43 protein-coding genes and 5 pseudogenes are annotated in these 55,756 nt (G+C 67.9%); 25 read left to right on the top strand and 23 right to left on the bottom strand.

Annotated elements, in window-relative coordinates; translation table 11 throughout:
• Window positions 1–370: 370 nt before the first annotated feature.
• The gene (locus ACIQWG_RS40340) at window positions 371–1,042 is read left to right on the top strand and encodes a TetR/AcrR family transcriptional regulator (protein WP_404106010.1); all 672 of its coding nucleotides are present in this window, start codon (window positions 371–373) and stop codon (window positions 1,040–1,042) included.
• A gap of 75 nt (window positions 1,043–1,117) precedes the next feature.
• On the opposite strand, the gene ACIQWG_RS40335 is transcribed toward ACIQWG_RS40340, so the two are convergent.
• The gene (locus ACIQWG_RS40335; RefSeq protein ID WP_404106007.1) at window positions 1,118–1,771 is read right to left on the bottom strand and encodes a TetR/AcrR family transcriptional regulator; all 654 of its coding nucleotides are present in this window, start codon (window positions 1,769–1,771) and stop codon (window positions 1,118–1,120) included.
• Between the two features lie 211 nt (window positions 1,772–1,982).
• Between ACIQWG_RS40335 and ACIQWG_RS40330 the strand changes: the two genes are divergently transcribed.
• Window positions 1,983–3,431 (top strand): MFS transporter, encoded by a 1,449-nt coding sequence (locus ACIQWG_RS40330; RefSeq protein ID WP_404106004.1) that lies wholly within the window; start codon window positions 1,983–1,985, stop codon window positions 3,429–3,431.
• Between the two features lie 138 nt (window positions 3,432–3,569).
• Here the strand turns inward: ACIQWG_RS40330 and ACIQWG_RS40325 are convergent, their stop codons facing one another.
• The gene (locus tag ACIQWG_RS40325; protein WP_404106001.1) at window positions 3,570–4,409 is read right to left on the bottom strand and encodes an acetoacetate decarboxylase family protein; all 840 of its coding nucleotides are present in this window, start codon (window positions 4,407–4,409) and stop codon (window positions 3,570–3,572) included.
• A 47-nt stretch (window positions 4,410–4,456) separates the two neighbouring features.
• Window positions 4,457–5,407 (bottom strand): NAD-dependent epimerase/dehydratase family protein, encoded by a 951-nt coding sequence (locus ACIQWG_RS40320; RefSeq protein WP_404105999.1) that lies wholly within the window; start codon window positions 5,405–5,407, stop codon window positions 4,457–4,459.
• Window positions 5,408–5,620: 213 nt separating this feature from the next.
• Between ACIQWG_RS40320 and ACIQWG_RS40315 the strand changes: the two genes are divergently transcribed.
• Genes ACIQWG_RS40315 through dmpG form a run of 7 tightly spaced genes read left to right on the top strand, consistent with a single transcriptional unit; the run spans window position 5,621 to window position 11,051 of the window.
• Window positions 5,621–6,784: an LLM class flavin-dependent oxidoreductase gene (locus ACIQWG_RS40315; RefSeq protein WP_404105996.1), complete on the top strand. Its 1,164-nt coding sequence runs from the start codon at window positions 5,621–5,623 to the stop codon at window positions 6,782–6,784.
• Between the two features lie 33 nt (window positions 6,785–6,817).
• Window positions 6,818–7,285: a nuclear transport factor 2 family protein gene (locus tag ACIQWG_RS40310; protein WP_404105993.1), complete on the top strand. Its 468-nt coding sequence runs from the start codon at window positions 6,818–6,820 to the stop codon at window positions 7,283–7,285.
• Complete coding sequence (locus ACIQWG_RS40305) at window positions 7,285–7,800, top strand: nitroreductase/quinone reductase family protein (RefSeq protein WP_404105990.1); 516 nt, start codon at window positions 7,285–7,287, stop codon at window positions 7,798–7,800. The genes ACIQWG_RS40310 and ACIQWG_RS40305 overlap by 1 nt, the downstream gene beginning before the upstream one ends.
• Before the next feature lie 9 nt (window positions 7,801–7,809).
• Entirely contained in the window at window positions 7,810–8,217 is a 408-nt protein-coding gene (locus ACIQWG_RS40300; protein ID WP_404105987.1) for a nuclear transport factor 2 family protein, read from the top strand.
• Between the two features lie 42 nt (window positions 8,218–8,259).
• Window positions 8,260–9,072 carry a 2-keto-4-pentenoate hydratase gene (locus tag ACIQWG_RS40295; RefSeq protein WP_404105984.1) on the top strand — a complete coding sequence of 271 codons (813 nt, stop codon included), beginning with the start codon at window positions 8,260–8,262 and terminating at the stop codon, window positions 9,070–9,072.
• A 39-nt stretch (window positions 9,073–9,111) separates the two neighbouring features.
• Entirely contained in the window at window positions 9,112–10,026 is a 915-nt protein-coding gene (locus tag ACIQWG_RS40290) for an acetaldehyde dehydrogenase (acetylating) (protein ID WP_404105982.1), read from the top strand.
• Window positions 10,023–11,051, top strand: a complete 1,029-nt coding sequence (dmpG, locus tag ACIQWG_RS40285; protein ID WP_404105979.1) for a 4-hydroxy-2-oxovalerate aldolase — start codon at window positions 10,023–10,025, stop codon at window positions 11,049–11,051. Before ACIQWG_RS40290 ends, dmpG begins: the two co-directional genes overlap by 4 nt.
• Window positions 11,052–11,276: 225 nt before the next feature.
• Here the strand turns inward: dmpG and ACIQWG_RS40280 are convergent, their stop codons facing one another.
• The 3 genes from ACIQWG_RS40280 to ACIQWG_RS40270 form a co-directional block, all read right to left on the bottom strand.
• Window positions 11,277–12,035: an SDR family NAD(P)-dependent oxidoreductase gene (locus tag ACIQWG_RS40280; protein ID WP_404105976.1), complete on the bottom strand. Its 759-nt coding sequence runs from the start codon at window positions 12,033–12,035 to the stop codon at window positions 11,277–11,279.
• Window positions 12,036–12,123: 88 nt separating this feature from the next.
• Entirely contained in the window at window positions 12,124–12,582 is a 459-nt protein-coding gene (locus tag ACIQWG_RS40275; protein WP_404105973.1) for a metal-sulfur cluster assembly factor, read from the bottom strand.
• 44 nt (window positions 12,583–12,626) lie between these two features.
• Complete coding sequence (locus tag ACIQWG_RS40270) at window positions 12,627–13,727, bottom strand: amidohydrolase family protein (RefSeq protein WP_404105970.1); 1,101 nt, start codon at window positions 13,725–13,727, stop codon at window positions 12,627–12,629.
• Window positions 13,728–13,971: 244 nt separating this feature from the next.
• Here ACIQWG_RS40270 and ACIQWG_RS40265 point away from each other — a divergent pair, with 244 nt between their 5' ends.
• Complete coding sequence (locus ACIQWG_RS40265) at window positions 13,972–14,427, top strand: flavin reductase family protein (RefSeq protein WP_404105967.1); 456 nt, start codon at window positions 13,972–13,974, stop codon at window positions 14,425–14,427.
• A 134-nt stretch (window positions 14,428–14,561) separates the two neighbouring features.
• Here the strand turns inward: ACIQWG_RS40265 and ACIQWG_RS40260 are convergent, their stop codons facing one another.
• The 6 genes from ACIQWG_RS40260 to ACIQWG_RS40235 all read right to left on the bottom strand — a co-directional run bounded on the left by ACIQWG_RS40260 (window position 14,562) and on the right by ACIQWG_RS40235 (window position 21,372).
• The gene (locus ACIQWG_RS40260) at window positions 14,562–16,271 is read right to left on the bottom strand and encodes an FAD-binding protein (protein ID WP_404105964.1); all 1,710 of its coding nucleotides are present in this window, start codon (window positions 16,269–16,271) and stop codon (window positions 14,562–14,564) included.
• Complete coding sequence (locus tag ACIQWG_RS40255) at window positions 16,268–17,032, bottom strand: alpha/beta hydrolase (RefSeq protein WP_404105962.1); 765 nt, start codon at window positions 17,030–17,032, stop codon at window positions 16,268–16,270. Before ACIQWG_RS40255 ends, ACIQWG_RS40260 begins: the two co-directional genes overlap by 4 nt.
• On the bottom strand, window positions 17,029–17,802 hold the full coding sequence (locus ACIQWG_RS40250) for an IclR family transcriptional regulator (RefSeq protein ID WP_404105959.1): 774 nt from the start codon (window positions 17,800–17,802) through the stop codon (window positions 17,029–17,031). The genes ACIQWG_RS40255 and ACIQWG_RS40250 overlap by 4 nt, the downstream gene beginning before the upstream one ends.
• A gap of 99 nt (window positions 17,803–17,901) precedes the next feature.
• Window positions 17,902–18,846 (bottom strand): 3-carboxyethylcatechol 2,3-dioxygenase, encoded by a 945-nt coding sequence (locus ACIQWG_RS40245; RefSeq protein ID WP_404105956.1) that lies wholly within the window; start codon window positions 18,844–18,846, stop codon window positions 17,902–17,904.
• The gene (locus ACIQWG_RS40240; RefSeq protein WP_404105953.1) at window positions 18,794–20,512 is read right to left on the bottom strand and encodes a bifunctional 3-(3-hydroxy-phenyl)propionate/3-hydroxycinnamic acid hydroxylase; all 1,719 of its coding nucleotides are present in this window, start codon (window positions 20,510–20,512) and stop codon (window positions 18,794–18,796) included. The genes ACIQWG_RS40245 and ACIQWG_RS40240 overlap by 53 nt, the downstream gene beginning before the upstream one ends.
• Entirely contained in the window at window positions 20,509–21,372 is an 864-nt protein-coding gene (locus ACIQWG_RS40235) for an alpha/beta fold hydrolase (protein ID WP_404105950.1), read from the bottom strand. The genes ACIQWG_RS40240 and ACIQWG_RS40235 overlap by 4 nt, the downstream gene beginning before the upstream one ends.
• Before the next feature lie 272 nt (window positions 21,373–21,644).
• Between ACIQWG_RS40235 and ACIQWG_RS40230 the strand changes: the two genes are divergently transcribed.
• On the top strand, window positions 21,645–22,496 hold the full coding sequence (locus tag ACIQWG_RS40230; RefSeq protein ID WP_404105947.1) for a helix-turn-helix domain-containing protein: 852 nt from the start codon (window positions 21,645–21,647) through the stop codon (window positions 22,494–22,496).
• A 24-nt stretch (window positions 22,497–22,520) separates the two neighbouring features.
• Here ACIQWG_RS40230 and ACIQWG_RS40225 read toward each other — a convergent pair whose 3' ends face one another.
• Window positions 22,521–23,012, bottom strand: a complete 492-nt coding sequence (locus tag ACIQWG_RS40225) for a hypothetical protein (RefSeq protein WP_404105945.1) — start codon at window positions 23,010–23,012, stop codon at window positions 22,521–22,523.
• A complete protein-coding gene (locus ACIQWG_RS40220) occupies window positions 23,009–23,776 on the bottom strand; it encodes an N-acetyltransferase (protein ID WP_404105943.1) in 768 nt (255 codons plus the stop codon). The genes ACIQWG_RS40225 and ACIQWG_RS40220 overlap by 4 nt, the downstream gene beginning before the upstream one ends.
• A 1,414-nt stretch (window positions 23,777–25,190) precedes the next feature.
• On the opposite strand from ACIQWG_RS40220, the gene ACIQWG_RS40215 reads away from it, so the two are divergent.
• Complete coding sequence (locus ACIQWG_RS40215; protein WP_404105940.1) at window positions 25,191–26,630, top strand: amino acid permease; 1,440 nt, start codon at window positions 25,191–25,193, stop codon at window positions 26,628–26,630.
• Between the two features lie 266 nt (window positions 26,631–26,896).
• On the opposite strand, the gene ACIQWG_RS40210 is transcribed toward ACIQWG_RS40215, so the two are convergent.
• Genes ACIQWG_RS40210 through ACIQWG_RS40190 form a run of 5 tightly spaced genes read right to left on the bottom strand, consistent with a single transcriptional unit; the run spans window position 26,897 to window position 32,749 of the window.
• Window positions 26,897–29,023 carry a hypothetical protein gene (locus tag ACIQWG_RS40210; RefSeq protein ID WP_404105937.1) on the bottom strand — a complete coding sequence of 709 codons (2,127 nt, stop codon included), beginning with the start codon at window positions 29,021–29,023 and terminating at the stop codon, window positions 26,897–26,899.
• A gap of 7 nt (window positions 29,024–29,030) precedes the next feature.
• The gene (locus ACIQWG_RS40205) at window positions 29,031–29,645 is read right to left on the bottom strand and encodes a hypothetical protein (protein WP_404105934.1); all 615 of its coding nucleotides are present in this window, start codon (window positions 29,643–29,645) and stop codon (window positions 29,031–29,033) included.
• A gap of 4 nt (window positions 29,646–29,649) precedes the next feature.
• Window positions 29,650–30,498, bottom strand: coding sequence for a carbohydrate ABC transporter permease (locus ACIQWG_RS40200; RefSeq protein WP_404105931.1), 849 nt, complete (start codon window positions 30,496–30,498; stop codon window positions 29,650–29,652).
• Entirely contained in the window at window positions 30,495–31,448 is a 954-nt protein-coding gene (locus ACIQWG_RS40195) for a carbohydrate ABC transporter permease (protein ID WP_404105928.1), read from the bottom strand. Before ACIQWG_RS40195 ends, ACIQWG_RS40200 begins: the two co-directional genes overlap by 4 nt.
• Complete coding sequence (locus tag ACIQWG_RS40190) at window positions 31,445–32,749, bottom strand: ABC transporter substrate-binding protein (protein WP_404105925.1); 1,305 nt, start codon at window positions 32,747–32,749, stop codon at window positions 31,445–31,447. The genes ACIQWG_RS40195 and ACIQWG_RS40190 overlap by 4 nt, the downstream gene beginning before the upstream one ends.
• Before the next feature lie 356 nt (window positions 32,750–33,105).
• On the opposite strand from ACIQWG_RS40190, the pseudogene ACIQWG_RS40185 reads away from it, so the two are divergent.
• The 3 genes and pseudogenes from ACIQWG_RS40185 (at window position 33,106) to ACIQWG_RS40175 (ending at window position 37,101) form a co-directional block, all read left to right on the top strand.
• Window positions 33,106–36,223, top strand: a pseudogene (locus ACIQWG_RS40185) (discoidin domain-containing protein).
• 291 nt (window positions 36,224–36,514) lie between these two features.
• Window positions 36,515–36,721 (top strand): hypothetical protein, encoded by a 207-nt coding sequence (locus ACIQWG_RS40180; RefSeq protein WP_404105922.1) that lies wholly within the window; start codon window positions 36,515–36,517, stop codon window positions 36,719–36,721.
• Window positions 36,718–37,101, top strand: a complete 384-nt coding sequence (locus ACIQWG_RS40175; RefSeq protein ID WP_404105920.1) for a hypothetical protein — start codon at window positions 36,718–36,720, stop codon at window positions 37,099–37,101. Before ACIQWG_RS40180 ends, ACIQWG_RS40175 begins: the two co-directional genes overlap by 4 nt.
• A gap of 1,839 nt (window positions 37,102–38,940) precedes the next feature.
• Here the strand turns inward: ACIQWG_RS40175 and ACIQWG_RS40170 are convergent.
• Complete coding sequence (locus tag ACIQWG_RS40170) at window positions 38,941–39,066, bottom strand: hypothetical protein (protein WP_404105917.1); 126 nt, start codon at window positions 39,064–39,066, stop codon at window positions 38,941–38,943.
• A gap of 25 nt (window positions 39,067–39,091) precedes the next feature.
• On the bottom strand, window positions 39,092–40,048 hold the full coding sequence (locus tag ACIQWG_RS40165) for a hypothetical protein (RefSeq protein WP_404105915.1): 957 nt from the start codon (window positions 40,046–40,048) through the stop codon (window positions 39,092–39,094).
• A 373-nt stretch (window positions 40,049–40,421) separates the two neighbouring features.
• Here ACIQWG_RS40165 and ACIQWG_RS40160 point away from each other — a divergent pair, with 373 nt between their 5' ends.
• The gene (locus ACIQWG_RS40160; RefSeq protein ID WP_404105912.1) at window positions 40,422–43,985 is read left to right on the top strand and encodes a S8 family serine peptidase; all 3,564 of its coding nucleotides are present in this window, start codon (window positions 40,422–40,424) and stop codon (window positions 43,983–43,985) included.
• Window positions 43,986–44,067: 82 nt separating this feature from the next.
• On the opposite strand, the pseudogene ACIQWG_RS40155 reads toward ACIQWG_RS40160, so the two are convergent.
• Window positions 44,068–44,169 (bottom strand): annotated as a pseudogene (locus tag ACIQWG_RS40155) (amino acid ABC transporter ATP-binding protein); the annotation flags it as partial.
• Between the two features lie 692 nt (window positions 44,170–44,861).
• Here ACIQWG_RS40155 and ACIQWG_RS40150 point away from each other — a divergent pair.
• From ACIQWG_RS40150 to ACIQWG_RS40115, 8 genes and pseudogenes are all read left to right on the top strand, one after another.
• Complete coding sequence (locus ACIQWG_RS40150) at window positions 44,862–46,556, top strand: PucR family transcriptional regulator (protein WP_404105909.1); 1,695 nt, start codon at window positions 44,862–44,864, stop codon at window positions 46,554–46,556.
• A gap of 222 nt (window positions 46,557–46,778) precedes the next feature.
• A complete protein-coding gene (locus tag ACIQWG_RS40145; RefSeq protein ID WP_404105907.1) occupies window positions 46,779–48,128 on the top strand; it encodes a diaminopimelate decarboxylase in 1,350 nt (449 codons plus the stop codon).
• Window positions 48,129–48,152: 24 nt separating this feature from the next.
• On the top strand, window positions 48,153–49,601 hold the full coding sequence (locus tag ACIQWG_RS40140; protein WP_404105904.1) for a permease: 1,449 nt from the start codon (window positions 48,153–48,155) through the stop codon (window positions 49,599–49,601).
• A gap of 83 nt (window positions 49,602–49,684) precedes the next feature.
• Window positions 49,685–51,262 carry an amidohydrolase family protein gene (locus tag ACIQWG_RS40135; protein WP_404105902.1) on the top strand — a complete coding sequence of 526 codons (1,578 nt, stop codon included), beginning with the start codon at window positions 49,685–49,687 and terminating at the stop codon, window positions 51,260–51,262.
• 632 nt (window positions 51,263–51,894) lie between these two features.
• Entirely contained in the window at window positions 51,895–52,068 is a 174-nt protein-coding gene (locus ACIQWG_RS40130) for a hypothetical protein (protein ID WP_404105899.1), read from the top strand.
• Window positions 52,069–52,313: 245 nt separating this feature from the next.
• Window positions 52,314–52,629: pseudogene (locus tag ACIQWG_RS40125) on the top strand (transposase); the annotation flags it as partial.
• 196 nt (window positions 52,630–52,825) lie between these two features.
• Window positions 52,826–53,158, top strand: coding sequence for a hypothetical protein (locus ACIQWG_RS40120; protein WP_404105896.1), 333 nt, complete (start codon window positions 52,826–52,828; stop codon window positions 53,156–53,158).
• Between the two features lie 306 nt (window positions 53,159–53,464).
• A pseudogene (locus tag ACIQWG_RS40115) lies at window positions 53,465–53,845 on the top strand (transposase); the annotation flags it as partial.
• A 529-nt stretch (window positions 53,846–54,374) separates the two neighbouring features.
• Here the strand turns inward: ACIQWG_RS40115 and ACIQWG_RS40110 are convergent.
• The gene (locus ACIQWG_RS40110; RefSeq protein WP_404105893.1) at window positions 54,375–55,298 is read right to left on the bottom strand and encodes a PIN domain-containing protein; all 924 of its coding nucleotides are present in this window, start codon (window positions 55,296–55,298) and stop codon (window positions 54,375–54,377) included.
• A gap of 62 nt (window positions 55,299–55,360) precedes the next feature.
• On the opposite strand from ACIQWG_RS40110, the pseudogene ACIQWG_RS40105 reads away from it, so the two are divergent.
• Window positions 55,361–55,756: pseudogene (locus ACIQWG_RS40105) on the top strand (prepilin peptidase); the annotation flags it as partial.

Below are 55,756 nucleotides of genomic sequence, written 5' to 3'. Positions count from 1 at the left end.
CGGCCGAGCTGACGCAGCAGCTCCAGCGCGTAATCGACCTGGTCCTTGGGGGCGTCGGGCTTCATGGCGATGCGGATCTGGTGGTAGATCATGACGCTTCTCTCCTTGAGTCAGGGGTCTCGGCCCCTTTGTTGATGCAACTTGTTGTTGCGTTTAAAACGCTACCAGTGCTTCCCCTGCTAATGCAACATCTTGGAGCGTTTATTTTTCGACCGGCCCTCCGGGGTCCGTGCCCAAGTAGCCGATTGGGGGCGTTTTGGCTGTTCAGAGTCGTGCAGCGTGGGCTTTGGTCAGGTCCGGGATGGGTGACCGACAGTCCTAAATGCATCCGAATGTTGCGTCAAGCTTCCCGGTTGCCTACCGTCGAGGGATGAGAACAAACCCACTGGAGCGGGTCAGGCATCTGCACGCTGACGCCGCGACGGCCCGGCCCGGCGGACGAACGGCGCGAGTGGGTGAGGCCGTGATCGACGCGACCCTCGCCGAACTGGGCGACGTCGGATACGCGGCACTCAGGATCGACTCCGTGGCCGAGCGCGCAGGCGTGAGCAAGACGACGATCTACCGGCGCTGGGGCGACAAGGCCGGCCTGGTGGCCACGGCGTTCATCGAACGGCAGAGTGAGATTGCGCCCCCGCCGGATACGGGAGACTTGCGCGAGGACCTCCTGCTGCACCTCAGGGAGGTCCGCGAGGTCCTGTACACCCCGTGGATCACCGCGCTCGTGCGCGAGGTCGGGCCGCGCAGCTCTGACGTGACCGGCGTGCGCGAGGTGCTCGACAAGATCTGGCCTGAGCGTTTCCGGCTTTCCCGGGCGATCTTCGCCCGTGCCGTGGAGCGGGGCGACCTGCCGGCGGACATCGCTCCCGGCTTTCTCCTTGAGGCGCTGTCCGGACCGTTGTACTTCCGCTGGCTCATGCTCGGTCAGCCGCTCAGCGACGAGTTCCTGGAAAGGACCGCCGACCTTGTGCTCGACGGCACGCGTACGGGACAGGGCGCCGGAGCGCACCCGGACGCTTCCGAGGAAGCACCGTCCACCTGATCAGGGGCGGCCCCAGGCGTCTTCGTGCGTAGACGGGGACACCGGGCGACGACGTGCCTGGGGGCACAGAGAGTCTTATGAACCGGATCCCGTGTCCGTGTCGGTCAGACCGGCGCGCGCGCCGTTGATGACGAAGTCGGCCGTCTTCTCGAGGTAGGCGTCGCTGAGCGGGCGGCCGAGCATGAGCCACCGGAAGTACAGCGGGCCGGAGGCGGCTTCCAGGAGAAAGTCGGGAGAGGCGTCGGCGGGCAGTTCACCCCTTTCCATGGCGCGGACGAAGATCGTTCGCGATTCCCGGAAGCGCTCCGGCCAGATCTTGTCCAGTACTTCTCGTACGCCACCGCTCTCGGCCGATCGCGGTCCGAGCTCGCTCAGGAGTGCGGTGATCCACGGCGTCCGCAGCACGCGTCGCATCTCGCGGAGCAGGGCCATGAGATCCCCGCGCAGGTTTCCCGTGTCCCGTGGTGGGGCGGCCGTACTCTGCCGCTCGATGAACGCCGTGGCCACCAGGCCGGCCTTGTCCCCCCAGCGTCGGTAGATCGTCGTCTTGTTGACGCCTGCGCGCTCGGCCACGGAGTCGATCCTGAGTGCCGCGTAGCCGACCTCGCTCAGTTCGGCGAGGGTCGCCTCCATGACGGCCTCGCCGGTGCGTGCCGTGCGTCCGCCGGGCCGGGTTGTCGCGGCGTCGGCGTGCAGATGTTTGACCTTCTCCAGCGGATCCTTCGGCATCTCAGCAGGCTAGGCAGTGTGACGCGCTTAACGCAACTCGTTGGCGCGTGCCCAGGGGGCGGTGCCCGGGAGTGCCCACTCACAGCTAATGCATCGAATGGTTGCATTAAATGGGGAACCCTGATAGCGTCGTAAACGCAACAGTGAGTTGCATCAAAGATGCCGGCCCGCCGCCCGTGACCGTGCTCACCGCCCTGAGGAAGCGATCTTCATGACGAACCGACGACCCACATCCGGCGCGATATTCCTGGTCCTGGCGGTGGGCGCACTGTCCTTCGCCATGATCCAGTCGCTTATCACCCCGGTACTGCCGACCATCCGGACCGAACTGGACACCTCCCAGAGCACGGTGACCTGGGTCATGACGGCCAACCTCTTGTCGGCCGCGATCTTCACCCCGATCCTGGGCCGCGTCGGAGACGCAGTCGGCAAGAAGCGCACTCTGATCGCCGCACTGATCACCCTCGCCGCTGGCAGCCTGCTGGCAGCTCTAGCCCCCACCATCGGTGTCCTCATCGTCGCCCGCGCGATCCAGGGCGCGGCCGGCGCCGTCTTCCCCCTCACTTACGGGATCCTGCGCGACGAGTTCCCGGCCGAACGGCTCTCCGCCGCCGTAGGATCCATGTCGGCCGTCATCGCCGCGGGCGGCGGTCTGGGCATCGTGCTCGCCGGCCCGATCATCGACGGACTAGGCTACAGCTGGCTCTTCTGGGTCCCGACCGCCGTAGTCGCCCTTGCCGCACTGGCGACCTACCTGCTCGTCCCCGAGTCACCGGTCCGGCAGCCCGGGAAGATCAACTGGCTCGCCGCGGGCCTGCTGTCCACCGGACTCATCAGCCTGCTGCTCGTCGTCAGCAAGGGCACTGTGTGGGGCTGGACTTCGACCCGAGTGATCGGCCTGCTGATCGCCGCCGTAGTCCTGCTGACCGCATGGGTCACCGCGGAACTCCGCTCGGCGAACCCGCTCGTGGACATGCGCATGATGCGGACGCCGGCGGTCTGGAGGACCAACCTCGTCGCCCTGTTCTTCGGAGCCGGATGGTTCGCCATCTTCGCCTTCATGCCGCAGCTCATCCAGACGCCCCCCAGTGCCGGATTCGGTTTCGGCGCCAGCGTCACCGAGGCGGGCCTGCTCATCCTCCCGATGGTTGTCACCATGTTCGTCGCCGGCATCGTGAGCGGACGCATCGAGCAGAGGTTCAGCCCGAAGGCGCAACTGGCCACCGCTTCCGTGCTCAGTGCCGTGACGGCCACCTCCCTCGCCCTCGCCCACGACGAGCGCTGGCAGATCTCGTTCGCCGCAGCGGTGTTCGGCATCGCGGCCGGCCTGGCCTTCTCCTCGATGACGAACCTGATCGTGCGCAGCGTGCCGGCTCAGCAGACGGGTGTCGCGAGCGGGATGAACGCCAACGTGCGCACCATCGGCGGAGCGATCGGAGCCGCTCTGATGGGCACCATCGTCACGAGTAACCTTCAGCCGACTGGGCTTCCCCAGGAGTCGGGATACACGAACGGATTTCTGCTCTTCACCGGCATCTCCGTCGCGGCCCTGGTCGCAGCGCTGATCGTCCCCACCGCCCGGCGCGTCCTGATCGGCCGGCCCAAGGAGGCCGTACTCGAGGCCCCGCGACCCCTGACCGGCACGCGTTCCGCCGCGTGAGTACGGGGACGGATCGTCACCGTCCTCCCCGCCTTGTGCGAGATGCCCGACCGGAGGCTCCGGTCGGGCATCTCGCACAGGGCCGCGTCGTGAGACTGCGCCGCCAGGACGCCCGTCCCCGGCGGCGCAGTGCCGTGTCTAATCGCGCGGCAGTCCCTCCAGCACCCGCATCTCGGAGAACAGTTCCTTCTCCGACCGCAGGTCGAACACTGCCTCGTCGCCGACCTTGAGCACCGGCAGCTCGTCCAGCGGGTCGAGCTCCAGATGGCCGAACTCGATCGAGCCGCCGCCTGCCGACCACGCCCGCGTCACCGTGTTGCCCTGGCTCGGCGCGAGACAGACGGCCCGGTCCGCGAAGCCGGAGTAGTTCACATTGGGTATCTCCCGCACGGTCAGCGTCCCCTCGCTTTCCGTGTTGGCGGCGTTGATCGCCTCGATGGCCGAGGCGGGCAGTTCGCTGCCGAGGCTGAGGCGCATCGTCACCAGGCGCACACCACGCCGGACGACGCTCACCTCGAACTCGTTGACCCCGACCGGCACGAACCGGATGTCGGCCATCTTCTTCAGCATGCCGAAGTACACCCCCCACGGCCCCAGCATGTCCATCTCGGTCTTGTCACCGTGGATGCTGTCGACGTACTCCCAGCCCGCCCGCGCCCGCACATCGCCGTGGCGCACCCGGGCCATGAACATACAGGCCTGGTAGGGAGTGACCCGGCCGTCGTAGGCGCGGTTGCCCGCATTGGTGAAGTACAGGACCTGCACCTCGGGCGGCAGGTCACGGTCCACCGATAGACCGGGCGGGACGATCAGCTTCTCGATGGCGTCGTGGGTGCTCGTGAAGGTGAGCGTGAAGTACACCTGCCGGGGCATCGCCGGCCCGTCGTAGCGCAGCGCCTGACCGGGCCGCACCCCTGTCATGTTGAGGATGCCGCCGGTGTATCCGGGCCCGCCGTCGATGGTGTTCTCGGTGGTCATCGTCTCTCCGTAAGGTCGTGTGCTGTCCGTCGGCACCCGCGAGCGGCTCATCCGTGGCCGCTCCACGAGTAGGCCTGGGCGTTTCGCCCGCCTTCCGTGTAGGCCGTGAAGTACGAGCCGGAGCGGATGTCCTCGACGAGATCGACGTGCCGCGGGGCGAAGCCGAGGTCCTTGCGTGCTCGGGGGCCCCGGATCCGGCTGTTGACCGCCAAGCCCATGTCCACCCAGGGCGCTCCCCACAGTTCGCACGCCTCCTCGTAGTCGAGACTGCGGGTGGGGCAGCCGACGACGGTGGCCACGGCCTCGGCGATGGTCTTGAAGTTCACCTCGCCCGCGACCGCGTGGTAGACCGCGCCAGGAGTCCCGCGCTGCACGGCGAGCCGGGTCACCGTGGCCACGTCGTCCACATGGACGTGCGAGTACAGATTGAGGCCCTGCCCCAGGTAGCAGACCGCTCCTGTCAGCCGGGCGGACTCGAAGAACTGCGGGATCTGGATGCTGGCGCCATGGCCCCAGATCAGCGGCGGCCGGATGACGAACGCGCGCAGCCCGCGCTCCGCGCTGTCGCGCACCAGCTGCTCCGTACCGAGTCGGATGCGACGCGTAGGCAGGGCGGGGAACGGGAACGCGGCGTCCTCGGCGAAGGTGTTGTCGTTCCACGCGCCGTCCCTCGCGTCGAGCGAGACCACGCCGGAACCGGAGATGAAGATCAGGTTCTGTCCGGTGCGCAGGCAGCTGACCAGCTGGCGCATGATCTCGGTCTCGTCGTCGAAGGGCACCATCGCCGTGAACACCACGATGCCGAAGTCCGCGATGAGTCCGCTCAGTTCACCGAGCCGGTTCGCGTCGCCCAGTACCGGCTTGATCCCCGCCTTCCGCAGCGTTTCGGCGGCCTTCGCACTGCGTGCCAGTCCGAACGTCTCGTATCCGTGCGCGGAGAGATCTCCCGCGATACGCGAACCGACGTAGCCGGTCGCGCCGATCACCAGTGCCTTCATACGGGTGCACATCCTTTCGGACAGGTACCGGCGGTGAATCCGCGGCGACCACCGCGAAGTTAACGCCGGGTTTCCGGGAGCCCGACGCTGGTTCGCGTATACCGAACGGCTGTCGTCGCGTCCCGCGGCCGTCCTTACCGTGTGGCGGCAGAAAGCACATTCTCCTTGAGCGGTCGGCAGGGATCGGAAACGTAGACCGAGGAGTGACTTCACATGACCGACGAGAACGCGGCGGCGGAGAATTCCGTGAACGACGTCGTCGACCCGTTCGTCGACCGCGCGGCGACGCCGATGCTGAACGACGAGAACAAGTTCAAGCTCGTCCTTCTCTCCCTCAACACGGCCCGCGGGACCAGCCTGACGCATGCCGAGAACACTCTGCGGGTCACCTGGGAGGAGACGTCACGTATCGCGCGGGCCGCCGACCAGGCGGGAATCGACGCGATCCTGTCGATCGCGCACTGGAAGAACTACGCCCGCTCGCGAAAGCAGTACGACCGCGTGTGGGACTCCCTCACCTTCACCGCCGGCCTGGCCGCCGTGACCGAGCGCATCCAGTTCCTCGCCACGGTCCACATCCCGCTGTTCCACCCCGTGATGGTGGCCAAGATGGCCTCCACCGTCGACCACATCGCGGGCGGCCGGCTGGCGCTCAACGTGGTCGCCGGCTGGAACCAGGACGCCTTCGCCATGTTCGGCCTCCCCGAGGTGGAGCACGACCAGCGGTATGTGTACGCCGAGGAATGGATGGACCTTCTGTTCCGCGTCTTCGACGAGGACGAACCGTTCGACTTCCACGGACGCTTTCTGAACGGCACCGGCATCGTCTCCCAGCCGAAGCCGCTCCAGCGCCGCCCGGTGATCATGAGTGCCGGTTCCAGCCCTGTCGGTATGGCTTTCGCCGCGAAATACGCCGACATCAACTTCGGGATCTATCCGAGCCTGGCGGCGTTTCCGGAGATGCTGGCCGAGGCGCGCAGTGCCGCCGCCGAGGCGGGGAATGCCGGTCTCAAGTTCTGCGGTCACGGATACATCGTGTGCGCCGATACGGAGGCGGAGGCGAAGAAGCGATTCCAGTACCTCATGGAGGAGAAGATCGACCGGAAATCCGCCGAGGCCTTCGTGAACAATTCCATGGGCAAGCTGCAGAGCGTGGACGTCGTGGCCCGAGAGCGCATTGTCCAGAGCACCGCGGCGGGAAACTGGGGATTCCCCCTCGTCGGCACTCCGGAACAGGTCGTCGAGGGAATCCGCGCGATGTCCGACGGCGGCCTCGACGGCATGGCCGTGTCCTTCCCCGACTACGCCGAAGGGCTTGCCCGCTATTCCGAGTCGATCAGGCCGCTCCTGATCGAAGCAGGCCTGCGCAGGTTCTGACTCCCTTCGGACATCCAGACAGGAGCAACTCCCATGACCCGTAAGGACACGGAGGCGATCGTCAGGGAGGTCTACGCGGCCTTCAACACCTGCGACGCGGGCACCGTCATCACCACAGTGCGCCGTCACTTCGCGGACGACGTGGTCGTACGCGAGGCGGGATCCCTTCCCTGGGGCGGGGACTTTGAGGGCATCGAAACGGTGTCGGCCATGACCGCGGGCCTGGCCGATCCCGCCTCTCCCATCGACGCGGCGAACCTGCGGATCGACGAACTCATCGCGGCGCCCGGCTCGGCCAGCGGAGTCAGCCACGTCGTCGCGGCCGTCTCCTTCCCCTGGCGCGGCACTGAGCGGACCATCGCGATGCGGGCGCTCGAGTGGTTCACGTTCCGCGACGACAAGGTCGCCGAGATCCAGATCTATCTCTGGGACAGCGCGGCCGGGCTCGCCGCCCTGGGCCTGCCCGGACCCGCGGCGCCGATCGGTGCGGGAGACCTCTGATGTGGGCGCGTGTGCTGAGGACGGCCCCGGGGCAGCGATGCGTCGCTCTGCTCTCACAGCCCAAGGGCCGGCGCCTCGACCGGTTCCTCGTGCGACTCACCGGACGCTCGCTGCTGATCGCCCTGTTCACGGCCATGCAAGGCGTGCCCCGGCTGCCCGTCCTGCTCATCCACACCACGGGCCGCAAGAGCGGGCAGCGACGCACCACCGTCATGCCGTACTTCCGGGTGGGCACCGGCCTGTACGTCATCGCCTCCGCGGCCGGCCAGAAGAACGACCCGCTGTGGGTGCGGAATCTGCGCGGCGAGCCGGCGGCGCAGATCACCCTGCGCCGTCGTACCTACGCAGTCCGCAGCCGTGAACTGGCCGACGGCTCGCCCGAACGCGACGCCGTCTGGGCGCACGCCACCGCCACGTCACCCGCGTACACGCAGTACCAGCGGACGACCGAACGCCTCATCCCGGTCATCGCCCTCGACCAGGCGCCCGTGTACGCGACCGAACCCACCCAGTAGGGAGCTCCCGTGCGGGACCAGGACAACAAGACGATCTGCCGTCAGTACATCGAAGCCGTCGGCAGGGGTGACGACAGCGCGGCGACGGCGCTGATGGCCGACGACTTCACCCATCAACTCATGGGAACCAGCGCGTTCTCCGGCACACGCGGACGAGAGGGCGTCGCCGAACTCGTCCGGATGCTGGGGACCATCACGGTCTCCGGCGTCGCATTCACCATCACCTGCATGACGGAGGAGGACGGGGTGGTCTGCGTCGAGGCGAGCGGACGCTCCGAACTCGTGGCCGGCGGCAGCTACAACAACGTGTACTGCTTCGTCTTCACTCTCCGGGACGGCAAGGTCGCGGCCATGCGTGAGTACTTCGACACGAAGTACATCGACGAGGTCCTCGCCGCACCGGCCCCGGTCTCCTGACCGCCGACCGATCAGCCACCCGCTGCGAGGAGTACCGGCCCGATGGCCCTGACCGACCCCTCCGCCATGGCGCGGGCCCTGTACGACGCCCGCAGGGACCGCGCCCCCATCCCACCCTTCACCGACAGCGACCCGTCGCTGACGATGTCCGACGGCTACGCCATCCAGCAGGAACTCGTGCGCCTTCTGCTCGCCGATGGCGACCAGGTCATCGGCCACAAGGTCGGCGCCACCTCCGAGGCCATGCAGCGCCTCATCGGCCTCGACTCGCCCGACTACGGCCCCGTCCTCGGCTCGACCCTCCACCACGACGGGGACACCCTCGCCCTGGACCGGTTCATCGCGCCGAAGATCGAGGCGGAGATCGGGTTCGTCCTCGGGGACCGTCTGCGGGGCCCCGGTGTCACCGTCGACGACGCCCGCAGCGCGATCGCGGGAGCCGTCGCCGCGATGGAGATCGTTGACTCGCGCATCGCCGACTGGCGCATCCGCCTCGCGGACACCGTCGCCGACCTCGCCTCCAACGGCGCCGTCGCCCTGTCCTGCCAGGTCGTGCCGCTCGCCGGAATCGACCCGCGGGACATCGCGATGACGCTGAGCCGCGACGGCGAGGTCATCGACTCCGGAAAGGGCGCCGCGGCCCTGGGCGACCCCGTCGCCGTGCTGGCCTGGCTGGCCAACACGCTCGGCGAGGCCGGAGTCTGCCTCGAACCGGGACACCTCATCCTCACCGGTGCCCTGCACGCGGCCGTCCCCCTGGCACCCGGCGACACGTTCCGCGCGGACTTCGGCCCCCTTGGGGCCGTCACCCTCCACGTCGCCGACATCGACCGGACCGCCGAAGACCGGCGCTGACCCGTCAACCCGCTCCCACAGAACTGGTGTGACACATCCATGAGCACTGCGAGCAAGAAACGGATCACGGCCGCGATCGTGGGCCCCGGCAACATCGGTACCGACCTGCTCGCCAAACTGCGGCGCAGCGACATGATCGACGTCGTCGCCATGGTCGGCGTCATGGAGTCCGAGGGCCTGGCCCGCGCCCGCGCGCAAGGCGTCGACGCATCGGCCGAAGGCGTCGACTGGCTGCTGCGCCAGGACCCGCTGCCCGACCTCGTCTTCGAAGCCACCTCGGCCAAGGCACACATCGCGCACGCCCCCCGCTACGCCGAGGCCGGCATCCAGGCCGTCGACCTCACGCCCGCACACCTGGGGCCGATGGTGTGTCCACCGGTCAACATCGGCGCCCACCTCGACGCCCCCGACGTCAGCATGATCACCTGCGGAGGGCAGGCCACCATTCCCCTGGTGCACGCGGTCTCCCGGGTCACTCCCGTCGCCTACGCGGAGATCGTCGCCTCCGTAGCCTCACGCGGCGCGGGGCCCGGAACCCGGGCCAACATCGACGAGTTCACCCACACCACGGCCTCGGCCGTCGCGGAGGTCGGAGGCGCCAAGAGGGGCAAGGCGATCATCATCCTCAACCCCGTGGAACCACCGATGATCATGCGGGACACCGTGTTCTGCGCGATCGGCCCGGACGCCGACCGGGACGCCATCACCCGGTCCGTCCACGCCATGGTCGCCGACGTGCAGCAGTACGTCCCCGGCTACACGCTGCGCGCGGAACCGCAGTTCGACGATCCGCGGCCGCAATGGCAGGGAGACGGCAGGGTCGGGCTGTTCCTCGAAGTCAAGGGGAACGGCGACTACCTGCCGCCGTACGCAGGAAATCTGGACATCATGACCGCCGCGGCAGCCCGTGTCGGCGAACTGATGGCACAGGCCAAGCAGGGAGAGCGCGCATGAGCCAGCCGGAGATCACCCACGACGTGCGCATCGTCGACACCACCTTGCGCGACGGCAGCCATGCCATGGCCCACCAGTTCACCGAAGAGCAGGTGCGCGACACCGTCCGCGCACTCGACCGCGCCGGAGTCGAGGTCATCGAGGTCACTCACGGCGACGGCCTCGGAGGATCCTCGTTCACCTACGGCTTCTCGCACACCGACGAGCTGAAACTCATCGCCGCGGCGCGCGAGGAGGCCCGCCAGGCGGCCATCGCCGTCCTGCTTGTGCCCGGCATCGGCACGGCGGACGACCTGCGCCGCGCCCGCGACGCCGGCGCCGACATGGTGCGGGTCGCCACCCACTGCACCGAGGCCGACGTGTCCCCGCAGCACTTCGGTGTCGCGCGCGAACTCGGCATGGAGACCGCCGGTTTCCTGATGATGGCGCATCGCACCTCACCCGAGAACCTCGCCGCACAGGCCCGCATCATGGTGGATGCCGGATGCCAGGCCGTCTACGTCACCGACTCGGCCGGCGCCCTGTTGATGCACGAGGCCACGGCCCGTTTCGAGGCCCTGGTCGCCGAGGTCGGCGCCCAGGCATGGGTCGGCTACCACGGCCACCAGAACATGTCGCTCGGCGTCGCGAACTCGGTCCTCGCCCATGAGGCGGGGGTGCGGTACATCGACGGCTCGCTCTGTGCCCTCGGCGCGGGATCGGGCAACTCGCCCACCGAGGTCCTCGCCGCGGTCTTCGACCGGCTCGGCATCGACACCGGCCTCGATGTGATGGCACTCCTCAACGCCGCCGAGGAGGTGGTCCGCCCCTACCTCGACCGCTGGCCGAAGATGGACCGTAACGCGATCGTCCAGGGCTGGGCCGGCGTGTACTCCAGCTTCCTGCTGCACGCCGAGCGGGCCGCCGAGCGCTACCAGGTGCCGGCCCATCGCATCCTGCGCCGCTGTGGGGAGCTCGGCCTCGTCGGCGGCCAGGAGGACATGATCATCGATATCGCGCTCGGCCTGGCGGCCGAGTCCTCCTGACATCACCCGCCCGGCCGACGACCCGTGTCGCGAGGAGAATCCGCATGACCCCGATGCACAAGATCCTGGAGCCGCTCAGCGCCGTACTCATCGGCGTCAACAAGAAGTACACGGTCCGCTCGGGCATCCGTCCGGCCGGACTGGAGGCGCGCGCCTGACGCTCCTGGACGTGGGTGGGGCCACGGCGAATCGCCGTGGCCCCACCCTCCTGTACCCGGTGCGTGGCTACTGCGTGGCGATCATGCCGCCGTCCACGACCAGATCCGCTCCGGTGATGAAGGACGACTCGTCGGAGGCGAGGAAGACCACGCCGCAGGCGATCTCACGGGCCGAGCCGAAGCGGCGCAGCGGGATCTCCTGGGTCATCGGGTCCAAGTCGACCTCCTGCGCGCGCAGATCGGCGAGGATCTGGGTCTCGATGATTCCGGGGTCGAGCGAGTTGACGCGGATGTTCTCAGGCCCGTACTGCACGGCCGCCTGCTTCGTGAGCGAGCGGACCGCGCCCTTGCTGGCGTGGTACGCGGTGCCGAGGGGGGTGCCGACGAGCCCGTGGATGGAGGCGATGTTCACGATCGAGCCGCCGCCGGCCCGGCGCATAGAGGGGATCGCCGCTTTCATCCCGTGGAAGACGCCGGTCTGGTTGACCGCGATGACCTTGTCCCACAGCGCCTGCTCGGTCTCCTCCACGCCGGGGGCCTGGTAGATGCCCGCATTGTTGACGAGGACCGAGACGGGACCGTACGTCTCCTCGGCGACCCGTACTGCCGCCAGCCAGTCCTCGTACGAGGAGACGTCCAGTGACACCGATGTCACGGCGTGGCCCTCCGCGGACAACTCGGCTGTAAGAGCCTCCAGCTGCTCCTTGTTGATGTCGCCGAGCACGACCGACGCGCCCTCTTCCGCGAGCAGCCGCGCGTCCGCCGCGCCCATACCGCTCGCCGCGCCGCTCACGATCGCCACTTTGCCCCGTACTCGATCAGCCATGATTGCGCATCCCTGTCTTCGTGTCGCGTGTGGTGTTGTGAAAGCCGGCGGTCGCACGCCTGCGGCCGCCGGCGGTTCGTGGGTGCCGTCAGGCGCCGGCCTCGCGGGCCACGGGCATCAGGGGGAGGCCGACGCCCACCCGTTCCTCGATGCCGCGGGCGGCCAGCGCCTGACGGCGTTTGTGTCGCCCCGACTCGGTCATCAACTGCGGTGTCCAGTCGAGCCCGTTGTCGAACTCGACGGTGACCTGTGTGATCCGGGGGAGATCCGCCAGCCGTTCCCGGATCTCCTCGGCGAAGTAGCCGACCATGTAGCAGGACGGCGAGGTGAGCCTCATCCCCACCCGCAGATGACCGTCGCCGCCGACCACGACGCTTTCGACCATGCCCATGTCGACCAGCCCCAGCGGGCTACCGTGCGCGACGCTGCACGGATCGCCCACAGAGTTGATACGACGGTTGATCTCCCGCAGGAGATGCTCGCCGGTGTGGGTCTGTTCGTCGGTGTGTGTCGCGGCCACGGCCGTGGCGACGCTTTTCTCAGTCATGAGGCCATGTCCTCTCGGGTGATCCGGCAAGTCCGGGGGAGACGTCAGGCCGAGGCCGCGAGCACCGTGCCCGCGGCGGCGGTCGTGGACCAGGGAGTGGGCAGTCCGCCCTGGCGCGCCAAGGAGAACTCGTCGCCCGCCACGGCGGCGGCGAGATTGTCCAGGTCGAACCCGTGCTGCCGGGCGTAGTTGCCGCCCAGGATCATCCGCTTGTGCTCGCGCGTCAGCTGCGGAATCCCGGCGTAAAGGCCGAACTTGTCCAGGACGTCCTCGGGGAACTGGAAGTCCATGAACGCGTCCAGGCACATCTGTGGATGATTGTTCATGACGCCCTGACCCCACACGAGCCGCTCGATTCCCTGCGCGCCGGCGTTGTTGAGGAGACCGCCCAGTATTTCGGCGAACACCCGCGGGCGCTGCACGAGGATCAGATTCAGCGTCTCCAGATTGATGTAGATGTTCGGGAAACGCGCGAACAGCCACGCCGTCTCCTCCGTGAAGGCGATCCCGCCGTGCACGATTTCGAAGTTCAGCTCGGGAAAGGCGACGGCCGCGCCCTCGACGTCCGACGGCGCGAACGCGGAGGCGGGGGCTGGTCCGGGCGGCAAGGATTTGTGGACGGCGATGTTCTTGATTCCCAGCTCGGCGGCCCGCTCGTACAGCGGGAACGCGATCTTGGGATCGTCCATGTGCCAGGGCGTGAAATGTCCCTCGTGGTAGCTGACGGGATAGAACTTCACGCCGATCGGATTCATCAGAGCGGCCTGTCGTTCCAGCTCCTTGATGGGGTCACCGCGCAGCGGATCGATGGAACAGTAGGCCCCGATGAAGCGGTTCGGGTACTTCTGCACGGCTTCCAGCGACTTTTCGAAGCTGGACATTCCGTCCTTGTAGAAGAAGATCGGAGTCCCGTGGAACACCGCCACGTCGGTGTTGCTCTCCCGAAAGAGCAGGTTCGCCACCTCGTCGACGCTCCAGTCGCGAGCGGCCGCCGCGGCGTCGATCGGATAGGGCTGAGGTGCCGATGCGAGCAGGCCGCAGACGAAGTCGTTGATGGGGCGGCAGTGCTTGGGTTCCTCGAAGTTCGATTCCGCCATGTTGAGCGCGTGCGCCACCGCGTCGATGACGAATATCCCGTCTTGCATTTGGTCTCCTCCGGTCGGGGCGGAAGTCGCATTCGCACGCGGAGGTTAACTCCGCGTTATGTGCAATCTCCATGACGGTTCGCATATGGCGAACGATATTCGGAGCTCTGGCCAGCCGTCCCTACCGTGTGTGCCAGCGGTAGCTCAGCCTTGCCTGTTACCTGAAAGGGAGCCAGTGATGAACGGATCGAAGTTCAGTGCGGCCGAGGCGCCCGAGGCATTGCGGAAGAAATTCCGTGAGGCCATGTCATCCTTTCCGAGCGGACTGACGATCGTCACCACGGTGGACGGGGAGGGCGAGCCGTGGGGATTCACCGCGAGTGCCTTCTGCTCCTTGTCGCTGGACCCTCCCCTCGTCCTTGTCTGCCTTTCCACCACGGCTCAGTGCCATCCCGCCTTCGAGACCTGCGACTCCTGGGCGATTCATGTCATCAAGCCCGAGCACAAGGACCTCGCCATTCGCTTCGGAACCCGGGGAGCCGACAAGTTCGGCGGTGGGGAGTTCGTCACCGACGACCGCGGGGTCCCGGTCCTGCCCGACGCCCCGATCGTGCTCAGCTGCTCGGCATACGCCCGGGTCCTCGGCGGCGATCACACGATTCTGGTCGGGCAGGTGGAAGACATCCGGCAAGGAAACGACGCGCCGGTCCTGTACTTCCGCAGAGACTTCCACCCCCTCCACGAGCGGGGCGTCGGCTAGAGGGCGTGAGCCGGTTCTGTGCCAGGCGCCCAGAACCGGCTCACGCCGGACGAGCTTCGCGCGGGTCCCTCCTCGGACCGTCGTACCCCGGCGCGTTGGGGGAGCCTGCGTCGCCGAAGGCGCCCGCCGCGCAGTCACGTCGAAGCCGCGATGTGCACAGCGGCGACGTAGCCGAACGTCATGGCCGGTCCGATGGTCGCGCCGGCGCCGGCATAGCTGCGCCCCATCACGGTCGCCGCGGTGTTCCCGGTCGCGTACAGGCCCTCGATCGGGGTTCCGTCCTGGCGCAGGACCCTCGCGTGCTCGTCCGTCAGCAGCCCGCCGTTGGTGCCGAGATCGCCCGGCACGATCCGAAACGCGTAGTAGGGCGGCCTGCTCACCTCCGCCAGGTTCGGGTTCGGCAGGGTCGTATCGCCGTAGTAGTTGTCGTAGGCGCTCTCGCCCCGGTGGAAGTCGAGGTCGCGGCCCGAGCGCGCCAGCTCGTTGAACCGCTCGGCGGTGCGCCGCAGCTCGTCGGCCGGAACGTCGATCTCGGCGGCCAGCTCCTCCCACGTGCGGCCGGACTTCACCACGCCCGCCTCGAACCAGGACTTCGGCACCGTCCGGCCGGTGGGCACGGGGGCGCCGGGAATCTTCGGCAGCGGGAGATGACCGGCGAAGACATAACGCTGCCACGACCTCGCGTCGATGATCAGCCAGGCCGGGATGTGCGTCACGCCCGTCCTCTGCCCCGCGATCACGGCGTGCCCGAAGTCCGTGTACGGAGCCGCTTCGTTGACGAACCGACGGCCGGCCCCGTTGACCACGAACTGCCCCGGAATCATGCGCTCGTTGAGCATGAACTGCATCCTGCCGTCCGGCCATGCGATGGCTGGGAACCACCAGGCCTCGTCCATCAGGTCGACGGCGGCTCCCACCTTCTCGCCGGCCTTGACGCCATCCCCGGTCGAGGCGAGAGACCCCAGACTCCAGTCCTGGTCGATGACCGGCTCGTAGCGCATCCGCAGGGGCAGATCGTGATCGAAACCGCCGGTGGCGAGAATGACGCCACGTGTCGCCCCGATGGTGTGGATGCGGCCGTCGTGCTCCGCCTCCACCCCGATGACCCGGCCCGCGGAGTCGGTGATCAAGGAGCGCATCGGTGAGCGGAGCCACAGGGGCACGTCGCGGGCGCGCATCGCCAGGCGCAGCCGTGCTGCCAGGGACTGCCCGATGGCCGCGATCCGCTCACCGGTCAGGCGCGCCCGCAGCATCCGCCACACCAGCTTCAGCAGCACGGCCTTGCCCCGCCAGGACTGCCGAATCCGGTAGAAGTCGTGCAGTTCCTTCGGGCCCAGCCAGATGCCTCGGGGCGCCAGCGCGAGCGGCTTGATGAGATACGGCTCGTCCTCGCCGAGCCGCCGCAGATCGATCGGCGGCACGTTGACCGTGCAACCGAGCGCGGAGCCGCCCGGCAGGTCCGGGTAGTAGTCCGGATAGCCCGGCTTCCACACGAACTCGAGGTCCTCGTGCGACTCCTCCAGGAAATCGAGCATCTCGGGGGTGTTGTCGACGTACGCCTGGAGCCGCTCCCGGCTCACCAGCCCGTCGGTGATCGCCTCCAGATAGGTCAGCACACCTTCGGGGCTGCCCTGGTAACCGTCCCTGAGCAGGGCGCGGGCACCCGGCGCCCAGATGCCGCCGCCCGACAGGGCGGTCGTACCGCCGAAGACGTCGGCCTTCTCGACGAGGAGGACGTTCAGCCCGGCGGCCTTCGCGGTGAGCGCCGCGGTCATCCCGCCGGCGCCGGAGCCGACGACGAGGACGTCCACCACGGTGTCGAATACAGGGTCAGCCGTGCTCACAGCACACTCCTTCGGTCGGGAGTCTCCTGGACCGCGCGGTGCAGCAGCGCGGCGAGTCGCTCAGGGTGGGAGAGAAAGGGGGAGTGGTCGCTGTCCATCACGACAGGTTCGACACCGAGCAGTTCGCTGGCGGCGCGATCCTGCCAGTCGGAGTTCAGCGTGGGGCTGTCCGAACAGCGGATGTACGTCAGGGGGCCGTCCGGCCAGGCGGCGAGGGGCGTTGTCTCCGTGAACACCTTCGGGGACTGGCCGCGCACCTTGCTCGCCGCCCACCGGGCGGTGAGCGGATCGCAGTGGCCGAACCACGCCTCGACTGCGGCGGCCGCCGGCCAGCGCGTCAACCCCCCTGGGGTCGTGGCCAGTCGGGGCAGGAAGTCGTCGAAGTAGCGTTCCGAGAACACATCCTCGCGGCGGTCGGCCAGGGCGGTGCCGGGGACAGGGAGCACCGCGTCGACGTAGACCGTGCGGATCACGTCGTGGTGGTCGATCAGGGGAGCGACAAGGCCGGCCATCGAGGCAGCGACGACCACCACGCCTCCCGGCATCCGTGCCTGACGCAGCGCGTCCTCGCACACACGGGCGTACGCCGCCGCCCCGGCGGTCAGATCCTCGATCGGCAGGTCCACGGTGAGGACGCAGTGACCACGCATCTTCAGCCGTGGCTCGAGATAGCGCCAGCACCATGAACCGAGACCGGCCCCGTGGATCAAGAGAAAGGTGCGGGCGGGGGAGGGCCAAGAGCCCCGGTGAAAGACGGTCATCGGACGTCTCCGCTCATGAGTGGCTCAGTGCGGTACGCAGCGCGCCCGATCCAGGCCGCCGTCTTCTGCACGCTGCGGCGCACCCCCTCGGGATTGCGCCGGTACTGGCTGGTCGACAACGAGATGCTGATCGCCGCTTGCACACCACCGTGTGCGTCCCGGACGGGGGCCGCGACACAGCACACCCGGGTGACGGCCTCCTCGCGGTCCAGGCCCCAGCCGCGCAGCCGTATGGCGTCGAGTTCGGTGCGCAGCCGGGGCAGGGACGTGATCGTCTCGGGGGTGCGGCGAGCCAGGCCGTACCGCTCGATGACCGCGTCGGTGTACGCGTCGTCGGAGGAGGCCAGCAGTACCTTGCCGAGTGCGGTGCAGTGGGCGGGCGCGCTCAGGCCGACCGCGGAGAAGCCGATGTCCGGGCTGTGGGCACCCCGGATCTTCTCCAGGTAGAGCACCGAGTGATCGCGTACGGCCGCGACGTGAATCGTCGCTTGCAGTTGGTCGGCGAGCAGTTGCATACGTCCCGTGGAGCCGCTGAGGAAATCGGTGCTTTGCAGGAGACTGCGATTCAGTTCGAGGATGCGCCAGCCGAGCCGGTAGCGGCCGTCGGGCAGCCTGCGCACAAGACCGATCTCGTTGAGCGTGGACAGCAACGCGTGCGCGCTGGACTTGGAGACCTGCAGCTGACAGGCCACCTCGCTGACTCCCCATTCGGGGAGCGCCGGGGTGAAGAGGTCCAGGACCCGGCCGGCCTTGGAAACAGTTCCGAGCATGTCATCGCCCCTTTCTCGGAAGCGTCGACGAGAGCCGATCCGTGCCCCTGCGGACTTGTCTGGGTCAGGTACTCGCAGGGGCGGTCGGCACAGTGGCCGTCACGGCTGCCGGGACACGGCCGTCGTGACCGCGAACCCGGCGATGAACTCCGGGATCGGCCGGTAAAAGCGGGACACGACCTCGTAGGGCCCCGCGGCGGCGAGCGCCGCGTGCGCGGCGATCCAGGTGCGGACCTCGTGGGCCGAGCCCCCCGCCTCCCGCTCGATCCACTCGTTCGTCCAGCTGTCCACGGCGTCGAGCTCCCCCCGGCGGAGCAGATCGAGAAACGCCTCGTCCCAGTCGGGGTTGAGCGGCCGCAGTTCGTCCGACCCGTTCGCGAAGTCGGACGCCGCCCGCACGACCCGGCGCTCGCGTGCCGCCCGTTCGGCATCGGTGAGGGAGCGCCCGCCGACGATCCGTTCGGCGACCTCCGGGGTGGCCCCGGCGAGCGTGGGGACCGGAGGGTCGTGGGACAGCCCGCCCGAGCCGATGAGCAGGATCCGCTCAGGGCGTTCGGCGAGGTACCGGCCGACGGCCGCGCCCAGTTGGCGGGCGCGTTTGACGGGCCCCAACGGTGCGGCCACGGAATTGACGAAGAAGGGGACCACGGGCCGGGCACGAGCGTCGCCGAACAGCTTCTCAAGCGGCTGTACGGCCCCGTGATCGACCTCCATGCGCAGCGATACGGCCAGATCGATGCCGGCGTCGAGCGCGGCCCGCGCACAGCCCTCGGCGAGCTCCCGGGGCACGTCCAGGTCGCCTGCCTGCGTCCCGTAGTCGCCGATGCCGGACGCCTCGAAGCCAAGGCAGAACGGCGGCATCAACTTGTAGAAGAACCCGTTGTAGTGGTCGGGCGCGAACAGGACGACCACGTCTGGATCGAAGGCGTGCGCGAAGCGACGGGCCGTGGCGAGCGCCGAGCCGACGTCCACGGCCGCCTCGGCGGCCGGGTCAGTGAGACCGAGAAGCGGGCTGTGAGACAGGCAGCACAGAGCGAGCGGCATCGAGGTCTCCGGGGGTGAGTGAGAGCGCCTGGGCGAGGGCGCGTGAGAGCTGCGAGGCGCGCTGCGCGATGCAGGCGCCCGCCACACAGCGGTCCGGGCGCAGGAAGAGCACGGATTCCTCGTGCTGGTCGAACCACGCCTTCAGCCGGCCCGTCCGGTCCCCGACAACGACGACATCGGGATGGTCCTGGCCCTCCCAATGGAGCTGCGGGCGAGGGCGTACCGAGACGAAACGGGCCCCGAGTGCCTTCCACAGGGCGAAGGACTCCTTGCCGAGCACGGCCGCCGGGTCGTTGTTCCAGCACACGACGGCGAACCAGGGCCCGAGGACGTCGTCGAGAAGCACGTCCCGCTCGGTGCGCGTGTCCACCCGCGGCTGGATGAACAGCCGCCCCACCGGAGAGGTGCGCGCGGTCGAGCGATGCACCACCGCACCCGAGTCGTACCGCGGCATCGGCTTGAACCGCATCTCCACGATGTAGCGCTTGAGTTGCGGGATCGCGGAGGCGGCGAGAGCGATGCCGTCGCGCAGCGCCGCCACCCGCCTGCTGGTCGGCGAGATGATCTTCCCGACGGTGGTGGACAGGTCGATCATTGCGCGGGCGTGGCCGCGGCGTTCGGTGTCGTACGTGTCGAGCAGGGCATCGCCCGCCAGGCCCTTGGCGACGGCGGCCAGCTTCCAGCCGAGGTTGACCGCGTCACGGATGCCGCTGTTGTAGCCCTGGCCCTGCCACACGGGCATCAGGTGCGCCGCGTCACCGGCGAGCAGGACCCGGCCGGAGCGGAACGCGCCCGCGATCCGCGAGTGATGGGTGTAGACGCGCCGGCGGATGATGTCCAGACCAGCCGTGTCGGGTACGAAGCGGGCCAGCAGTTCCTGGACGAACTCCGCGCTCTCCGCCCGCCCCTGGGTCTCCTCGGCCATGACCATGAACTCGAAGCGGCGGATGCCGTGCGCGATCGACACCGACACATAGGGCCGGTCGGGGTCGGCGCCCACGTAGATGTTGGGCTCGCCGAGGGGGTCGTTACGGATGTCGACGACCAGCCAGCGGGTCGGCGAGGTGGTGCCTTCGAAGGTGATGTCCATCAAGCGGCGGGTGATGCTGCGCCCGCCGTCACAGCCGACGACGTACCGCGCGTGGACAAGGCACCGCTGCCCCGAAGTGTCCTTGAGGACGACCTCGACCCGGCCGTCCACCTCGGTGAGCGACTCGACGCACCGGCCCCACTTCACCGAAACGTCAGGGTGGCGCTCCAGACCGCTGAGCAGTTCGGCGTCGACCAGTGGCTGCACGAACGCGTTGCGGCGCGGCCAGCCGAATTCCTCACCGCTCGGTGCGATTTCGGCGAGGACGCGTCGATTGCCGTTGACGAAGCGCATGATCTGGTGCGGGACGGTGTGCGGCAGGATCCGGTCGACGAGGCCGATGGCCTGGAATGCGCGCAGCGACTCGTCGTCGAGGCCCACGCCCCGCGGATAGTCGATCAACGTCTCCCGTTCCTCGGCCACGAGGGTGCTGACACCGTGGCCGCCGAGAATGTTCGCCAGGGTCAGCCCCACCGGGCCGGCGCCGACGACGAGGACATCCACCGCCGCGACCACCGGCAATTGCGCACCGTCCTCGGGAACCTGGCCGCCCTCGGCCGGCGAAAAAGCGTTCATGCCGCACCGTCCAGGAGGAAGTCGAGGTGAAGACGGTTGAACGTCGGGGTGTCCTCGTACTGCGGCCAATGCCCGCAGTTGTCCATGACCACGAAACGCGCTCCAGGGATCATCGACGCGATCCTCTTTCCTTCACTGACGTCCGCGGTGGGATCGTCGCTCGTCCACAGCACGAGCGTCGGCGCAACGATCCGCCCGTACTCTTCCGGTCCGAGCAGATTGCGGACACGGATCTGCGGATCCTGGAGCGCCAGGGTGTCCCGCATCGCCGCGGCGAAGCCCGGCTGCCGGTAGACCTGGAGGCGACTGGCGACGAGATCGTCGTAGCCCTTGGTCTTGTCCGCCATCAGCCAGACGATCCGGGCCTGCACCTTCTCCCATGTCGGGTCCTCGGCCGCGGCCGTCGACAAGGTTCGGATCCGCCGCATCACCTCGGGGTCCGCCTGCGAGCCGCCCGCCGTGTTGAGAACGAGCCGGTCGACACGCCGGGGATGGTCGATCGCGGCGCGCGCGGCGATCCACCCGCCCAGAGACTCCCCGCTGATGCTCGCCCGCTCGGCACCGATGGCGTCGAGCACGGCGAGCGTGTGCTCGACATAGTCCGCGATCTCCAGCGGGCGCCCGGGCTTGTCGGTGTAGCCGTGCCCCAGCAGATCGATGGCCCAGGTCGAGAAATGGACGGCGTGAGCCCGCAGATTGCGGACGTACGCCTCCGCGTGGCCGCCCGTGCCGTGCAGCAGCAGGAGCACCGGTTTGTCGCGGTCGCCGGCCCGCAGATAGCGCGTGCGGACGCCGGCCGCGTCGAGGTACCCCTGCTCGATGGGCACTCCCTGCAGATCCGTCCAGATACTCTCGTGCATGACCAGCCTCCTTGCGTCACCGGTGAATAAGCCCGCCGTGAGCGGCGGGATCACAGCCGGGGAGGCGATGCGGGACGCTTCGAGCGCGCCGAGCGGCTGAGGACCGGCGTGTGCGCCGCTGAAACGTGCCCTTCACCTGCCGGTAACCGGACGAGCGTCATCCTGGGTGCCGCCGGCGCGCCCAGCCAGGCCCGCGACAACCAGGGACTGGCAGGGCCACCCTTGACCGGATCGTGACGCACACAACCCATCGGTTACCGGACAATGGCCGAATGGTGCACGTCGATTCGGAGATCAGTTCCTTTCTGAAAGTCCGCCGCGCCGCGCTTGACCCCGCCGAGCTCGGCCTGACGCACGGCCCGACCCGCCGACGGGTCACCGGTCTGCGACGCGAAGAGGTCGCCCACCTTGCCGGGCTGAGCGTCGACTACTACACCCGCATCGAACAGGGCCGTGGTGGCAACATCTCCGAGGCCGTACTGAACGCCATCGGCGCGGCCCTGCGCATGACGCCGGCCGAGCTGAACTACCTGCACAACATCGCGCAGCCGCGGCACCACAGCGGCGGCGGGGTGGCGGGACAGCAGGTCGGCCAGGAGGTTCAACAGCTCCTGACCGCGCTCGACGACACCGTGCCGGCCTATGTGCTCGGACGCGCCCTGGACGTCCTGGCCTGGAACCGGCTCGGCACCCTCATCTCCGTGGACTTCGGCCTGATCCCGCACCGCCGGCGCAACGCCGCGCTGCTCTGCTTCCTGGACCCCGTCGCCAAGGAGCTGTATCCGGAGTGGGATCAGATGGCGCGCGACACCGTCGCCGCGCTCAGAGCCGATTACGGAAGGTATCCCGACGACGCGCGCCTTCATCAGATTCTCGGTGAACTTCACGACAACAGCGCCGAGTTCCGAAAACTGTGGCAGGCGCAGGCCGTCCAGGAGAGATCCCTCGGCGTCAGGCGTATCGCCCTCCCGGAGTACGGCGAACTCACCGTCTCCTACGCCACATTCCGCCCCACGACGGACCCCGACCAGGTGCTGTGCACCTACACGGCAGAGCCGGGCTCGCCAACGGCCCGGCTCCTCCGGGTGATCGCCGACGAGTCCCGGGCCGAATCAGATTCCTGATCCTGAACCCGACCATCTCCGCCGCTACGCCACCGACGCGCTGGTCTCCTTCAAGCCGTCCAGCATGGCTTTTCGGATTGCCACAGTGAGTGCCAAGTCGGCCACGGCGAAGCTCAGGATGCCGTAGGACTCCGGCGGCAGGTTGAGGAAAACACCGATCGAGATGACCACGGCGGTCCCGATCGCACCCACCGTATTGATCCAGAATCCTGCCTTGAAGAGGAGGTCGCGGTTCGCTCGCTTGCAGATTTCAGCCAAGCTGGTCTTGAGCCGGAACGGATTACCTACTCTCATCCCGACCGCAGACGCCATCATCGCGAGGCCACCGATGAACATGATCTCGCTGACGAGGATGCCTGCACCAACCCACGGGGCAGTCGAAATCACCTTCTGCTTCACTTCGGCAAGCGGGTTAAGCGTCAACGTCACAATGATGCTTGTAGCCGTGACCCCGAAAATGATCTTCCACCGGTTCCGGGAAAGGAACCCGTTCAGGCTGGGACTGTGGTGCATCATGCGATCATTTCCCCGATTTCATCCGTCAAGCGGTGCCGGACCCAAACATTCGGTTCGACGTAGACTGCGTAGTCGGAATCCATGACGCAGCGAGCAGGAACGAGTCCGCCTGGAACATCTACCCAGCCATCCGAGTCGAATGGCCGTCCCGTCCATTTCCGCCACTGGCTGAGAGAACCGGTCACGACCATCGATGCGGGTGCTATCGAGTCGATTACGCCACCGGCGCGGACGTGGGTTCGCAGCCACGGGTCGCAGGGCAGGCCGTCGCTCCGAGTGCGGTATACATATTCGGACATGGGAGTCCTGGGTTCATTGAGCTTGCCGGTAGGTCGAACCGGGACGACCAACTCGGAGAAGCCCCGCACAAATGCCCTCTGTCGCATTGCTTCGAGCATGATCTTGGACAGACCCCGTCCCTGATGGTCGCGGCGAACCGTGACTCCAATCGCGCATTCCGTGTCCGAATCGATCCCCTGGCCTTGGTCGGAGAATGCCCAGAGCAATGCCTCGTCCCAGCCCCTGTCCGGCAGTGTGCCACGGGTCGGTGTATTCATCAGGAATGGCACGCTGTAGCCTCGGGCCACCACTTCTTCGTGGTCGTCCACCGCGACAACAGTGAATTCAGGGAAGACTTGAGGCAGCCGACCGAAAAAGGCTGAATCCACTGGATCGTAGAGAATGAACTCCGGCCAATCGTTCTCAAAGTTGAGCTGCTGCGAAAAATCTGGACGCTCGGCAATGCTGAAGACCTTGTACGGCATCTGAGGGCTTCTCCCCTGGTGGCATCGATCCGAAGAGACCCGGGGCAGAGCCCTGCGGGCCTGTTGTGTCGTTCAAGGCCTTACGGTGAGAATTGCCGACTTCTCGTCGGCCTCAGGCATCCTTGGCTTCACCGTGCGAGCAAGGCATTGAACCGAAACTAGCAGGTTGATCGGCTTGTTGAGAGCGCGTGTTATCGGCGTGGAGGGAATACGTGTCCGGTGTGGCGGCAGCGCCGACCATGGAAGTTTTGGATGGTGGCTGTGCCGCAGTGGGACGGTTCCTCCATGCCGACGGCCGGCCGAAGGCGTCTCGCGTGGGGGAGCGGTCCGAGCGCGGGTGAGGGCACGCGCTACCGGCCGTTCCGTTGAGAGAGCGGCACTCGCTGCGGCCGGTATCGGAATGAGGCAACTCCACATTGCGTGTCTATGTGGAATAGCTCGTGGAGGCCGACCGGTCGGCGCCGATGCGACACCAATTGTTGTTCGGGCGTTTCTTCTGGATCCGCTGTTCCTTGCGGTGACCGCACAGAAGGCCCGTGTGGCCCGGGGGCCGTCGTATCCATGAATTGGATCGACGACCCCCGGACTCGTGGAACCTGCTGACCCCGCCCGGAAGCAGGGTATTCCGGTCGGTGAGTTACATTCCGATCCGGCACATCAGATGCCACGGAAGCGCGTTGTCACGGAGAGCACCAGTACCAGAACGGGCCATCGAGGCAGCTGGTTGCCTTGACCGAATCCGTCTCGACCGCGGTGGCAGTGCCGACGGGAACAGCAACCGCAAGCGCAGCCGCCGCCATGGCTACCACAACTGCCTTCCTTACCTTCTGGATCACCGAGATTCCTCCTAGAATCAATGTAGCTAACTCGGATACCGACAGCTGATGAACCATCCGAGTCGACCCGGGACCAACACCATTCGGCACTCCGGAAAATCTGATTGCCCAAATAAGGTGTACTTGAACGTCGGTCCGCGGGTCCAGCCGGACTGAACATCGCGCCAACAAAGTAGCCGCTGCCGGACTGTCGCGCAACGGGTCTGCCGCCTTTCGACTCGTTAACCGATGGGAAGAGAAAATGGTTGCGCGCGACTCATTTGTATAGGCCGCAATTAATCGGGTGCTTGCTCAAGTAAGACTCAAATCCCGATAACGATCCCGCACCTTATGTTGGCCATTCCATGCCCGAATGGGCTTCTCGCCATGTGGGTTTTGCGGTTCGCGGTATTTGTGGCGATTCGCAGCGAATGTTCCTGTGGTAAATCTTCTCGACCTCCTGCCGGGCGACCCTTATGTCCGAGCAGGCCTGCCCGTCGGCAGACGCCAGAGGGCGGTGCTCAAATACGCAGGTTTGGGGACAGAGAGCCGAATCGGGCCCCGCATGGCCCAGGTCCCCATGGAGAAAGGTCAGCGACATGACCTCAGTGCAGGTCGAGAACCACAACGCCGGCGACGCTGCCGGGCACGGGACAGACGAGGGCTACGAGCGTGGCCTCGGATCCCGCCAGGTACAGATGATCGCCATCGGCGGAGCAATCGGTGTCGGGCTCTTCCTCAAGGCAGGGGCCAACATCGAGAAGGCCGGCCCAAGCCTGATCCTGATGTACGCCGCCGCCGGAGTGATCGTCTTCTTCATCATGCGGGCACTCGGCGAGCTGCTTCTCTACCGTCCTGTGTCCGGATCCTTCGTGGAGTACGCTCGGGAGTTCCTGGGCCCGGTCTTCGGGTTCGTGACCGGCTGGACCTACTGGCTGAACTGGGTCGTCACCGGCATGGCGGAACTGACAGCCGCCGCGATCTACATGCACTATTGGTTCCCGGACGTCCCCCAGTGGGTCACCGCGCTGGTCTTCATGGTGCTGCTCTACGGCCTGAACCTGATCTCCGTGAAGCTCTTCGGCGAGCTGGAGTTCTGGTTCTCGATGATCAAGGTCACCGCGCTCCTCGGCATGATCATCATCGGTATCGGCGTCATCACCTTCGGGTTCAGCGCGGCCGGCGACACCGCGAGCGTGAGCAACCTGTGGGCGTTCGACGGGTTCTTCCCGAACGGCATCGGCTCGTCCCTGATGACCCTGCAGGGTGTGATGTTCGCCTTCCTCGCCGTCGAGTTGGTCGGTGTCACCGCGGGCGAGTCCAAGGACCCCGAGAAGACGCTGCCCAAGGCGATCAACACCCTGCCGTGGCGCATCGCGCTCTTCTACGTAGGTGCGCTCACGGTCATCCTCTGCGTGGTCAAGTGGACTGAGTTCACCGACGGAGTGAGCCCGTTCGTCGCGGCGTTCGCCAAGATCGGCATCCCGGCCGGTGCCGCGATAGTCAACTTCGTTGTCCTCACCGCGGCCCTGTCCTCTTGTAACTCCGGGATGTACTCCACCGGCCGCATGCTGCGCGACCTGGCTGCCAACAACGAAGCCCCGAAGGCGGTCGGCAAGCTGTCGGCCCGTCGACTGCCGACGATCGGTATCACCCTCTCCGTCGCGTTCATGGCCATCGGCGTCGTCCTCAACTACGTCGTTCCGGAGAAGGCGTTCACGTACGTCACCTCCGTCGCCACCGCAGCCGGCATATGGACCTGGCTGATGATCGTCATCAGCCACATCCGGTACCGGCACGCGGTCGCCGCCGGCCGTCTGCCGGCCTCGCCGTTCCCCGCCCCGGGTGGCACCATCGGCAGCTGGATCGCCGTGGTCTTCCTGCTCGGCGTGACCGTGATGATCGGGCTCGACCCGGACGGACGGATCAGCCTCTACGTCGGCTTCGTGTGGGCCATCGCCCTGGGCATCGGATGGTCCGTACTGAAGTCCCGCGTCCCGCAACTCGGCGAGCGAGGGCAGGCGGACGCGAAGAGGTAGCCGCAGGACCACGGGCGCCCCTCGCGAAGCCGAGGGGCGCCCCGACAGTTCTCGAGCCCGGTCGGTGGCGTCGTACCAGACCGCCGCGAAGCAGAACGCCTTGCCTTCGATGTGTTCTCGGACAGATCAACATGCAGACCTCCGGCCCGCAGCTTCCCTCCGGCGAACTGGCCCTTTGGGACGTGGGCCCGCGTGCCGTCGTCCCCGGATGGGACAGGCGCGAGCAGGTCGGGTGACCCGCGACGTTAAACACCAAGCTCAGAGGGCTAGATCACCTCCAGCCAGAACGCCTTGCCCTTCGACGTGTTCTCGGACAGATCAATGGGCAGTCCCTCGGTCCGCAGCCTCGATCCGGTGAACTCGCCCTTCGAGACATGTGCCTGCGTGCCGTCGTCATCGATCGTGATGTCCGTGACGGCGTACCTCTTATGGTCCTTCAGCCACCGCACCTTGGCATCGACGGTCGTCTGCGCGGTGCCGGCCGCGGTCGCGATCAGCAGGGCCTTCCGGCGCGCGCCGTCCGCCCACATCCACACGTACGGACCCTTGCTGCTGTCCCAGTTCGTCGTGTCCCACCCCTGACCCAGGTACACGGGGAGGAACTGGCCGTCCGTCAGGACGGTGATCTCGGGCCGCCTGCGCCAAGCGTTGAAGATGCCCATCAGTTTCACCGCGGCATCCGGCCACTTGGCCGCGTCGCCGGGGTCCTGCGGGAACTTGACCGCGCGGACGGCCATGTAGGAGTAGTAGTCCTCCATGCGGCCGGTCATCTTGCCGCCGTTCATGTAGGTCGAGGCCATCGGCAGGTGCCCGAACGCGGTGAGCGCGGTGCGCAGCGACAGGTCCTCACCGGTGATGCCTCCGTTGGAGGTGTTCCAGCCGTTGTAGGCGATGTGCAGCAAGCCGTTGTTCCGGTCGCCCTGGGTGGGGGCGATGTCGAGCTCACTGGTGAGTTTGGGCAGGTACTGGGGGTTCTCGGTCACCAGGTCGTTGAGCATGGCCCGGGTCAGGACCGCCTTGCGGTAGACGTTGTCGCCCGCGTGCGAGTACGTGGTTGTCCGCTCGTTCTGCCAGTACTCGGTGAGGTCGATCATGTGCTGGGTGACGCCGTAGTCGTTGAGCAGCGTCTTGATCTGGCTTCTTTTGTGGGCGAGTTGGGCCGGGTCGGCGAGATCACGGCCCTTGAGGTGACCGTCGCCTGTCAAGGAGAACCACAGGCCGAAGCCCAGTCCGTTGTCCTTGAGTGTCCGGGACAGTCTCTCCAGGCTGGTGATGGCCTTGTTCATCGACTCACTCGGCGTGATCGTGTCACGTGTGGTGTTCCAGTGGTCGTCGAGCATGACCATGTCGAGCCCCGCCCGTTTGGTCTGCGGGATGACGACGTCGTAGTAGTAGTCGGGGGGCAGCTCACGGCCCGGGCCGCCGCGGTAGTCCCAGTCGTTCTGGTGGAACAACGTGGTCGTGTGGTGGTACTTGAACCGCTTGCGGAAGTGCAGCTCGTCGGCCGTCTTGCCGTCGACGACGTCGCCCTTGAAGACGGTGAGGTTCACCGCGAGGTACTCGAACTCCTCACCCGGGAACAGCGTCAGCTGCAATGACTCGGGGCGCGTGTCGACCGAGACGGTGTCCTGCTCGTGCCAGGCGTTGATGGCGGCGAACGGCGGCAGCATGTAGTCGGTGGGGTAGTTGCCGTTGCCGCGCTGCGTCTTCCAGTTGAGCTCGGGGCTCATGCTCCAGCCGTCCCCCGAGTCGTACACGGTCAGCGCCTTCTTCGGCCACGACCTGCCGACGGGTTCCGTGCTGAGCGACCCCCGGGTGCTGAACCACTTCATGTTCGGAACGTAGTGGAGGGTGTGGGGCTCGTCGGGAAGTGACAGATCGATGACCGTGGACCGGGTGAGGGTGAGTTCGCGGGTCCGGTCCTCGTTGCGCACCAGGGTGAAGTAGCGCAGGCCGGCGTCACCGTCGTAGATCTCGAAGACCAGGGTGACCGTGAGCGGGCGGGGTGTCGTCCGGCGAAGCGGGATGCGGACGCGTTCACCGACCCGCCAGGACCTCTCCCTCGTACGGACGGTGATGAGTTCCCTGCTCGTCGCCCCGAGGCGCCACTGCCCGTCGTCCGCGCGGACGACGGCGCCGCCGTCGAGTTCGTGAGCGAAGAGCAGGGAGGCGGCGCCCAAGTAGTCGCGTCGGGCACGCTTGTTGAACAGGCGGGTGAGTGCGATGCCGCCGCCCTCGAAGGTGACGGTGGCCGTGAGGGAGTCGTTCGCGAACGTCCATCTTCTGGCCTGTCGCCGGATGACGTCCGACACACCGGCGGCCGGGGCGGTGCCCGCAGCCAGGAAGGCGGCCGAGGCCGCGCCGAGGAAGAGCCGACGGCTCAGTGGAGACATGATGGCATCACCCTTCGTCGTTGCAGGAGGAAGCGCTACGGAGTTCCACGGCGGTGACGGCGAACATCAGCGGGCCGGGCAATAGCGGGGCCAGCAGCGGCAGCATCCACAGCAGCACGACGCACCCGGCGACAGCCGCCGCGATCAGGGCGCACCCCGGCAGGTCGGCGGCCGACCGTGCGGCCGCCCGGCGTACTGCGGGAAGCCAGCCTCGGGCGGCCTCCGGGTCCGACGCGGTGCGCAGGCCGACGACAAGTGCTGCCGCCGCGACGGCACTCACCGTCCAGGACATCGGGCGGGCGCCGGGAAGCCCGGCTTCCGCGAGCATCAGGTCGACGCCGACGAGGGCCAGCGCGGCGAGGACCGTCAGGCCGGCCAGGACAGAGCGGACGAGCCCGTGGGAGCGGAGCTCGGCGACGTACCGGCCGAGCGTCGCCGGGCGGTCCTCGCGGATCGCGCCCCGCAGGACCGCGCTGCCCGCGGCCAGTGCCGCGGGCGCCGTGACCAGCGGCACAGCGGTGATCGCCGTGGCTACACCGACGGCGAGCATGTCGGCGAAGAGCGAGAAGCGCGGACCGAACAGCTCGCCCGGCTCCCGACGTTCGCGCGCGGGAGACAGCACGGCCTCAGCCCTTCAGTCCGGACGTCGCCATGCCCTGCACGAGATAGCGCTGGAAGGCGAGGAAGAACAGCACGATCGGCACGAGCGAGATCACCGACATCGCAAACATCGGACCGTACGCCGAACTGCTGGACTGATCCACGAAGTTGCGCAACGCCAGGGTGATCGTGAACTTCTCCGGGTCGAAGAGATAGATCAGCTGGGTGAAGAAGTCGTTCCAGGACCAGATGAACGTGAAGATCGCCGTGGTGATCAGCGCGGGCCTGGTCAGCGGAAGGACGACCGACCAGAAGACCCTGAACGGTCCGCAGCCGTCGATGCGGGCGGCGTCCTCCAGCTCGCGCGGCAGCCCTCGCATGAACTGCACGATGAGGAAGACGAAGAACGCCTCCGTGGCCAGGAACTTCGGCAGGATCAGCGGCCAGTACGTGTCCACCATGCCGAGCCGGTTGAAGATGATGTACTGCGGGATCAGCACGGCATGGTGCGGCAGCATCATCGTCGCGATCATGAAGCCGAACATCACGCCGCGCATCCGGAAGCGCAGCCGGGCGAAGGCGAAGGCGGCCAGCGAGCAGGACAGCAGGTTGCCGGCCACCGAACCCACGCTGATCAGCAGCGAGTTGGCCAGCAGCCGGGAGACCGCGACGTTGCTGACGCCGTCCAGAGCCGTGGTGTAGTTCGACCACTCCAAGCGGCTCGGCAGCAGCTTGAGGCTGGTGATGACCTCGTCCGCCGGCTTCAGGGACGTGGCCAGCAGCCACACCAGCGGATACAGCAGGACGAGCAGCACGACGAGCAGTCCGACGTGCTTCACCACAGTGCCCGTACGGGTGCGTGTGGCCGTGGTCATCGGGCCTCCTCACTGGCGTAGAAGACCCACGAGCGCGAGGTCCCGAACAGGATGAGGGTCACCGCACCGATCCCGAGCAGCAGGATCCACGCCATCGCGGAGGCGTAGCCCATGTGCGAGGCGGAGAAGCCGCGTTCGTAGAGATAGAGCGTGTAGAACATCGTCGAGTCGGCAGGACCGCCCTTGCCGCCGCTGATCGCGAAGGCCGGCGTGAAGACCTGGAACGACTGAATGGTCTCCAGCACGAGGTTGAAGAAGAGCACCGGCGACAGCATGGGCAACGTGATGGACACGAACCGCCGCCACGCGCCCGCGCCGTCGAGCGCGGCCGCCTCGTACAGCTCGGACGGGATCTGCTGGAGTCCGGCCAGGAAGATGACCATCGGGGCCCCGAACTGCCACACGGCCAGCAGCGCGACCACGAACACGGCCAGGTCCGGGTCGGCGACCCAGCCGCCCAGGTGGATCCCTACGGAGGACAGCACCTCGTCCACGGTGCCGCCGTCGTTGTAGAGCGCCCGCCACACCAGCGCGACGGACATGCTCGCACCGAGCAGCGAGGGGGCGTAGAAGGCCGAACGGTAGAAGCCCTTGGCGCGGCGCGTGCTGTTGAGCAGGAGCGCGACGCCCAGGGCGAGCGCGAGCTTGAGCGGGACGGCGACCACGATGAAAAGGAGGGTGGTGCCCACCGACCGCCAGTACCGCGGGTCCGCGGTCAGCATGTCGGTGTAGTTGCGCAGCCCCACCCACTCGGGGGCGTCGAAGAGGTTGTAGTCGGTGAAGGACAGGTACAGCGACACGGCCATCGGCGCGAGCGTGAGCAGGATGACGCCGAGGATCCAGGGGGAGAGGAAGACATAGGCGGGACCCCGGCGTTCCCGGCGCCCTCGCCGCGGCCGGGGCACCGAGGAGGCGCGCGCGGTGGCGGGCACAGTGGTCGTGGTCGTCATCGCAGCTCCCTCTTCGCCTCGGCCACGAACTCCTCGGCCGCCTCCCGCGGGCTCTGCATCTCGTAGATGACACGCTGATAGCTGCGAGTGAAGGCGACCTGGAGGGCGACGTCACCGCGTGGTGGAGCCATCGGGGGGGCGTCCGTTCCGTAGGCGGCGATCTTGCGGCCGTAGTCGTAGACCTCCTTCTCCGGTCCCTCAAGACCCTTGCCGATGGCCTGGGCGATCCTCTGATTGGGAGGCGTGGAGCGGGTGACGCCGAGGATCTCGCCCGCATCCGGGTCATTGAGCAAGAAGTCGATCAACTCGGCGGCCTCCCTTGGATGCTGGGTGTCCGCGCCCACGCCGACGAGCATGGTCGGCTTGAAGTATTGACCCGCCCTGCCGGCGGTGGTAGGCACCGGCGCGAAGTGGACGTTCTCGCCGAGCAGCGGCGGATAGCCGAGGAAGGGGCCGTCCCAGTTGAAGTCGGTGGCCGCCAGACCGCGGCCCATCGGGGTGTCCTCGACGGCGCCGCTGATCTGCGCCGTGTCCTTGGCCTGCGAGGCGACGCCGCGCCGGCGCAGCGAGTCCGTGAACGTCCAGAACTCCGTCAAGTCTTCGACGGTGAAACCGAGTTCTTGCTGGGAGGCGTAGAGTTTCCCGCCCCGGCCGCGCAGCCAGTTCTCGAAGGCGTCCTCGTTCACGCCGATGTCGGTGACCCCGGTGTAGGCGTGGCCGTTGGGGCCCTTCAGCCCGAGGGCGCTGATCTTCTCGCCGGCCTCGACCCAGTCGTCCCAGGTCCACCCGGGCCGCGGCGCCGTCACGCCGGCCTTCTCGAATACTGAGCCGTCGTACGCGAATCCGGTCGACCCCCGCCCCATCGGAAAGGCGTACTGCTTGCCCTCGTAGGCGCCCGTGCCCGTCAGGCCCTCGTCGAAATCGGCGGTCCGCAGTGAGCCGTCCTCGATGTACGGGCCGAGATCCAGCAGCGTGCCGCTGCCCGCGTACTGGGAGATCTGCCGGTAGTCGAGCTGTGCCACGTCGGGCAGGTCCCCGCCTGCCGCTTGCGTGGCGAGCTTCTGTACGTACGCCTCGTAGCCGGCGAAGGAGGTGCGGACGGTGACGCCCGGATGACGCTTCTCGAAGAGGTCGACGGCCTGGTTGGTGCGTTCGGCGCGGTCTTCGTTGCCCCACCAGGCGAAGGTGAGGGTTACTTTCCCTCCCGTCTCGGTGCTCGCCGCGTCGCCGTCGGAGCAGCCCGAGAGGAAGGCCAGGAGCAGGGTGAGCGCTAAGGCGAGCGAGCCCGTTCTTCGTGTCATGGCGGATGCCTCCTCGACGATGGCTGACATCGTTGTCAAGAGTGCGGCGGCTGTTCTCCCGGTGAGTCGGGTCCTGTGGCATGCGGCTGAGGCAACGCGGGCGTGGGCCGTCGGCCGTCGGTGGGCGGCCGACGGGAGCAAGCGCTTTCGCCACCGCGAAACCTAGGCGTCGTTCGACGGGTCGGTCAACAGGTCTGCACCACCCAATTGACCGGCCCCTCGGCGGCCGTGAGAGCGCTCTCGCCGCTCGGTCCGCCGTCGACTTCGATGCGCGCCGAAACCCTTGACGTGTTCACATGACCCCCGAAGAATGGCCGCCATTCTCTGACATCGTTGTCACATGGAGGGCCGCGCCAATGCCCCAACAAGCTCCGGGACTTACCCGCCGTCAAGCCATGCAGGCGCTCGGCGTATCCGGCCTTCTGGCGGCCCACCCGCTCGCCCTCACTTCGGGACAGGGCGCGGTCGCCGCGGAACGGGACGCGGTCGCCGCGGAACCGGACGCGGTCGCGGACAAGTACTACCGCGTCCTCCTCGCCCACACCCGCTGGTCCGAGACGCAATGGGACGCGACCCAAGGCCACTACACCGCCAAGGACTTCGGCTTCGCCGTCGTACTGGGCAACGCCGTCCTGCTGTCCCGGGGCCCGTACGACGCCGAGCGCGCCGGAATCGCCAAGGAAGTCCTGCGCACCCGAACCCTTGCCACCCTCAGACACTTCGCGGCGTCGAACCGGCTGACAGGTGGCACCCAGTGGGGCCGGAAGCTGTTCTTCGACACCACGTTCCAGTCCTACTTCGTCCTGGCGGCCCGTCTGCTCTGGGCCGATCTCGACGAGGCGACGCGCCGCAACGTCGACCTCATCGCCCGCGAACAGGCCGAGTACACCGCGCAGTTGGGCACGGGCGACGATCCCGATTCCGGCGACTGGAGTCCACACGGGCTCCGCGGCGGCTTCGAGGGTGACACCAAGCTGGAGGAGATGGGCGTCTACGCCCAGGCGCTCGCCCCGGGCCTGGCTTGGGCGAGCGACGACCACCGAAGCGAGACATGGCGTGCCGCCTTCGGCCGGTGGAGACGCAACGAGGCGGGTCTGCCGGCCGCCGACCTGGCCAATCCGGCCCGTGTGGACGGGGTCGCCGTCCGCGAGAACACCGCGCAGAACCTGTACGACACCTTCATCGTGGAGAACCACGGCTCGTTCGGCCCTCACTACCAGGAGGAACTCTGGAGGACCTCCGGACGCAACGCCGCCCACTTCCTCGCCGCCGGCCGCCCACTGCCCGAAGTCCTCACCGCCCAGCCCAACGCCGGTCCGCTGTGGCGCACCCTGCTCGGCGTGATGAGCGATGCCGGCGAGCCGCTGATGCCGATGGTCGCCGACCGCGAGCATCTCTACGGCCGCGACGTCCTGCCGCTCGCCTTCCTGGCACAGGTCACCGGCGACCGCGCCGCCGCCGGCTGCGAACTCGCCCTGGCGCAACGCCTGGAGGCCTACCAGGCCCACCCCCCGCAGTATCGCCTCGCGAAGTTCTCGGGCGAGCCCAAGTACGAGCCCGAGGCCCGCGCCGAACTCGCCATCAGCTACCTCCTGCACGAGTGGCGGGCGCGGTCGGGACAGGCCCCGGTGCGACCGCTCTCGCAACGCGAACTCTTCGAGGAGGCGAGCGGCGTCACGGACCACGGCACGGGCCCGGGTCTGGTCTCCCACCAGTCCCCGGGCGCGTGGGCCGGGGCGGTCAGCAAGCCCGGTCTGGTGAAATTCGCCTGGCAGCCGGCGCACGACGACTGGCTGCTCAAACTCAGCGGCGCGACCCCGATGTTCCTGCCGAGCGCCGGCGCCAGGGTCACGGGACGGTCGGTGGTCACGTACTTCCGGGCCCGGGACGGCTTCGACGGCAGCGCGACCCTGCTGACGCTGGACTCCGGGTACGCGGGACTCACCACACTGCCGTCCGGCGCCATCGTCTACGCGACCTCCGGCACGGCGGACGGGGAAGGCCACCTGGAGGTGTGGAACCTGAGCATGCCCGGAATGCCCGGTCTGGGTGGAAGTCGCACCTATCGGGCCGCCGAAGGGAACACCACGGTTCCGGCACGCCAGGGCACGTCCACCCCGGGTGGACCACGTGTCGACGACCTCACCTTCCCGCGCGGCCAGTACCGCTGGCTGCGCATGCTCGGAGTACGCCCCGATCCCACATACGGCTACTCCCTGTACGCCTTCGAGATACGGGACGGAGCCACGGGTACCGACCTGGCGCTCGGCGTCCGCGTCCTCCTTCGACCAGGGCAGGGAGCCCGCGCTCGCCATCGACGGCAGCGGCACGACCCGGTGGGCGGTGTCGCGTGCGGACCGACCCCGGGCCGACAGCTGGATCGCCGTGGACCTGGGCGAGCCCCGGAGCGTGGACCGGGTGACGCTGCGCTGGGAGACCGCGGCGGGCAGGGCGTACCGGCTGCAGGGGTCGGCCGACGGACAGACGTGGACCGATCTCGCCGCCTGGCCGCGCCCCGACCTCACCAGCCGCGGCGGATGGCTGGACATCGACGGCCGCGCCGGTCTCGTCGTACGGCACGGCACCAACCCGATCTCGGTGTACGGCGACACGGTCCTGCTGTCCGACGGACCTGCCGAGAGCCTGCTGGCCGAGGGCTTCCCGGGCGCGACGCCGGAGGAACTGCGCGCCACGGCCGCCCGCAAGTCCCCCACGGCGCGGTCGTCGAGCGTCTGGGCCGCCCTCACCGAGCACTACCTGAGCCTGTTCAACCTCTCCTCGGACCCGGTGACCACCACCGTGACCATTCCGCACTCCTCGTCCGGCGAGGTCTCCCTCTATGAGGGCGTTCAGACCATCACCGAGTCGGGCACGGACTACCACGCCGAACTGTCCGCCGCGTGTGCCGTGCTGAAGCCCGCGCGCATCGTCCTGTCCGGCAGCCGCGTACCCGGCGGCCTGCGTGCCGAGGTGGTCGACGGCCATACCGTACGGCTGAGCGGACCTTCCTGCCGCGTCACCGTCTCGGCTCAGGGCAGGCGAGTCGCCGCTGCGGTCCGAGCGGGCCGCATGACGACGGTGACCGTGCCGCGCGCCACGGCGTACCCCCTGGCCGACCTGGCACTCGGCCGCACCACCTTCCCGACCGCGCCGCTACCCCCCGGTATGACGGACCCGGGGGCCGCCGTCGACGGAGACGAACGAACCGCATGGATCGCCGGACCCGACGGACGCATGGTCGTCGACCTGGGCGCGGAACGACAGATCAGGGACATCCGCACGCAGTGGCGGGGCGGCCGCGTACCGGCATCACAAGTGGAATTCAGTCTGGACGGCCGCACGTACGACGGCGCGGCACGGCTGTCGGCACGCGGGACCTTGCGCATCGACCGCACGGCACGCTACGTGGCACTACGAGTCACCGCCCCGCCGAGCGGCCACGCCGCCCTGACCGCCTTCACCGTCACCTCATGACGAGGACCCGGACGAACCGCCGGTTTCGCGCGGCGCATGAGCTCCGTGGCCCTTTCGAACCCTCGGGGCGGAGGCATTCGGCCGTCTCTACGTGGGATTGAGCGGCGTGAGAGCGGTCCCCGAATACAACCGGGGCTTCGAGGGAGAGGCCCTTGGCGCTCGGCGGCGAGAAGGCACAGCGAGGGAATGAGAACCCGGCTGGTGCCACGCGAGGCCTCGATGAAGAGGCTGGGCGCGGCGTTCTCGACCCCACGGTACCCAAGGTGGTACCAATCCAGGTACCGTAGGGGCATGCCTGCTCTCAACGTTGAATTCTCCCCGGAAGAGATGACCCGCCTGCGCAGCCGGGCCGCACTCACCGGCAAGAGCCTGAAGCAGCACGTCCACGACGTGACGGTCGAGGAAGCTGATCGAATCGCCTTCGTGGAAGGTGCCGCCGCCGAGGCGGAGCGCATCCTTCCCGGCGTCATGCAGCACTTCCCCGCAGGCCAGCGGTGAGCCCGATCGTCCGCGTCGACGTCGGCTGGGTCCTGCAAGTCCAGGCCGCGATCTCCCCCCTCAACGTGCCGATCGCGGACTGGGGCGCCCTCGGCTTCATGGCCGACCGGCACAAGTTCGAGCGTGAACGCGGCAACCTCTACTACGAAGAGGTCCCTTCCCGCGCCGCCACCTTCCTGCACGCCTCCTTGCTGCTGCGCCCCTTCACGGACTACAACCTCGTCATCGGCTGGGGCTGCACCCACCAGTACATGCACCTGTCCGGCCAGCCGGTCCAGGCCAAGGACGACGAACTGTTCGAACTGGCTCAGGCGGTGCGTGCCCAGGATGCCGACCTCAGGGCGGTCGCCCAGAGACTGGAGTCATGGCGCACCGTGTAACTCCTCGCCCGCGGCTGCTGCGGCGAACGCGCACCGGGCCGGTCACCCCGGCGCGTTTCCGGAGCCGTGATACGAGAATCTCGGCTCGTCATTCGCAACCGTGTACTTGAGGGATCGTCAATGAGCGCAGCGGCTTGTGCGGCGTGGGATTCGGCGATTCTCAGGTGTATGTGATCACCGCCCGACATCGCTCCGCACTGCGTCGGCGCGGCCCTCGACTCGCCCTGGCACACGCCTGACGCGGGCTGGACCTGCGCACGCGATGAACTCGGACACGGAGGAGAGCGAGGGCGCCTGCCGCACCAACGCCGTGACATCAGCGAGGAGGCCTGCGCCAACCGGACGGAGGGCTGTACGCACGGCTGCGGGCCTGGTGAACTACCCGACAGAATGGCGACTGGTCCTTCGGCGACCGCTGCTGGGCCCCGATCGCTGGCACGTCCGCTGCCTGCTGTGGCGAAAGAGATCGCTCCCTGGGCCCTGAACAGCCCGGCGCTGCCGGAATGATCGATCAGACGACCGCGGTGACGGGGCAGCCCTGGCTGATGCCCGTGTTCGCCGCGGATGCGCGCGTTCGTAGCGTTGGGCGGCCAGCTCGTCGGGGTGGCGGGCGTTGGCGTTGCTCCTGCGCAGGTTGCGGTCGAGTTCATGGGTCTGGACGGTGTGGCATGGAGGAGGGCTGACCCGAGGGGGACGAGGGTACGGAGCACGGTGTTGCGTGGCGGTTGGAGGTGATCGAGTCAGCCTCGCGCAGCGCACCGGCGTGCTGGCTGGCGGCGGGAGCGGGGACACCGATACGCCGGGCCAGTTCTCCGGTGCTGCAGCCGCCGTCGATCACGCGCAGGCAGGCGGCCCGCGTGGTCCCGAGAAGGTTCGCCAGCGTTTCGGGGGCGGCGCTGCGGGTGGGCCGGTCCACCAGGACGTCCCTCGGGAAGCTGGGTAGGCCAGCACCGGCGGGAGGTCCGGGTCGACGAGCGTGAGCGGCGTCCGCCAGCAGAAAGCCGAGGCGTCTGTCCGTCTGCCTGCCCAGAGAAAAGAGCTCCGGCGCGGGTGGCGCGCCGGAGCTCTTCGGTGATCACTGCGAGAGTGAAATCAGTAGGCGACCTGTCCGCTAGTGGGGCGGTCGAAGTCCAGGTAGAGCAGGGTCCCGTCGGTGACCGGCCCTCGGACGACAGTCCATTTACCGGCCGAAATAGAGGGGCCCGGCGGGTTGCACACCTCGCCCCGGATGCAGACGGCCACATGTGTTGTTGTTGGGCTTCACGTTGATGTCCCTGCAGCGGGAAGTGGTGGTACGCCACGTGCCCGGAGCCACTCGTTGAAGGAGTCCGTAGTGTAGTTCTCAGCGCCGCCATACGCACTCGTTGCTGCGGTCAGTCCAGCCGCCACCAGAGCGGTGACTGCCAGGACTCCGACGGCGCGCGTGGCGGAGGGAGAAATAGGGCTACGCATCTTCATATCCCGGGGGTTTCCCATTGGTCCCCTTGGCCGACCCGCAGTCCCGTACGCGATCTAGCTTGGCTGGACCGGAGTAAGACCGCTACATCTTTTGGTTTTGATCGAAAGACACTGGTCATCGGCGGGCCAACTGCTCGGGCTGGGCCACCGGCGCCTCGTCTTTTAGCGGGTGACACACCGAAGTTGTGCCGGTTACGGCGGTGGACACCTACGCCGAACCTGGGGCATGCGGTGGCGGCGAACGGGCCGGGCTGGTGCTTCCGGGAGAACCGCATGGGGGTCGGCGCTGCGGCCAAGGGCTTCCCGCAGCGTGACCCGACGCACCGCGTCACCGCTGGACGGCAGGTCCCACAGCATCGGCCCAGGGAGCAGGCGGGCGCCCTAGGCTTCGCGGAGAGCCATGGCGAGGCAGACCATCTCGGCCACCTTGAAGTGCCTGCCCTCGCCCGGGTCATGCTCGGCCGCCATCTCCACCAGCACCGCAGGCGCCCGTTCCCAGCCGGGCACCGGTGCACCGCCTCCGGGACCGGGTTCACTCGGCGATCCAGCCGCGGCGGGCAGCCAGGACACCGGCCTGGAAGCGGTTGCTCGCGCCGAGTTTCCCGTAAAGGACCTGAACCCGGCGTCGCATGGTACGGAGCGACCAGCCGAGTTGGCGTGCGATGGCCTCGTCCTTCATACCGCTGCACATGAGGGTGAGGGCCGCGCGGTCCTCGGGGGACAGCAAGTCCGCAGCGGGGGCGCCGATGGGAAGGGCTTGAGACCATAGAGCCTCAGCCAGGTCGATCAGTGCGTCCAGCAAGGCACTCGGCCGGACGACTGCGGCCCGGACGTCGTCCCCCAGGTCGAGCGAGAGCGGCATGATCGCCAACCTGCGGTCGGCGATGGCGAGTTTGACGCGCAGGCCGTCCAGCACTCTCGCGTCTTCGCCGAGCTCGGCGAGTTCACGCACGTTGTCCAGGACTCCCGGCCACTTCAGTGATTCCGGCGCATAGACGGTGCGATAGCGAACACCTCGGCGCAGCGCGGTGGACTGGATCGAGGGTGAGGTGCTCAGCGCGTACGGGGGGTGGTCGAGCGTGACCACCTCTTCGTCGGCCTCGTGCTGGAGGCGAACGAACCAGCGGCCGAGGGCGGCCTTGCCGCGGATGATCTGCACTTCGCTGGTGGCGGTCTCCCGTGCGGGGGCGAACAGGCGCGCAAGTTCGCCGGCGTGCCCACGGACCCGTTCCAGGGCGGCGGTTCGGGCTCGTACCAGCGCTTCGATCGCGGTACTGGGCTCAGTCGCGGTGTAGGTGCCGGGGGGCGAGGACAGGCGGCTGGCGAGTCCTTGCGCGCACAGACGCTCCAACGCCGCCCCTATCGCCAGGAGGGGCGCGTTCAGAGCCGTCTGCAAGTCGGCGGGTCCAGCGCTGCGGTGGGTGAGGAGGATGCGGTAGACGCTTTCGTCGAAGGGGCTGACACCCGCCTCCGTGAGTTCCGGTTTCACGCGGTGATCCTGGCCCACGGGTGCCACGGCAGCAATGGGCCAGGTCAAATCGTTGTACCCGTCTTGTGCGCTCGACTACGACTGCGGGCAGCGGTCCGCGGCGCTACGCCCGGCAGTCACTTGAATGAAGGGCGCAGGAAGAATGAGATGTCCCACTCTCTGGGGTGCTGTGCTTTCGGCGGGGGCTGTACTTCTCGCCGGGCCCGGCCTCGAGGCTTCGGCGGCCTCGACCGGACCGGGCACGGCTGCGCCGGCGAAACCCGCCCCCGCGGTCACGGTCGCGCTCATCACGGGCGACCGCGTCACGCTCGGAACCGCCACTGACGGTCGGCGCACCGCATCGGTGACGCCCGGGCCGGGCCGCGAGCGCGTCGTGTTCCAGACGATCGAGCAGGACGGACAGGTGCGGGTCCTGCCGTCCGACGCCTTGGGGCCGATCGCTTCGGGACGCGTGGACGAGCGGCTGTTCAACGTCACGTCTTTGCTGGCGCAGAAACTGGACACCGCGCACATCGACGCCCTTCCCGTGATTGTCTCAACACCCAGTAATTCCGCCCGCTCCGCCGCACGGAAGCTGACGGAACTGCGCTCGCGGTCCAAGCCCGCGAAAGTGCTGAAGAGCATCGACGCGCAGGCGATAGCAGTCAACACCGGTGACGCCACGCGCTTTTGGAACACTCTCGTCAAGGATGCTCCTGCCCCCGGTGCCCGTGGCCTTGAGGACGATGCGCCCAAGGTGTGGCTGGATGGCCGAGTGAAGGCCTCCACCACCTGGGACCGCAATCTGGAACAGGTGGGCGCACCGACGGCGTGGAAGAGCGGCCTCAAGGGAGACGGAGTGAAGATTGCCGTCCTCGACACCGGTGCCGACGCCCATCACCCTGATCTCAAGGGACGCATCACCGAGACGGCGGACTTCTCGGGCGGTTCCTCCGGCATCGCGGACGCCTTCGGGCACGGCACTCATGTCGCGGCGACGGTTGCGGGCAGCGGGGCCGGCGCGCCGGGCCGGCGCAGCGGGGTGGCCCCGCACGCCGACCTGCTGATCGGCAAGGTTCTCGGCGACGACGGAACCGGTTCGGAGTCGTCCGTGATCGCCGGGATGGAGTGGGCCGCGGCTCAGGGCGCCCGCGTTGTCAACATGAGCCTGGGCACGGACCAGGTCTCGGACGGCTCGGACCCCATGAGCCAGGCTCTTGACAAGGTCTCCAAGGAGAGCGGCGCACTCTTCGTGGTGGCGGCGGGCAACAACGGCGCGAGCGGGCACAGTACGGTGGGCTCGCCGGGGGTCGCCGACAGCGCTCTGACCGTCGGTGCCGTGGACGGAAACGATGCGCTGGCCCCGTTCTCCAGCCGCGGCCCGCGCGCGGGAGACGGCGCCGTGAAGCCGGACATGACCGCTCCCGGCGTGGCTGTCGTCGCGGCCCGCGCTTCGGGCACGTCCATGGGCTCCCCGGTCGACTCGCTCTACACGGCCTCCTCAGGAACGTCGATGGCCACCCCGCACGTTGCCGGAGCGGCCGCACTGCTCGCCCAGCAGCACCCCGAGTGGAGCGCGGCACGTCTCAAGGACGCGCTGATCAGCACTTCCCACACGGTCCCGGGCACCTTGGTGGCCGACCAGGGCGCGGGCCGGCTCGACCTGCCCGCAGCGACGGGAACCCTGACCGCCACCGGCACCACTTCATTCGGCCCCTACCGGCTGGGCGAGAGCGACAACGGCGGCAGGCCCACCACTTCTGAGGTGACCTACACCAACGACTCCGGCAAGGCCGTTGCCCTCGACCTCGACATGCGGCTGGCCGCGGAGGACGGGCGCGCCGCACCGGAGGGTTCGGTACGGCTGGACTCGCAGAAGGTGACCGTGCCGGCGCACGGGACGGCGCGCGTATCCCTCGCGGCGGACCCGAAGGCCGCCGGCCGCGGTCGCTACTACGGCTACGTGACCGCCTCGGCGGACGGAAAGCCCCTTGCCCACACCACCGTGAGCCTGGTGGTCCACGCCCCACTGCGCACCTTGACCGTCCACACGGTGGATGTGCGGGGCGAGGAGATCACGGACTACCCGCTCATGTGGGGGCCCGACGGTCTCGTGAGTTACTTCCACGACGGCGACGGCCCGGCCATCGCTCAGGTCGAGGAGGGCATCTACCAGGCTTCCACGTCCATGGTGAACAGCGCCCAGGACGGCGAGGAACTGCGCACGATGGTCCAGCCCGAGATCGTGGTCGGTGCCAAGGACACGGAGGTTGTCCTGGACGCCCGCCGGACCACGAAGGTGACGATCCGCACGCCGCGGCCCGCCGAACAGCTGTCGGTGATGAGCAACCAGATCTACCGGCAACTGGACGGCCGCTCCGTGGTGATGGGCACGCAGTACCCCTCCATCGCCAAGCGGATGTACGTCTCTCCCACCGCCAAGGTCAACCACGGCTCATTCGAGTTCGCTTCCCGCTGGCAGCTCACATCACCGCTGATCACCGCTGATGTTCCCGGATCCACTCTCGCGCCGCAGCCGTACTACCTGCCGCGCTCACCCTTCCTGACCGCGGACGCGCGGCGTCTGGAGGTCGTGGACGCCGGCCGGCAGCCCTTCTCCGCGGCCCGGTTGCGTGGCAAGCTCGCCCTGATCAGCAGCGAAGGCGGGATGGAGCGGGACGCTGTCGAAGCGGCCGCGAAGGCGGGCGCTGCCGCGGTGATGCTGGTCCTCACCCCTGACTACCCTTACGCCTGGACACGTTGGGAGCCGCCGGCGCAGGAGCAGCCCAGCCTGGCACTGCCGACCGTCCGTGTCACCTTCCAGGAAGGGCAGGCCCTGCTGGCGCTCGCGAAGCAGAGGCGCACGGTGGTGTCCTTCAGCGGCACCGAGAAGGACCCGTACCTCTACGACGTGATGCAGGTGTCGTCGGGCCAGATCCCACAAAAGGTCGAACACGCCGTTACTGGAGGAAACAGTGCCAAAGTGACGGCGAACTACGCGGACAACGGCGGTTCGCCGTGGGCGAGCGAGCAGCGGTTCGGCTGGCGGCCCTACCAGTCCGTCGCGTGGAACCAGCACGCCCGCTACGTGCGGACCGGCGAAAGCCGCACCGAGTACGTCAGCGCCGGTGACACGACATGGCGGCACGTCGTGCACCACAAGGTCAGCCCGACCGGCATGGACTTCCCGCTCACCTTCGGCATGCGTGACCTGCCCCGTCGCTTCGCCGGGGGAAAGAACACGCGCGAGGACTGGCACCACTCTGTCGTGAGGCCGGCCATCCCGAAGGGCTTCCCCACGCCCTCTGCACGCATTGGCAACACCCTGGCCGTCCGTATCCCCGAATTCGCGGACTCCGGCGCGGGACACTGGTCCACCGTCTCGGACATCGACGAGCAGATGGGCGGAGCCGATCGCGAAACCGCTTCGGCGGTGCTGTACCGGAACGGGAAGCGGTATGCGACATCCGCCGGCGCATGGGCGGACTACCTGGTTCCGGCCGACGCCGCCGACTACCGGCTCGACCTGACCACCACGCGTACCTCCCCCGAGTGGACCTTCGCGCGAAGGACCAGCACGAGCTGGGACTTCTCCTCACAGCCCGCATCGGACGCCGCGGCACTGCCGCTGCTGCAACTGGACTACGCCGTGGAGACGGACCTCTTCAACGCCGCCGATGCGCATCGTCGCGTCACGCTGGGTGTCCGGGTTCGCCACCAGGACAACCTGCCCGCACCCCAGGGCGTAAAGCTCTCGGTGTCCTACTCCTATGACGGCGGCACCACGTGGACGACAGCGCGCACCGAACGCGCTGCGGAAAACCGCTTCGACGCGACACTGAAGCGGCCGGCCTCCCTGCACGGCGACCGACCGGTCACGCTGAGGGTCTCCGCCACCGACGCGGCCGGCAACCGAGTCGAGCAGAGCGTCGAGGACGCCTTCCTGCACCGCGGGTAGCTGCTGCACTGCGCGCGGCGCGCCTTCCCACCGCGAGGGAAGGCGCGCCGCGCCACATTCCACCTGCACCCTTGTCGCACGGCTACTCGCCCTTGCCCACCTGGTCCGAGGTCACCTCCTCCACCCGTGTCGTCGCCGGGTCGAGGAGGCGGGACAGCAAGTGGCGGGTGCGCTCGTGCTGCGGAGTAGAACCAGCCGCCGGCGGCGTCCATACGGCGCAGGCCGCCCGGTCGGGGACCGTTTCCGAGGTCGCTGACATCGTTGCCCGCACAGGCGAGGGCGACGAGTTGGTCGGCCAGACGCTCGGCTTCGGCGACTGAGCGGGGAGGCCGCCCACCACATGGTCGTGGTCAGGGTCGTACTCCCAGTGCCAGTCCGCGCTCACCGGGCTGGGAGGCCGCGTGCGCGGCCAGTATCCGCCCGATCTGAGAGGCGGCCTTGCGTGCCTCAGCCGCCTCGCCCGACTCGGCGGCGTTTTTCCCAGCGGCGGAAGTCTGCCGCCCTCTCGGGCTGGCGCTGGATGCGAACGTAGACGGGCCACTGGCGCGCGAACTGCTGGAGAGGCGCTAGATCGAAAAGCCCTGCCGGGACTGGTGGCCGCCTTGCCCAATTCACGAGTGCAGGCAGTCAGTGGGGCAAGCGCGATCTGTCTGACGCCCTGCCGCAGCGCGGCAACCGTGGCGGGGGTGGGGGATGTGCGGTGGCAGGCGATGCCACCGAGGACGCCGGTGCATCACTGTCTCCGGGATATGCGGTGTGCGCATCGCGTAGTTGTGTGTGCGCGGAGCGATAGCGAATCACTGGGAATTCGACTCATCCGTTACCTTCATTCTATTCGTCTTTTTCGTAAGTAGATCGCTAATGTGGAGATCGCCGATGCCGACCACTGGCCTGTCTCGAGGATCCGGGACGGAACAGGTGACGCTGGAACGGCTCCTGTCCGTGGTGGGCCGTGGTTCCCTGGAGGTCTACAGCGCGCCGCGGGGCCTGACCATCGAGGTCCAGGGCGTGGCCGTATGGGATCCACAGGAGCCAAGACCCGCGCCGGGACAGGTCGTGCTGGCCGTTGGCATGGAACCGCAGTCACTCGACGCCGCCGACCTGGTGCGCGCTGCAGGGCGCTGCGGAGCGGCGGCCGTGATATTCCGGCACGTCCGCTCAGGCGTGTCCACCGCCACGCTGCATCATGCGGCTGCGGACGCAGGTGTCGCTGTGCTGTTCCGAACCGGCTGGGTCGGCTGGGCCCAGCTCGTCGGAGCGCTGAGAGCCGGGTTGACAGCGGCTGGCGTCCCTGCCGACCCGGACATCGCACAGGTGGCACTGGGCGACCTGGACGGGTTGGCCGAAGCGGTCGCGGCGCTGGTCGGGGGCGCGGTGACGATCGAAGACGTACGCTCACGGGTCCTCGCCTACTCGACCACCGACGCGGACGTCGACGAGATCCGTCGTCTGACCATCCTCGGGCGCCGGGTACCGCGGTGGCGGGTGGCGGCGTTGCGGGAAGCCGGATTCTTCTCGGCCCTATGGGGTTCGGGAGACGTCGTCCACCGGCCCGCTGAAGGGGGCATCCCGGAACGCCTCGCCATCGCGGTCGTGGCTGCCGGCGAGGTTCTGGGGTCCATATGGGTGGCGTCTGTTGGACAGCCGTTCCCGGCGGACTCTGCCGACGCCCTGCGCAGGGCCGCTCGTGCGGCGGCCCCGCATCTGCTGCATCATCGGTCGTGCCGTACCGGCGAGGCCCATCTGATACAGGACGCCGCGCGGGCGCTGCTGGATGGGCATGGCTCCGCCGAAGTGCTGGCCATACGCGCAGGCGTGCCGCTGGAGGCCCCGTGCGCAGTGATCATGGTCTGCGCGGAGCCACGCGACCCGGATCAGGCTAGCGGCGTGGAATCCGGCAGGACTACACCCGGCTCCGGCGGCGACCCGCGCAGCCGACTGCACGACATCCTGGCGCTCTACTCGGCCGCACACGGACACCAGGCCTTCATCGTGCCAAAGGGGCGCGACGCGCTGGTGCTCATCTGTGGCCTGGCCACCGGGCCCGATCAGGCAGCTGCGCAGGTGGCGCGGCGCAGCGCATCCCTTGCCCAGCAGTTGTCCGCCGATCTCGGAACACAGGTGCGCATCGGTGTGGGGGAGACAGCCTCCCGTCTCGATCAGGCACCCGCATCACGGCATTCGGCCGAGCTCGCGCTGCGGGCCATGAGGTTCACCGGATCATCCCGTGGGACAGGGCGCGTGGGAGAGCTGGCTGAGGCCGTGGCGTTGCTGCGCATCATGGACACTCTGCGTGAGGTAGATGTACCGCGGGACACCCCAGTGCGGCGCCTTGCGGATTACGACGCGGAGCATGGCGGCAGCGCTCTTGTCGACACTCTGCGCGCCTATCTCGACCACTTCGGCCACATCCCCGCGGCGTCCCGGGCTCTCGGTGTTCACCCCAACACCTTCCGCTACCGAGTCCGGCGGCTGCGTGACGTGTGCGGAATCGATCTGGACAACCCGAACTCCCGGCTTTTGGCCGATCTGCAGCTGCGTTTGCTGGGGCATGGCGGGTCACACATGTGAGCCGTAGGCCCGGACCAGCATGGGGGTCTGATGCGTGGTTCATCGCGCTCATTTGAGCGGTAGGAGCGGATCAAGGCGGGGAGGATTCTTCGTCCTCTTGCACCAAGAGGAACGATCATTTTCGGCCTGTTGGTCTTCCGTGCGACCCTGCGTCTCAAAACTCGGGCGGCGGCACGAAGACGCGGCCACACCGCCACGGGCAGCCTGTTCGGACCCGTGGACATGTCACCGGACGTTCACGCAGTCGACCCCGGAAGGTGTGGCGTGATCAGCTCCCAGGTTGCCCCCAGGCGCGAACTCATCCTGCGCGCTGCGGTACAGCAGAGGCTCCTCGACCCTGACGGGGCGTTGTTGGCCGGCTTCGTCGACTTCGACGCTGTCGCCACGCGTGTCGGTTCCTTGCACAGCGCGTTCCCCTCCTCTTCGCAGGTGCTGCACACCTTCGCCGCGAAGGCGAACTGCCTGGTGCCGGTGCTGAGCGAGCTGCGCGCTCTCGGCATGGGATGCGAGGTCGCCAGCCCCGGGGAGCTCGCCCAGGCCCTCGCCGCGGGCTTCGCTCCCGAACAGATCGTCTTCGACTCCCCGGCCAAGACCCGTGCCGAACTCCGCCATGCCCTCGACCTGGGAGTGGCCGTCAACGCGGACAATTTCCAGGAGCTCGACCGTATCGGCGAGATCCTCAAGGCCCGGTCCACGCCCTCCGCCTCTCGCATCGGCATACGGATCAATCCGCAGGTGGGCGGCGGATCGATCGCCGCGATGAGCACTGCCACCGCCACGTCCAAGTTCGGAATCGCGCTGGATGACCAGGGCAGTCAAGAGCGGTTGGTGCGCGCCTACCGAGAGCGTCCGTATCTGAACTGGGTGCATACGCATGTGGGCTCGCAGGGGGTCTCGCTGGATCTGATAGCCCAGGGCATCGCCAAGGCCGTGGCCTTCGCCGACGGTGTCAACGCCGAACTGGGCCGTCGCCAGGTGACGGGCATCGACATCGGCGGTGGTCTGCCCGTCAATTTCACCAGCGACGAGACGGCCCCCGGATTCGACGACTACGTCGCCGCCCTGCACGAGCACGCGCCCGCACTGTTCACCGGCGGTTACGACATCGTCACCGAGTTCGGCCGCGCCGTTCTCGCGAAGGACGGCTTCACCGCCGCGTACGTCGAGTACACCAAGACCTCCGGTGGCCGCCGCATCGCCATCACCCACGCCGGCGCCCAGGTCGCGGCCCGCACCGTGTTCATGCCCGACTCATGGCCCCTGCGCATCGGCGTGCACGATCCGTCCGGAGCGCACAAGAACAGCGAACCCGTCGTGCAGGACGTGGCCGGCCCTTGCTGCTTCGCCGGCGACCTGGTCGCGACGGGCCGTGAGCTGCCGTTGCTCGAGCCGGGTGACATCGTCACGCTCCTCGACACCGGCGCGTACTACTTTTCCACCCCGTTCCACTACAACAGCCTCCCTGAGCCCGCGGTGTACGGCGTCCGGGTCGACGCCTCGGGCGACGTCCACTTCCAGGTGTTGCGGCCAGCTCAGACCATTGACCAGCTCCTCGCCCGCCATGGCCACTGACCGGTCGAGTCGAAGGAATTCACCATGACGCATGTCGACGCCGCCCCTGCCGAGGGGCAGTCGGACACGAAGACCAGTGCGGCCGGGCCCCGCCAGAGTGTGCTGCGCCGCCGGATCCTGAACGGCTTCACCATCGGTGGACTGCTGCTGTCCGCAGTACTGGGCCCGCTGACCGACGTGCCGACCCTCTGGGGTCTGGTACCGATCGTCCTGTACGCGCTGCTCGCCCTCCTGGGCATGGACATCCTGGTAGCCACGATCGTGGCCGTGTTCTCAGGGCTGCTGATCATGATGCCCAGCCCCGCTCACGTAGGGGAAATGCTCGGCACATCGCTGGGCGAACAGATCACCATCATCGGCCTCATCATCATGCTGGGTGCGGGGGTCGGCGAGGTGCTGCGCACCACCGGGATCGCCGCGACCATCGTGCGCGGAGTGATGCGATGCGTCGGCGAGCACAGCCGCACCGCGACCACCTTCGGCGTCATGATGTCCTGCCTCATCCTGGTCGCCAGCCTGGGCACCCTCGCGGGCGCGCTGGCCATCGCCGCTCCGCTGCTGCTGCCGATCCTCGCCCGGATCGGGTTTACCCGCTCTGCCGGCGCGGCGATGATGTTCGTCGGCGGCGCCGCGGGCCTGGCCCTCGCGCCGTTCGCCGGCTCGAACATCGCCATCATGGACGCGGCCCAGGTCGGCTACTTCCAGTACCTGGTCTACGGCGCAGGTCCGCTGGCCGTCCTCTCGGTCATCGTGGGTCTTCTCGTGGTCCCCTGGATGCAGCGGCGCACCGAAGGCACCGGTGACACATACGACCCCGAGAGTTTCGACCCGGCCTGCCAGGAGACCAACCGGCACAGCCTGCGGGCGACCGTCGCGTTCGTCATCACCCTCCTCGTGTGCGTCGTCTACGCCGTCGTCTCCGAGGCGGGCACGACGTTCCCGCTCCTGGCGCTGCCCCTGATGGGCCTCGTGGCGGGCGTCGCAGGAGGCATGAGCCCCACCGAGACGATCACCAAGATGTTCGGGGGCGCAGCCCAACTGGTCTCCGTCTTCCTGCTGTTCTGGCTGCTCGCCGCGCTGTTCGCGGTCATCGACGCGCTCGCCCCGTTCCAAGTGATTCTTGACACCTACGGCGACAACCTGGGCGGTCTCTCGCCGTTCCTCTTCGCGATCGTCATCGCGCTGCTGGGCTGGGTCGGCGTCCCGGGCGCCACCGCAGCGCAGGTCGTCCTGCTCGACAAGGTGTTCGGCACGCTAGCGGCAAGCGTGGGAGTCGGGCCCGGAGCCTGGGTCGTGGTGCTGCTCTTCGCCTCCAAGGCCGACACGTACGGTCCCTTCCCGAACGCCAACATGGTCGGCGCCATGGGCCTGGCCCGCTCCGACCGGCTGAACAACATGATCCTCACCGGGCTCGCGCTACTCCTCCCTTCATGCCTGATGTACACGGGCATTCTGCTCATCGAGACCGCTTAGACATCGTTCGGAACAGCAAGCCCTCCCTGAGGCCCTCGCCGACGGTCCCAGGGAGACCTCGCAGAGAGAACAAGGAACCCCTCATGTCCAGCTATGACATCGTCATCAACGGAGGCGACGTCGTCGACGGCACCGGTGCCCCGGCCCAACGCCTCAACGTCGGCATCACAGACGGACGGATCGCCGCGCTGACTGCCGGTCGCCTCAGCGGTGACCGTGAGATCGATGCGACCGGGCAGGTGGTGACGCCGGGCTTCATCGACCTGCACTCGCACGCCGACTACGCCCTGGAGTCCCGCCCCGCCGCCGACACGCAGATTGCGCAGGGGGTCACCACTTTGGTAACCGGCAACTGCGGGCATTCCCCGTTCCCGGTCGAGGACGTGGACCTGGTACGCGGCTCCGGTGTCCTGGACGGCCGTGAGCTCAGCTGGTCGTGGCGAGACGCCGAAGGATACGGGCAGACCATCAACCGGACCGCGCCCGCGGTCAACGTGGCCCTCCAGGTCGGCCACAACGCGGTACGCGTGGCCGTCCTCGGTGACGAGGACCGCGCCCCGAACGAGGAGGAGCTCCAGCGGATGTGTCGGCTGGTGACGGACGCCGCCCGGCAAGGCGCCGTCGGCTTTTCCACGGGCCTGATCTACGCGCCCGGGCTCTTCGCCGATCCTACGGAGGTCCGGGCCTTGGTGAAGGCAGCTGCCTCGGCCGGACTGCTCTACTCCACCCACGTGCGCAATGAGACGTCGAGACTCATCGAGGCGGTACGCGAGGCGATCGAGGCGGCCGCCGCGGCCGGTGCGCGCCTGGAGATCTCCCACCTCAAGGCAATGGGTCCCGAAAACCATGGCGCGGTGGTCGAGGCTCTGGCGCTCATCGACGAAGCCCGTGCCCAAGGCCTGGACGTCACCACCGACGTCTACCCCTACACCGCCTCCAGCACAGGGCTCGTCTCCCGGCTGCCTGCCTGGGCCATCGACGGCGGCGCCGAGGCGCTGCTGCAGAGGCTAGCCGACCCCGCCGCCCGCGACCGGATCGCGACAGAACTACGGGCCAGGTTCGGTCGCGACATCGACCCTGAGGGTGTCGTCATCGCTGACCTCCCCGAGGGCCCCTACAGCGCAAGCACCGGCAGGTCCATCGCTGAGATCGGCCGGAGCGAGGGAACCGATCCCGCCGAGGCGGCTCTGCGCATCCTTGAGCAGCACCACGCCAACGTCATGATCGTCAACCACGCCATGAGCGAGGACGACGTCACCACCGTGCTGCGCCACCCCTGGTGCGCGGTGGCCAGTGACGGCTGGGTCATGACCACAGAACGCCGGGGCCGTCCGCATCCGCGCAGCTTCGGCACGTTCGCCCGGGTCCTCGGACGCTACGTGCGCGAGCAAGGGGTGCTCTCCATCGAGGAGGCCGTACGCAAGATGACCTCGCTGCCCGCATCGCGAATCCGTGTGAGCGACCGGGGCGTGCTGAGCCTCGGAATGGCCGCGGACATCGCCGTCTTCGACCCGGATACCGTGATCGACCACTCGACGTTCGACGAACCCTGGCAACTGTCGACCGGCTTCTCCACCGTCCTGGTTAACGGTGTGCCCAGTCTGCTCGAAGGGGAGCGCACGGGGGCAACCGGCGGTCGGGTCCTGGGCATGGCCAACTGACCACTTGAAACTGCCGGTGCCCGTGCGCGGACCAGGCGCGGGCGCGGGGCGCCCGACGCCACCACGGGTGCCCTACCGACATCGTGCTCGGCTCCCTCCTCGAGCGAACGGTCCGCTGGGGCGTCAAGGCCACCGGCACGCGAACCCTCTTCGACGGGAGCACTGCCGGCACGACAGCCCCACGCTCGGCATGGAGCTGCTCGACAACTGGCTGGTTGATGTGTCCGGCACCGAGGGGCCGAGGGCGCTCTCCGGGTGACCAGGTAACGACCCCGGGTGAGTAAGGAACGGGAGACGCGTCAGCGCGGCGTACCTGACGGGACCCAGGTCGAGGGCACCTTGCGGGTGCGGCTTCCTTGCCTGAAGGATGCGGCATCCGCACCTTCCCCTTCGCCCGGAGGGGCCCTAATTCGCAACCGCACTGAGGATGGCGGACCTGGTCGTCGGCCGGGCTGCCATCCGCCCCGGGAATCGCCCGGAGGGCCACACTGTCTTAACATGAACTATTCCCGGAGAGCACGCTGGCCTGCGGTTTTTTCCGGTTTCTCCGAAAGTCGGCCCAAGGGCGGTGAAACGAGACCGCCACCCGGATGGGGCCCACACACTCTGTCCGACAAGTGCTCCTGCTGAGGGTGTCGATCCTGGTGGTCGTGATCGCCGCCGCAGGCACGGCACTCGTCCTGCAGGCCCAGCACGAGAACGAGCAAGACGCCTGGAACCAGGCGATGGTCGCCGCCGCCACATTCGCCAACTCGCCGGGGATAGCGGAATCCCTGCAGTCCCCTGATCCCACGGCGAGCTTGTAGCCGCTGGCTGAGCGCGCCCGGCGCGAGCCGGGCGTGGACTTCATCATCGTGACGGACAGGGACGGGATCCGTTTCAGGCAACCCGACACCGCGAAGATCGGAACGCGCGCCTTCGGCTCCATATCCCGCGAAGGGCCAGCCCTTCAAGGACAAGGTGCCGGGCAACCTCGGCTGGCAGTACCGCGCCACAGTTCCCGTCGTCGACAAGTACGGCTCGGTCGTCGGCCTTGTGCTACCCGGACGCTGACGAGCTGCTGAGCTTCCCCGGGCTCGGACCTCAACTCGGCGACCGGGTGCTTGCTGAGATCGGGGATGACCGCCACCGCTTCGCCGACGCCCGCGGCTTGAAGGCATACGCCGGTTCCTCACTCGTCACCAGGGTATCCGGGAAGAAGTCCAGGATCACTCGCTGTTGGGTCTGAACGACCGGCTCAACCAGGCCGGAAAACTATGGGTCTTCTCCGCCCTCGGGCGACACCCGGCGCCATGACCCGCTACCGGTGGCGCCGCGACGACCACGGAGACTGGCACCCCACCGAGCAGCGACATCTGTTCAGCCGCATTGGCGTGTGAGGTGTCTTCCTCAGCCTCACCTGCTGGTATCGGCTGGACAACGCACCCAGTGGTCTGCTCCGTTGAGCAATCACCGGGTCGGTGATTGCTCCTTTGACATGTGAACGCAGGAAGCAGATTCGACGTAGGACTTGCCGGAGGCGCCATCCAGCGCCCGCCCCACTCTTGGGAATGGAGATGTTCCATGCGCATGCGTACCGGATCCCTCATCGCGGCCCTGGCAGGAGTCCTCCTGTCCCTTCAGGTGGCAGGGTCCGCCCACGCTGATTCCGGCAGCATTGACGCCACCGTCACCGTCAAGCACTGCAACGGCTCCAGTTCGGCCGAACGGCTCAAGTTCCCGCATCATGGAAACCTTACGTCCACGGTCATCACGCCAGGAAAGTGCTGGAGCGGCGCGTTTAGCTGGGTAATGGATGACCAAGTGATCGGTCAGCGACAGATCAACGGACTGTGGACGCAAGTCGCCACCAGATACTTCAGCGACTTCGGCGAAGACTTCGAGTTCAAGTTCTGAGTCACGTCCAGCTCGGCACCTGGAGTACATCAGCCAAGCCACCGATCAGGCACGCGCGTCCCAGCATGCCCGTCACGGGGTTGAGGCGGCGTTGCGGAGAGGATCATGGGGTTAGCCACGCTGATACCTTCAACCAGCACTGCGACGCCGAGCAGTTTTGGAACAGCTCCTGATCTTGTCGTTTAACGACCGGCGTCGAACGTGGTTCGAACTTGATCAGCGTTTTCGCACTTCAGCGGACACGTAGGCGGCCTCCGTCTGATCCTGTGCTCCGTCACAGAGTGGATCAGCGCGAAGGCCGTGGTCGTGAGTTTGGTGCATCAGGGCGTCCTGCGGGATGCGTTCGCGGAAGTGTCACACTTCCGGTCGGAGCTGTACGCGTCTCTGACCGTGCGGGGCGACGCGTTGTTCGAGTTATGCGATGCGCTGCTATGCACGGACGGGCCGGTGCGGACGCTGGTTGATCTCGCGCTCGCTCCCGAGCACCGTCGTGGGCACGGAGCGCTGTACGGCGGACTCAACCAGGGCCGGATCGATGTTGCCCGGCTGCGTCGTGCCCTGGCTGGGGTGCCATTGCCACGGGCGGCGGACGGTCGGCTCGTGTTGGCGGTGGATGTCTCGCCGTGGCTGCGCCCGGACGCCAACACGTGTGCTGACCGGGCCTTTTGCCATACCTCCGCCAACGCGGCGGCCGATGGCCTCGTCCAGAGCAGTCCACGGGCCCTTGAGCGTGCTCGACACCGCAGTGCGGCACCAGCTGAGCACCGCGGCGAGGCTGGTCCCGGACAGAGGCACAGTGATCATGCCGTCTTTCTCGGTCACGATCTCTTCCTGGGCCGGAGGGCGGAAGACGTCGCCGGTGCCCTTGTCTTCGTCCCGGGGGACGTTCTCTTGCAGATAGGCCCAGGTGTTGGGGTGGCAGCGGATCCTGGCCACGCCGACTCCGGCCGCCTTGGACATTTCGTTGCGGAAGCTGCTGTAGCTCCGGGGCCAATCGATGGAGGGCTCTTTGCCTAACAGCCTGGGAGGCGAAGAACGAGTTCTTCGCCTGGCTGGTCGCCGAGACGTACCTCAACACCAACGGCATCAGGCTGGACCACGAGCCGGAAGAGCCCTCGCGCTCGTCATGCGAGCCAAGCACAAGGGCGCCCGCGTGCAGGAGGTCGCCGCGCAACTGCGCGCCTGGTCCACCGGCTGAGGCCGGCCGAGCCCGGGGCTAACCGTTCTCGTCGTCGGGCGCGTTAAACGTAATCGTCTGCTCGTTGGCCGCCTTCTCTGCTGCACCCAGCCGCTCGATCTTGTACTTCTCGTCCAGGACGCAGGCCTTCAGCCCCCAGGACAGAGCACGAGCCCGCATCCCGTTGTCCCCGGTGACCACCGTGACCTGTGCCGGGGCTATGGCCTGCTGGAGATAGCAGGCGCGCGCGACGATCTCATCGTCGTTGTTCGGCAGCCGCACATGCCCGGGCTCGTCCAGCAGGACGTCGACGACGGTGTCCTCATTCACCACCGCGTGGCCGTCGGCTTCGATCTGGGCCAGCGTCTGCTCCAGGAGCGCGAAGACGGCACGCGCCCGCTTCCGGACGCCGGTGTCGTGGGTGTCGTACGACTTCTTATCGATCTCGTCGATCACGACGTGCGGGATCATCACGGACGTGCCGCCGCCGAAGAGCCTCTGCCACGGGATCTTGTCGAAGCGCATGTAATGCAACAGATCGTTGGTATCCAGTACCACCGTCCGCACTCGGTGGCGGGTGAAGCGCTCCTGTGCCCGGCGCAGTTCGTTGGCCAACTCCATGAAATAACTGCGCAGTTCCTGCAGCTCAGTGTTCATCAGAACCGTGAAGCGGTCGGCGGTGAACTGACCGTGCATGATCGCGTTGTACCGCTCGCCCCGCAGCCGCGCCGCCACCGACCGGTCAGCGAACACGTCCAGCAGCTCGTGCCCGGCCTGCAGCGTCCACTCGTCGTATATGCGGTGCACCCGCGCGACGGCATCCCAGTGCTCCTGGGACATGCCCGGCACCGCGTTTCCGACCACATGCGGCACGGAGTTCTGGACGTCGTTGAGCCCTTGGGCGGTCAGGCGATCCACCAGCGCGATCGCCTCAGCACAGGTCGTTCCGGGCCTCAACAGCATGCACGCGCTCCTCACTACGGGCCGTCCGCAACACCGGACGGGCTGAGCATAAGCTCCGTTCGGTGGAGACGATCTGGATCACCGCGGCGGCGGTCCTGTGGGGTGCTGGCACAGGTCTGCTCATACCGCGCGCCGCGTACCGGTTTTCCGTACCGCCCGATGAGCCGTGGCGAGCCGCGTGTCCTGCCGGGCACCCCCTCGCCGGTGCCCGGGGCGGATGGCTCGGGCGGGCCCGCTGCGCCGACGGGGACGCGTTCGGCCCGAGCACGCCTGCCATCGCCGTTGTCGTGGCCGTCGTCTGTGCTGTGCTGGCGGCCGTGACGGGAGCGCGCCCCGAGCTGGTGGTCTGGCTGGTGCTCGCTCCGGTCGGCGTGCTGCTCGCTGTCGTCGACTTCGCGGCGCACCGGCTGCCCGACGCGCTCACCCTGCCGCTCGCCGCGGCCGCGCTCGTGCTGCTC

Source organism: Streptomyces sp. NPDC098781 (assembly GCF_044759995.1).
Classification (GTDB): domain Bacteria; phylum Actinomycetota; class Actinomycetes; order Streptomycetales; family Streptomycetaceae; genus Streptomyces.
Note: the sequence above shows the minus strand (reverse complement) of the source record. Positions and strands in the feature narration are given on the sequence as shown.

What these genes read in the sequence shown, in the direction of transcription:
- ACIQWG_RS40210 (WP_404105937.1), bottom strand. Translation starts at nt 29,023, where the DNA reads ATGTCTCCACTGAGCCGTCGGCTCTTCCTCGGCGCGGCCTCGGCCGCC.
- ACIQWG_RS40335 (WP_404106007.1), bottom strand. Translation starts at nt 1,771, where the DNA reads ATGCCGAAGGATCCGCTGGAGAAGGTCAAACATCTGCACGCCGACGCC.
- ACIQWG_RS40255 (WP_404105962.1), bottom strand. Translation starts at nt 17,032, where the DNA reads ATGACCGTCTTTCACCGGGGCTCTTGGCCCTCCCCCGCCCGCACCTTT.
- ACIQWG_RS40190 (WP_404105925.1), bottom strand. Translation starts at nt 32,749, where the DNA reads ATGACACGAAGAACGGGCTCGCTCGCCTTAGCGCTCACCCTGCTCCTG.
- ACIQWG_RS40275 (WP_404105973.1), bottom strand. Translation starts at nt 12,582, where the DNA reads ATGACTGAGAAAAGCGTCGCCACGGCCGTGGCCGCGACACACACCGAC.
- ACIQWG_RS40330 (WP_404106004.1), top strand. Translation starts at nt 1,983, where the DNA reads ATGACGAACCGACGACCCACATCCGGCGCGATATTCCTGGTCCTGGCG.
- ACIQWG_RS40250 (WP_404105959.1), bottom strand. Translation starts at nt 17,802, where the DNA reads ATGCTCGGAACTGTTTCCAAGGCCGGCCGGGTCCTGGACCTCTTCACC.
- ACIQWG_RS40120 (WP_404105896.1), top strand. Translation starts at nt 52,826, where the DNA reads ATGCGCATGCGTACCGGATCCCTCATCGCGGCCCTGGCAGGAGTCCTC.
- ACIQWG_RS40215 (WP_404105940.1), top strand. Translation starts at nt 25,191, where the DNA reads ATGACCTCAGTGCAGGTCGAGAACCACAACGCCGGCGACGCTGCCGGG.
- ACIQWG_RS40270 (WP_404105970.1), bottom strand. Translation starts at nt 13,727, where the DNA reads ATGCAAGACGGGATATTCGTCATCGACGCGGTGGCGCACGCGCTCAAC.
- ACIQWG_RS40245 (WP_404105956.1), bottom strand. Translation starts at nt 18,846, where the DNA reads ATGCCGCTCGCTCTGTGCTGCCTGTCTCACAGCCCGCTTCTCGGTCTC.
- ACIQWG_RS40150 (WP_404105909.1), top strand. Translation starts at nt 44,862, where the DNA reads ATGCCGACCACTGGCCTGTCTCGAGGATCCGGGACGGAACAGGTGACG.
- ACIQWG_RS40280 (WP_404105976.1), bottom strand. Translation starts at nt 12,035, where the DNA reads ATGGCTGATCGAGTACGGGGCAAAGTGGCGATCGTGAGCGGCGCGGCG.
- ACIQWG_RS40320 (WP_404105999.1), bottom strand. Translation starts at nt 5,407, where the DNA reads ATGAAGGCACTGGTGATCGGCGCGACCGGCTACGTCGGTTCGCGTATC.
- ACIQWG_RS40340 (WP_404106010.1), top strand. Translation starts at nt 371, where the DNA reads ATGAGAACAAACCCACTGGAGCGGGTCAGGCATCTGCACGCTGACGCC.
- ACIQWG_RS40295 (WP_404105984.1), top strand. Translation starts at nt 8,260, where the DNA reads ATGGCCCTGACCGACCCCTCCGCCATGGCGCGGGCCCTGTACGACGCC.
- ACIQWG_RS40265 (WP_404105967.1), top strand. Translation starts at nt 13,972, where the DNA reads ATGTCATCCTTTCCGAGCGGACTGACGATCGTCACCACGGTGGACGGG.
- ACIQWG_RS40310 (WP_404105993.1), top strand. Translation starts at nt 6,818, where the DNA reads ATGACCCGTAAGGACACGGAGGCGATCGTCAGGGAGGTCTACGCGGCC.
- ACIQWG_RS40220 (WP_404105943.1), bottom strand. Translation starts at nt 23,776, where the DNA reads ATGCCGTACAAGGTCTTCAGCATTGCCGAGCGTCCAGATTTTTCGCAG.
- ACIQWG_RS40325 (WP_404106001.1), bottom strand. Translation starts at nt 4,409, where the DNA reads ATGACCACCGAGAACACCATCGACGGCGGGCCCGGATACACCGGCGGC.
- ACIQWG_RS40290 (WP_404105982.1), top strand. Translation starts at nt 9,112, where the DNA reads ATGAGCACTGCGAGCAAGAAACGGATCACGGCCGCGATCGTGGGCCCC.
- ACIQWG_RS40200 (WP_404105931.1), bottom strand. Translation starts at nt 30,498, where the DNA reads ATGACCACGGCCACACGCACCCGTACGGGCACTGTGGTGAAGCACGTC.
- ACIQWG_RS40180 (WP_404105922.1), top strand. Translation starts at nt 36,515, where the DNA reads ATGCCTGCTCTCAACGTTGAATTCTCCCCGGAAGAGATGACCCGCCTG.
- ACIQWG_RS40230 (WP_404105947.1), top strand. Translation starts at nt 21,645, where the DNA reads ATGGTGCACGTCGATTCGGAGATCAGTTCCTTTCTGAAAGTCCGCCGC.
- dmpG (WP_404105979.1), top strand. Translation starts at nt 10,023, where the DNA reads ATGAGCCAGCCGGAGATCACCCACGACGTGCGCATCGTCGACACCACC.
- ACIQWG_RS40305 (WP_404105990.1), top strand. Translation starts at nt 7,285, where the DNA reads ATGTGGGCGCGTGTGCTGAGGACGGCCCCGGGGCAGCGATGCGTCGCT.
- ACIQWG_RS40195 (WP_404105928.1), bottom strand. Translation starts at nt 31,448, where the DNA reads ATGACGACCACGACCACTGTGCCCGCCACCGCGCGCGCCTCCTCGGTG.
- ACIQWG_RS40240 (WP_404105953.1), bottom strand. Translation starts at nt 20,512, where the DNA reads ATGAACGCTTTTTCGCCGGCCGAGGGCGGCCAGGTTCCCGAGGACGGT.
- ACIQWG_RS40315 (WP_404105996.1), top strand. Translation starts at nt 5,621, where the DNA reads ATGACCGACGAGAACGCGGCGGCGGAGAATTCCGTGAACGACGTCGTC.
- ACIQWG_RS40235 (WP_404105950.1), bottom strand. Translation starts at nt 21,372, where the DNA reads ATGCACGAGAGTATCTGGACGGATCTGCAGGGAGTGCCCATCGAGCAG.
- ACIQWG_RS40135 (WP_404105902.1), top strand. Translation starts at nt 49,685, where the DNA reads ATGTCCAGCTATGACATCGTCATCAACGGAGGCGACGTCGTCGACGGC.
- ACIQWG_RS40225 (WP_404105945.1), bottom strand. Translation starts at nt 23,012, where the DNA reads ATGATGCACCACAGTCCCAGCCTGAACGGGTTCCTTTCCCGGAACCGG.
- ACIQWG_RS40110 (WP_404105893.1), bottom strand. Translation starts at nt 55,298, where the DNA reads ATGCTGTTGAGGCCCGGAACGACCTGTGCTGAGGCGATCGCGCTGGTG.
- ACIQWG_RS40145 (WP_404105907.1), top strand. Translation starts at nt 46,779, where the DNA reads ATGTCACCGGACGTTCACGCAGTCGACCCCGGAAGGTGTGGCGTGATC.
- ACIQWG_RS40140 (WP_404105904.1), top strand. Translation starts at nt 48,153, where the DNA reads ATGACGCATGTCGACGCCGCCCCTGCCGAGGGGCAGTCGGACACGAAG.